Below are 56401 nucleotides of genomic sequence, written 5' to 3'. Positions count from 1 at the left end.
GGCCTCCATACGGTAGGCGCCCATCAGGCGGTAGATCTGCAGGGGCAGGGTGGCGGCCTCGTGATTGGCGAACAGCGCGATGACCCCGAGATCGCCCAGCGACAGCGCCATGCCCAGCCCGGCGGCAAAGCCCAGCTGCGGCGCGAGCCGGGGCAGCAGCACCAGCCGGAAGAACGGCCCGCGCCCCATGTCGAGCTGCGCGCCGAGCCGCCCGTGATCGGCGACCACGCCGCGCGCCGCCGGCACGAGGATGCGCAGGGCGAAGGGCAGGGCCATGATCGCGTTGACCCCGGCGGTCACCGGCAGGGCCAGCGCCGCGGGATCGGCCAGCGGGTAGAGCAGGATGAAAAGCCCCGTCCCCAGCGCGAGCGGCGAGACGGCGAGGCCCAGCAGCCCGGCGAGGTCGATCCAGCCACGCCGGCCGGTCGACAGGGCCGCGACCATCGGCAGGGCGAGGGCGGCAAGCACGACAAGGCTGAGCGACGCGACACCCAGCGAGGTCAGCACCGCGCGCCAGACCGAAGCGGGCAGGGAAATGAGACCGGGCGCCCCCTCGACCGCGACGGCGGCCATGGGCACGACGAGGAACAGCGTGGCCAGCGCAATCGCCACGGCGTCCCAGATGCGCAGGGGCCATGTGGCGGCATCCCAGCGGTCCACGGGGCGGTCGAGCCCGGCGCCAAAGCCCTCTCCGGCGGCAAGGCGCAGGGCGATCAGTGCGGCGCCGAGGGTCAGGGCGATCTGCACGCAGGCCAGGAAGGCAGCGCGGCCGAGGTCGAAATCGAACTGGAAGGCCTGGTAGATGGCCAGTTCCACCGTGGTGGCGCGCGGGCCGCCGCCCAGCGTCAGGGCCACGGCAAAGCTGGTCAGGCAGATGCCGAAGACCACGGCGAAGGCGCCGGGCGCGATGCGCGCCAGCATGGGGCGTTCCAGCAGGCGACGGATCTCGGCCGGGCCCAGGTTCAGCTGCGCGGCCAGGCGGAAGCGTTCGGCGGGGATCTCGGCCCAGCCCTGCAGGATCAGGCGGGTCGCGAGCGGCAGGTTGAAGAAGACATGGGCCAGAACGACCCCGTGCAGCCCGTAGACCTGTACCGGCGGCAGGCCAAGCGCGCCCAGCCCAAGGTTCACCCAGCCCGCACGTCCGAAGACGGCGAGCAGGCCAAGCACGGCGACAATGACCGGCAGCAGGAACGGCGCGCCCAGCAGCGTGACCAGCAGGCCGCGCCCGGGGAACCGCCGACGCGCCAGGGCGCGGGCCACGGGGATCGCGAGGACAAGGCTCAGCGTGGCCGAAACCAGCGCCTGGAGAACGGTGAAGCGCACGGCGGCCCAGTCGGCCGGGCCGGGGCTGACGCCGCCGCCGGCGCGCCAGAACACGGCGCCGAGCGCCCCCAGTACAACCGCCGCGACCAGCCCGGCCGCGACGATGCCCGCGCCCGCCCTTACCGGCTGAGCGCGGTCAGCCATTCGTTCAGCGCATCCTCGCGGAGGGCGGGCACGTCGTCGGGGGCGATCAGAAGCGCCTTGCCGGGCACCATCAGCCCGTCGAACCCGTCAGGCAGGCCGCCTTCGGGGGTGACGGCGGGGTACATCCAGTTGGTGGTGGGGATCGCCGACTGGAACGCGTCGGAGACCATGAAGTCAAGGAACTGATCGGCCAGCTCGGGCTGGTCGGAGGCGGCGAGCTTGCCGGCGACCTCGACCTGCAGGTAATGGCCCTCGTCGAATTCCGCCGTGGTCTTGTTGTCATCGTCTTCGGCGATCACGTGGTAGGCCGGAGAGGTGGTGTAGGACAGCACCATGTCGGCCTCGCCTTCCAGGAACAGGCCATAGGCCTCGGACCAGCCCTTGGTGACGGTCACGATGTTGTCGGCCAGCCCCTCCCAGATGGCGGGGGCGTCGTCGCCATAGGCGTCCTTGACCCACATCAGCAGGCCAAGGCCCGGGGTGGAGGAGCGCGGATCCTGGATCACGATGGACAGGTCGCTGTCGGCCAGCGCCTGCAGGCTGGCGGGGGCGTCGAGATCCTTGTCATGGACAAAGGCGAAGTAACCCCAGTCGTAGGGGACGAAATCGGGATCGTCCCAGGTCAGCGGCAGGTCGTAATCCGCCGTCACGCCATGGCGGGCGAAAAGCCCGGTGTCACGCGCGGCGGCGACCAGGTTGCTGTCGAGGCCAAGCACCACGTCGGCGTCCGAGCGTTCGCCCTCCAGCCGGACGCGGGCCAGCAGCGCGGCGCCGTCGCCGACGCCCACCAGGTTCAGGTCGCAGCCGCAGGTCTTTTCGAATTCCTCCTCGATCACCGGGCCGGGGCCCCATTCGGTGACGAAGCTGTCATAGGTATAGACTGTCAGCGTCGGCGTGTCGGCAACGGCCGCCGTGCCGATAAGACATCCTGCTGCAAGTGTGAGATGTGACGAGCGGAAACGGCAGGTCATGCGTGCATCCTCCATTTGCGGCGTCAGGGTAAAGGTGAGGCGCAAGTGGATTGCGTGACCTTCCCTCCGCCGGTACGAGCCGGGTCAGGTTCAACGGGTTCGCGAGACGCATCTCAGCCCTGACGGGCACCCCGAGGTGGAATCTTAGGTAATCCTTGCCGGTGGCATTGGCAAGCGTGGCATACCACGCCGGTCGGCCGCCTCGGCTTGGCCTATTCGGCGAAGTCGTAGACCGGTTTGCCCTTGTCGACCACGTGGACGGTGATCAGCACGATCTCGTCCGCGCCGCTGGCGGTCAGGCCGCCGTGCACCTGCCCGCGCGGGAACATGAGATACCCGCCGTCCTCGAAGGTGATCGTCTTGCCGTCCTTGTTGGTCAGCGGGCCGCCCTTGACGACGAAGATATGTTCGTCGCCGGGATGGGTGTGCAGGCGGATATAGGCGCCGGGCATCATGCGCAGCTCGGACAGGATCGAGGCTGACTCTGCCGTTGTCTCGGTCACGCCCAGCTCCTGGCGGGTCATCAGGTCTTGGGCGGTGGCGGACCGGGCGGCCAGGGCCAGTGTCAGCGACAGTGTCGCGCTCAGCGCGATGGACAGGGAACGGATCATCTGGGCTCTCCTCCGGGGGTATGGCGCCAGGATACAGGATGTCGGGCCGATCACCGACAGCCATGAGGCCTCGGGGCAGGGTAACCCTCCGACCGTTGAGCCGGTTGCGGCCCCGGAGGACGCAGCGTAAAGCGGCAGCAACATGGACACCATCGGTTCGGGCTTTACATGGGCACGGCGCGTCCCGCCCCCCGTTGTCCCGCCCGACGGGGCGTTCTTCGCCCGAACTGACAGAAAGCCGCCTTATGGATCTTCTTCGCGACCCGCGCGCGATCGCGCTGCTGCTGGCAGCCTCGCTTACGATCATGTCGAACGCAACGATCAGCCCCTCGTTGCCGGGGCTGGAGGCGCTTTACGGCGACACGCCCAATGCCGGGATGCTGACCCGCCTTCTGGTGACCGCGCCGGCGCTGCTGATCGCCTGCACCGCGCCCTTCGCGGGCATGGCCGCCGACCGGTTCGGGCGCAAGCGCCAGCTTCTGGCCGGCGTGATCCTCTTTGCCATCGCCGGCAGCGCGGGGCTGTGGCTGCATGACCTGCACGCGGTGCTGATCAGCCGGCTGGTCCTGGGCCTTGCCGTGGCGGCGGTGATGACGGCGCAGGCGGCAATGCTGGGCGATATCTTTGCAAGAGAGGACCGGGGCCGGTTCATGGGCCTGCAGATGTCGGCGGTCAACTTCGGCGGGTTCCTCTTCATCGGGCTGGCCGGGTGGCTGGCCGGGCTCAACCCGCTTTACCCCTTCGCGCTCTACCTCGTGGCCGCTCTGTACCTGCCCTTCCTCGTCAAGGCGTTGCCCGACACGCATGGCGGCCCGGCGCCGGAGCATGGCCCCGTCGCGGGCGACGGCGAAGGCAACTGGTTTGCCATCCTGTGCTTCGTGATCTTCCTGTGCGGGCTGTCCTTCGTGCTGTTTTACGTGATGCCGACGCAGATGCCCTATTACCTGGCCGCCAACGGCCACGAAGACCCGTCGCAGGCGGGGCTGGTGATGGCCTGCGTGGTGCTGGCGGCCGGGGTGGCGTCGTTGTTCTTCGGGCCGATCCGGGCGCGGCTGGGGCGGGGCGGCACGCCTGCGCTGGGCTTTGCCATCATGGCGTCCGGGTTCTTCGTGCTGCAGCTGGTGCATATCATGCCGGTCTATTGCGCCGGCGCGCTGCTGGTCGGTGTGGGCGTGGGGCTGGTGATGCCCAACTTCATCGCTGTCGCTCTGGATATCGCGCCGCCGAACCACCGCGGCGCGGTCAGCGGGGCGATCACCACGGCGATCTTCCTGGGCCAGTTCATCTCGCCCCTGATCAGCCAGCCGGTGATCAACAGCTTCGGCTATGACATCGCCTTCGAGGGGACGGCGTTTGTCCTGCTGATCATCGTGCCCGCGACGTACTTTGGCCTGCGGGCCCCGCGGCGGACGCTGGCAGAGGCGTGACACCGGGGCACGCGCCGACACCGGCGTGACATTGCGCGGCCGGGGGCAAGGCGCGAGTGGGTACAACCCGCAACCCTCGCGCGTCCGGGGCCGACCGACATCCCATGCGGCCCGGGGACGGCCGACAGCCACCGCGCCCCTTCCAAATCCGCCCGCCCGCGTCTAAACCGCGCCAACGCGGAGGGACGCACATGAGCATGAACACGTTCGGACACCTGTTCCGGGTCACCACCTGGGGCGAAAGCCACGGCCCGGCGTTGGGCGCGACGGTCGACGGCTGTCCTCCGGGCGTGCCGGTGGACGAGGCGATGCTGCAGCACTGGCTGGACAAGCGGAAGCCGGGGCAGAACAAGTTCACCACCCAGCGGCGCGAACCGGACCAGGTGAAGATCCTGTCGGGCGTGTTCGAGGGGCGGACCACCGGCACCTCGATCCAGCTGATGATCGAAAACACCGACCAGCGGTCGAAGGATTACGGCGACATCGCCGAGAAATTCCGCCCCGGCCATGCCGACATCACCTATTGGCAGAAATACGGGATCCGCGATTATCGCGGCGGCGGACGCTCCTCGGCGCGCGAGACTGCGGCGCGGGTGGCGGCCGGCGGAGTGGCGCGGGCGGCGCTGGCCGAACTGATGCCGGGGCTGAAGATCACCGGATACATGGTGCAGATGGGGCCGAAGGTCATCGACCGCGACCGCTTTGACTGGGACGAGATCGCGCGCAACCCGTTCTGGACACCGGATCCGCAGGCCGCCACCGACTGGGCCGATTATCTCGACGAGCTGCGCAAGGACGGCAATTCGGTCGGCGCGGTGATCGAGGTCACCGTCTCGGGCACGCCCGCGGGGCTTGGCGCGCCGATCTATGGCAAGCTCGACACCGATCTTGCCGCCGCGATGATGTCGATCAATGCCGTGAAGGGCGTGGAGATCGGCGAGGGCATGGCCGCCGCCGCCCTGACTGGGGTGGACAATGCCGACGAGATCCTGATGGGCGAGGACGGCCCGGTCTACACCACGAACCATGCCGGCGGGATCCTGGGCGGGATCTCGACCGGGCAGGACATCGTGGTGCGTTTCGCGGTGAAGCCGACCTCGTCGATCCTGACCACCCGGCGGACGATCACCAAGTCGGGCGAGCCGGCCGAGATCATCACCAAGGGGCGCCACGACCCCTGTGTCGGCATCCGCGCCGTCCCGGTGGGCGAGGCGATGGCGGCTTGCGTGGTGCTCGACCACCTGCTGCTGGATCGCGGCCAGACCGGCGGGGTGCGCGGGCCCATCGGCTGATCGCCGCGGGGCTCTTGCGGGCATGACCTGACGTCTCGCGGCTGCGGGGCGGTCCTGCGGGCCGTGTCGCGCGCCATGCAACACTGTCGACCGGGGCCGTCGCGTCCCGGGCACAGGGGCAGAGCGGCTTTGTGGCGCCGTATCAACGGACTGCGCCCGACACGGCAGCACCTGCGGTGCCCCTTGCCCTCGCGCGGGGAAAGGCGCATTGGAAGGCACATGACACCCCCCTCCACGCAGTCCAGTCCCGGGCTTGCCGTTTTCCTCAAGGTCTCCTCCGTCGCCGTCTTCACGGGCATGGCCGCGATCGTGAAGGTCGTGTCCGAGGTCGTGCCGGCGGGCGAGGTGGTGTTCTTCCGGTCGCTCCTGGCGCTGCCGGTGATCCTGATCTGGATCTGGCAGCGCGGCGATCTTCGAGAGGCGCTGGTCCCCAACAACATCGGCGGCCATGTCTGGCGCGGGCTTTTCGGCACGGGCGCCATGGCCTGCAACTTCGCCGCGCTGGGCCTGCTGCCGCTGCCCGAGGTGACGGCTCTGGGCTATGCCGCGCCGATCTTCACGGTGATCTTCGCCGCCGTCCTGCTGGGCGAGCGCATCCGCTTCGTCCGGATCTCGGCCGTGGCGCTGGGGCTGATCGGGGTGATGATCGTGGCCTCGCCCCGGCTTAGCCTGACGGCGGATGAACTTACCGCCGGCGCGCAGCTGGGCGCGATCCTTGTGCTGGTCTCCTGCGGGCTGCGGGGGCTGGTGCAGATCCATATCCGCACCCTGGTCAAGACCGAGCATACCGCCGCCATCGTCTTCTACTTTTCGCTGACCTCGGCGACGCTGGGGCTGCTGACCCTGCCCTTCGGCTGGGTCATGCCGGATCCGATGACGCTGTTGCTGCTGTGCCTGACCGGGCTGATCGGCGGGGTCGGGCAGATCCTCGTGACCTCGGCCTACCGCTTCGGTGGCGCCTCGATGCTGGCGCCCTACGATTATGCCTCGCTGATCTTTGCCATCGGGATCGGCTATTTCTTCTTCTCCGAGGTGCCGACGCTTGTCATGCTGCTGGGCGCGTCGCTGGTGATCGCCGGCAACGTGCTGGTGCTGTGGCGCGAACGGCAGCTTGGGCTTATCAACGAACGCGCCCGCGCGGCGCGGCAACGCGACTGACGAAAGGGAGAGCGTCATGACCGACAGCGAGACCACCGGCCACAAGGAAAAGATGCAGAAGGTCCAGGCCGAGCACCGCGAGAAGGTGTCGAAGGCCTCCGACCCGGGCCGGGGCCTGATCCTGGTGCATACCGGCAAGGGCAAGGGCAAGTCGTCCTCGGCCTTCGGCGTGCTGGTGCGCGCGCTGGGCTGGGGGCAGAGCGTCGCCGTGGTGCAGTTCATCAAGGGCAAGTGGATCACCGGCGAGAAGCGGTTCTTCGACAAGCTCGGCAGCGTGACCTGGCACACGATGGGCGAGGGGTTCACCTGGGACACCCAGGATCGCGCGCGCGACATCGCGGCGGCCGAGGCCGCCTTTGCCAGGGCGCGCGAGCTGATGGAAAGCGGCGAGCACGATCTTGTCCTGCTGGACGAGATCAACATCGCCATGCGCTACGATTACCTGACCGTGGACGCGGTGCTGGAGGGGCTGCGCGCCCGCCACAGCCGCACCAGCGTGATCCTGACGGGGCGCGATGCCAAACCCGAGATCTGCGACGAGGCCGATCTGGTCAGCGAGATCGAGGCGGTTAAGCACCCGTTCGAGGCCGGCATCAAGGCGCAGCGCGGCATCGACTTCTGAGGCCGGGGGCCGGGGCGCGGCCCTCGGCCCCTGCGCCTGATGTTGAGCGGCATGTGCCGGGCCACGTCACGGGCGTCCCCTTGCCGCGATGACGGGATCGGGTGGCTCTGGCTTGCGCGGATCCGGCCAGCGCCGCCGCCGCACCCGACCGGGCAAGGCGTCCTGGCCGGGCCGGCGCGATGATCTGCCGCGCCGTTTCGCCAGCCAGACCCCGGCCAATCTGTCCACACAGCTCAATTCAAAACGTTACACGCCCGGGGTCTTTTTGCCCCGGATGACCCCGTTTCGGAAACGAATGGTTCCGGATCCTGCCGGGATATCAATGCCCCCGACAGGCAAGGCGCGAAACGCGAAGTGGATCACCCCGATCACGCGCTTGTGTGATCAGCGCAAGGGCGGATGACGAACTCGTGATCATGCTTGAAGACCTGCTGCCGCAGGCCAACTCGCACGATCAGAGGAGAGGGGACGGTCCCGATCCCGGACAACCGGAGCAACCGGGGCGGGAGAAGCCCGGTTCGCCCGCAGAAGACAGGCCTGGCCTGCAAGGAGGATTTCGCATGTCACTCGGTTCCACCCTCAACGCCGCATTCGATCCGATGCCGGCCGATCCGACGTTGAAGATCGCCCAGATCGCCAATTCGCCGGATTTCGACATCCTTAGCCTGGCGCTGTTCGCGACCGGCCTGACCACGACCTTCAACCGCCCCGGCGATTTCACGGTCTTCGCGCCCACGGATGACGCCTTCCGCACGCTGGCCGAGCAGACGCTGGGTCTTGATGTCTCGGATCTGAGCGACAGGCAGGTCGCGTTTACGCTGGTGGACACGCTGGGCGCGGAATTCGTGACCGACGTGCTGACCTACCACGTGACCGCCGGTGCGACCTCGTTGGCGGATCTGCAGGCGCAGGGGGATGTGACGACGTTTTTCGGGACCGACGTGACCGTGTCGCGGGATCAGATCATCGACGCCGATCCCGATGTCGAGAACCCGGAATTCCTGAACGGCCTGACCGACATTGCCGCAACCAACGGGGTGATCCACGCCATCGACCGCGTGCTGCTGCCGCTTGATGTGGCCGAGGCCGAAACTTCTCCGACCATCGCCGACGTGGCCACGACGGATTCGCGGTTCGAGATCCTGACCGCCGCGCTCGTGGCGACCGGTCTGGATGCCGCCGTGGCCGACCGTGACGCCGATCTGACGGTCTTTGCGCCGACCGATGTCGCCTTCCGCAAGCTGGCGCGCGATCTGGGGCTTGATGACACCGGGCTGACACCGGCACAGGTGGCCGAGGCGTTGATCGACGCGGTGGGCATCGAAACCGTGACCGACGTGCTGCTGTACCATGTATCGCCCGAAAGCCTGAGCGCTGCCGAGCTGACCGAGGAAGGGATCGTCGAAACCGCGCTGGACAACGGGCGCCTGCTGTTCGACGAGGGCAAGGTTCTGGATGCCTCGCCGCAGACCGATGCCTCGGTCTATCCGGCGCTGGTCGATATCGGCACGGCGAACGGGACGATTCACATTCTGGATTCGGTCCTCCTGCCCTTCGATCTCGATCCGCAGGACACGGTCGGCCGGGGCACCGGCATGGCGGACCGGGCCTTTACCGGCGGTGGCAATGATCGCTACTGGGCGGCCGGCGGCGATGACATCATCATCGACGGGGCCGGCGACGACCAGCTGTTCGGTGCCCAGGGCAGCGACACCCTGTCGGATGGCGCGGGCAACGACATCTACGTCGGCGGCGAGGATGCGGATATCTTCGATTTCACCGCCATGCAGGGCCGCAACGGCGTGCGCGATTTCACGTCCGAGGATGTGCTGGTCTTCTCGCGCGACGATTTCGCGACCGAGCAGGACGTGCTCGACTCGGCTATCCTGCTGGACAAGGGGCTGCGCATCGATGGCGAGGACGGATCGGTCCTGCTGGGGGGCGTGATGTCCCTGACCGCGGACGATTTCATCCTTTACTAAGGGATGATGGTGCCGCAGCCCCCGGATGGGGCTGCGGCCTTTCAGTCAGCGCTCAGACCTGCGGGTCGAGCGTGATTTTCCACAGTTCGGTGTCGTCACGGTCCATCAGCCGCACGGTCATCTGCTGGGTGGCGCCGTCGATATCCACCAGCCCGAAGAACTGGAGCCCCTCGGACGGCGACAGGTTCTGCCCCTGGCCCTCTTCCGGCGCCTTGATGTACTTCAGCTCGGGGCCAAAGGTCATGTCCAGCGCGTTGGGCCCGAAGGTCCCGGCATGCAGCGGGCCCGAGACGAATTCCCAGAACGGTTCGAAATCCTGGAAGGCCGCCTTTTCGGGGTTGTAATAATGCGCGGCGGTGTAATGCACGTCGGCGGTGAACCAGACGGTGTTCCTGATCCCGGCGGTCTTGATGAAGCGCAGCAGCTCGGCGAATTCCAGCTCGCGCCCCTTGGCGGGGCCGTCATTGCCGTTGGCCACGGCCTCGGCGCCAGCCTGTTCGGCCCAGTTGTCCCAGACCACCAGGCCGATCGGCATGTCGCAGGCGATGACCTTCCAGGTCGCCGTAGAATTCACCAGCTCGCGCTTCAGCCACTCCATCTGCGCCGCACCAAGGATCTGGCTTTCTGGAGTGATCGTGTCCTCCATCGATGGTCCGTTCGGGCCGCGATAGGACCGCAGGTCCAGGAAGAAGACATCGACCATCGGGCCATAGGCGATCTTGCGATAGACGCGGCCCGGTTCGGCCGGCTGGTAGCGGATCGGGGTCAGTTCGTGGAAGGCGCGCGCGGCGCGGGCGGCGAGGACATGCACCGACTTCTCGGAATAGCGGTCGTCGCCCATCAGGTCCTTGGAGGCGGACCAGTTGTTGACCACCTCGTGGTCGTCCCATTGGAAGAAAGTCGGGCAGACGGCGTTCATCGCGCGCAGATGCTCGTCCATCATGTTGTATTTCCACTGGCCGCGATATTCGTCCAGCGTCTCGGCCACCTTGCGTTTTTCGTCGATCAGGACCGTGTTCTTCCAGATCACCGCGCCGTCGCGTGTCACCTCGTCCTGCATCGGGCCGTCGGCATAGATCGTGTCGCCGGAATGGATGAAGAAGTCGGGACGGTGCTGCGCCATGGTGGCGTAGGTCTTCATGCCCGTCTCGTCGATGCCCCAGCCTTGCCCGGCGGTGTCGCCCGACCAGGCAAAGCGCACGTCGCGGCGCGAGGCCGGCGCGGTGCGGAACTGGCCGATGATCGGCTCGGAGGTCGCCTTCAGGTCGTTCAGGTCGGCGGCGACGAAGCGATAGAAGATGTCCTGGTCCGACGGCAGGCCCTCGACCAGGCGCTTCACGGCGAAATCGGTTTCGGGCGTGGCGGTCAGCGGGGCAAGCTGGCGCGCATCGGCAAAGCTTTCGGTCGTGGCGATCTCCATCCGGACCTGCGCGGGGCGGTCGGTGCGGGTCCAGATCATGCCGGATGTCATGTCCACATCCCCCGATTGCACGCCATGGGTGAAGATCGGGCGCGCCTGCGCACGAGAGATCGACGGCATGGCGAGGCTGGCGGCAAAGGCGGTGCCACCGGCCAGCACGGCGCGGCGGGACGGGCGGAGAAGCTTGGTCATGGGCGGTCTGTCCTGTCTGCTGGCCCGGATGCGGGCAATTCGAACGCGACAGCTTGAACATGCCCAAGGTGACGCGAGCCCGTCAGGATCGTAACACTTCGGCGAAGGTTTCGTGAACTCTTCCGCCGGGCGTGCCGGGAGGGGCAAGGCCCCGACCGACAGGCGCGGCCGTGACGGGGCCGATCACGCGGGCGGGCTGCTGCGCGAGATGTCCACCCTGCCGTCCTGCAGGAAACAGGTGGCGGTGAAACACGACAGGTCGGCGGGGTTGGGCAGGCGCACGTCGGGCAGGCCGGGCATGCTGCGCCCCGATAGGTCGAACGCCCGGTCGATCTGCGACACGGCCACCACGATCAGCCCCTGCCGTCGCGCCCCCTCGCGCAGCTGTGCGACCTGGATTGCCAGATCGGGGTGGCTGCGCTTCTGGTCCAGCAGCTGCAGGTAATCGATCGCCGCCAGAGATCCCTCCGGCCCGCGCGATCTGGTCCAGCGCATGGGCCAGCGGCACCTCGCTGTCGCGCGCAAGATCCCGGGCGCGGCGCTTCAGGCGATGGATGGGGGCGGTCAGTATATAATGTGTCACGATGCGACCCTTCTGCACGGGCCCGCGGCGCATCCCCTCCTTCTGCACCGGCCCGGATGGTCGGATGACAGGTTGTCCGTTTTGCCCCGCAGGTCGGCTGCTTCCCCGTGACGGAGGGGGGAGGCCCGGGCCGGGCCTGTAGCGCAAGCCTAGGTGCCGTGGCACAAGGGGGCTAGCGGGAACCAGCATGGGTCTCGCGCGTTGGCCATCGCCAGCGGTTACGGAGGCTCTCCCCGAATGCGCATCTTCTCTTGTCCGAATTGCGACGCGCCCGTCAATTTCGCCAATACCGAATGCCTGAACTGCGGCCAGGCCCTGCATTACGACATCGCCGCGCAGGATTTCGTCGCCGGCGGCGCGGATTGCGTGAACCGCCCCGCAATCGGCTGCAACTGGATCGCGGGCGAGGACGGCTATTGCTGGTCCTGCGCGATGACCTCGGTCATCCCTGAGACGGTCGAGGGCGACAACCAGCTGCACTGGGCCAAGACCGAGGCCGCCAAGCGCCGGGTGCTGGCGACGCTGGGCCGCTGGGGCTGGTTCAATCCCGCCGATCCCGGGCGCCTGCCGGAATACCGCATGCTGTCCGAGGTCACCTCGGACGGGCCCAGCGATGTGCTGATGGCCCATGGCGACGGCGTCATCACCATCAACGTGACCGAGGCCGACGTTCTCGAACGTCTGGAACGGCGCGAGGACCTGGGCGAGAAGCTGCGCACCATGATCGGCCATATCCGGCACGAGACGGCGCATTTCCTCTTTGTCCGCCTGCTGGATGTGCCGGGCTTTGACAAGGCCTTTCGCGACCTGATGGGCGATGAGCGCACCGATTACGCCGCCGCTCTGGACCGCCACTATTCCAACGGCCCGCCCGACGGCTGGACCGAAACCCACATCACGCCCTACGCCGCCTCGCACCCGCACGAGGACTGGGCCGAGACGGTCGCCCACCTGCTGCACCTTGTGGACATCATCGATTGCGCGGTCGCCGCCGGCTGGACCATGGCGGAGGCGCCGGCGGGCTATGATCCCTATGCCGAGGCGGATGGCGAGCGGGTGATCACGCTGGGCGCGGAATACGCTTTGGGGGTCAATCACATCAACCGGTCGATCGGGCTTGGCGATATTTATCCCTTCGTGCTGACCGACGGGGTGCGCGAAAAGCTGGATTTCGTCCACCACTGGCTGCAGCCGGGCCAGTCCACGTGACCGGTGCAACCGCCACGGCAGTCCAGTCGATTCTGGTTCCGGAAAATAAATCGCACGCGATTTAATCGTGCTCTATTGAAAAGCCGGCAAGAGGCGCTAGCTATGTCCTGCACGCCGGCGCCATGGCGGCGGCACAGATGATACGCACAACCGAAATGGAGATATCCTGATGGCGAATGATCCTCTCTACTCCACCACCGCTACCGTGACCGGCGGTCGCGAGGGCAAGGCCAGCGTTTCCAACGGTAACCTCGACCTGACCCTGACGCCGCCGAAGGAAATGGGCGGGTCCGGCACCGGCACCAACCCCGAACAGCTCTTCGCGGTCGGCTATGCGGCCTGCTTCATGAGCGCGATGAAGATGATGGCGTCGAAAGATGACTCGCTGTCCAACGTGCCCGACGATGCCACGATCGACTCGACGGTCAGCATGGGCAAGCGCGACGATGGCGGCTTCAAGCTGAAGATCGACTTCGTGCTGAAGATGCCGGGCCTCGACGCCGCCGAAATCGACAAGATCGCCGAGGCCGGCCACAGTGTCTGCCCCTACACCCACGCGGTGAAGGGCAATATCGACGTCACCACCACCGCCGGCTGACCCCTGTCCGGCACCGGCAAACATGAAAAACGGCGCGAGGTTTCCCTCGCGCCGTTTTCGTCTGTGACCGAGGGCGACGGTGCCCCGCGCGGTGTCTCTCAGGCCCGGACCAGCTTTTCGTAGCTGTCCGAGATATCGCGGGTCAGTGCGCCGACCTCGAAGTTGTAGTCGCCGATCTGGCCCACCGGCGTGACCTCGGCCGCGGTGCCGGTCAGCCAGCATTGTTCAAAGCTTTCCATCTCGCCGGGATCGATGTGGCGCTCGTGCACCTTGATCTGGCGATCCTTCAGCATGCCGATCACCGTCTGCCGCGTCAGCCCGTTCAGGAAGACATCCGCGTCCGGCGTATGCACCTCGCCGTCCTTCACGAAGAAGATGTTGGCGCCGGTCGCCTCGGCCACGTAGCCGCGGTAATCCATGAACAGCGCGTCCGAACAGCCCTTGGCCTCGGCCGCGTGCTTGGACATCGTGCAGATCATGTAGAGGCCGGCGGCCTTGGCATGGACCGGGATGGTCTCGGGCGAAGGGCGCTTCCACTTGGAGATGTCGAGCTTGGCGCCCTTGTACTTGGCGTCGCCGTAGTAATTGCCCCATTCCCAGCCGGCGATGGCCAGCCGCACCGGGTTACGCGCCGCCGAAACGCCCATATCCTCGCCCGCGCCGCGCCAGGCGACCGCGCGGACATAGGCATCGGTCCAGCCGTTGGCCTCGAGCATGGCGTATTTGGCCGCCTCGATCTCTTCCACGGTGTAGGGGATCTCGAAATCCAGCATCTGGGCCGAGGCGCGCAGACGCTCGGAATGCTGGACGCCCTTGAAGATCTTGCCATTGTAGCAGCGCTCGCCCTCGAAGACCGAGGAGGCGTAGTGGAGCCCATGGGTCAGAATGTGTACATTCGCGTCCCGCCATTCCACCAGTTTGCCGTCCATCCAGATCAGGCCGTCGCGATCGTCATATCCTGCCATGAGATTTGCTCCCCTCATGCTTTACGAAAGTTTCGCCTCTTGGGGCCGCATCGGACATAATGTTGCGCCAAGGACGCGATTCGTTACCGCTTCGGTCTTGGAATGTCAACAAGGCTGACGTATACAGCTTAAACGAGAGGCGAAAGGACGCGTCATGGCCGATGGACGGAGCCCGCAAGGCATCAGCGGCGAGAATCTGCTTTACCTGACAGATGAACAGCTTCGACAGGGAATCGAGGCGATGTTCTTCGCTTACAGGGGCTTCACCGCCGATCCGGACCGGATCCTGGCGGACCATTGCTACGGCCGCGCCCATCACCGGGCGATTCACTTCATCAACCGGGCGCCGGGGACGACGGTCAACAACCTGCTGCGAATCCTCGGCGTGACCAAGCAGTCACTCAATCGTGTCCTGCGCACCCTGGTCGAGGATGGCCTGGTCGAAAGCCGCATCGGCGCCCAGGACAAGCGCGAGCGCCACCTCTACCTGACAGAGGCGGGCGCGGCGCTGGAAAGCCAGCTGTCGGATGCGCAGCGGGCGCGAATGCGGACCGCCTACCGCGAGGCCGGGCCGGAGGCGGTGGCGGGCTTTCGAAAAGTGCTCGAAGCGATGATGGACGCGGATATGAGGCGTGCTTATAAACGGCTGAAAGAACAGGCCGGTTGACCGCTGCATGAATGACCTGGACGCCCATCTGCTGATCGTCGACGACGACGAACGGATCCGTGATCTGCTGAAGAAGTTCCTGATGCGCAGCGGGTTCCTCGTGACCGCCGCGCGCGATGCCGCGCATGCGCGGCGGGTGCTGTCGGGGCTGGATTTCGACCTGATCGTCATGGACGTGATGATGCCGGGCGAAGACGGCATCACGCTGACCAAAGCCCTGCGCGAAACCTCCATGACGCCGATCCTGCTGTTGACGGCGAAGGGCGACACCGAACACCGCATTCAGGGGCTCGAAGCGGGGGCCGACGATTACCTGTCCAAGCCCTTCGAGCCGAAGGAGCTGCTGCTGCGCATCAACGCCATACTGCGCCGCATGCCCGAAGCCCCGCCCGAGGTGACGACGCCCAAGATCCTGCATCTGGGCCCGATCCGCTACGACATCGAGAAGGGCGAGATGTGGCAGGGCGATCAGCCCGTGCGCCTGACGGCGACGGAAAGCCAGCTGATGCGGATCTTCTCCTCCTGCCCCGGCGAGCCGGTCAGCCGCACCCGCCTGGTCGAGGATCTCGGCCGCGACAGGGGGCAGGCCCAGGAACGCGCCGTCGACGTTCAGATAACGCGCCTGCGCCGCAAGATCGAATCCGACCCGAAACAGCCGCGCTACCTCCAGACAGTGCGCGGCGCCGGCTACATGCTGGCCCCGGACTGAGCGACCGAGGACTGTGCCACGTGACTGAGCGACCGGGGGCGCTGCCCGTCGCCATTGTGCTCGAACCAATGGCGCATCAATGGCGACCCCCGGAGGTATTTTCCCAAGGTGAAGAGAGGGCGTGATCGCGGTCCCTCCCAGGGCATCGCGTTTGGCCAGCCTGCGGATCCGACATCTGCAAACAAGACGACGGGTGCAAGGCTCGCGCTGGCCCCTGTCTTCACCTTTGTCCAAATACCTCAATCCGGCCCTCTCGACCCGCGCCAGGGCCGGATCATCGCCGCCACACCGACGACCATGCCCAGCTCTGTTGCCCGACGCCGACCCGCTTGCTAGCGTGCTCCCATGACCACAGCTCTCATCACCCACGCCGATTTCCACGGCCACGTCACCCCCCAGGGCCACCCGGAACGGGTGCCGCGCCTGGAACATCTCTTGCATGCTCTGGAGCCGCTGGAGCTTAACCGGGTCACCGCGCCGCTGGCGGCCGACGACGACATCCTGCGCTGCCACCCGGCCTCCTACGTGTCCGAGGTCAAGGCCGCGCTGCCCGCCGACGGGTTCGTGCAGCTCGACGGCGATACCTACCTCTCGCCGGGCTCTCTCGACGCGGTCTACCGCGCGGTGGGCGCCGCGATCCGGGGCGTCGACATGGTGCTGGGCGGCGAGGCCCCCAACGCCTTCGCCGCCGTCCGCCCGCCGGGGCACCATGCCGAAACCGCCACGCCCATGGGGTTCTGTGTCTTCGGCACCGTCGCCATCGCCGCCAAGCATGCACTGGACCATCACGGGCTCAGCCGCGTCGCCATCGTCGATTTCGATGTCCACCACGGCAACGGCACCCAGGACCTGCTGTGGGACGAGGCGCGCACGCTGCTGATCTCCTCGCAGCAGATCCCGCTGTTCCCGGGCACCGGCACCGCGTCGGAAACCGGGGCGCATGGCAACGTGCTCAACCTGCCGCTCGCGCCCGGCACCGGCGGGGTCCAGATGCGGCAGGTCTACGAGGCCCAGGCCTTCCCCCGCCTGCGCTCCTTCCGGCCCGAGCTGATCCTGGTGTCGGCCGGGTTCGATGCCCATGCCGACGACCCGCTGGCCAATCTCAACTGGGAGGTCGAGGATTTCCGCTGGCTCACGGCCGAACTCTGCAAGCTCGCGGACGAGTTGTGCGGCGGCAAGATTGTGTCCTCGCTCGAAGGCGGCTACGACCTCGATGCGCTTGCCGCCTCCGGGAAGGCGCATGTCGAAGAACTGATGAAGGCCGCGGGATGACCGAGACAGACGTCAACGAACTGAGCTTCGAAGAGGCGATGAAGGAGCTGGACAGCGTGGTTCAGCAGCTCGAACGCGGCGATGTCGCACTCGAGGCCTCCATCGGGCTTTACGAACGGGGCGCCAAGCTGAAGAAGCGCTGCGAGACCCTGCTGAAAAGCGCCGAGGAGAAGGTGGCCGCGATCACCACCGATGCCGAGGGCAATCCCACGGGGCTGAAGCCGGTCGAGGGGCTCTAGGCCCATGTTCGCCGAAACGCTGGAGGCGGATGCCGTCGCCATCGCCGCGCATCTCGACGGCGTGCTGTCGGAATATGACGACCTGCCGGTGACGCGGGCCATGCGCTGGGCCACGGACGGCGGCAAGCGTCTGCGCGGGTTTCTCGTGCTGGAAGGCGCGCGGCTGCATGACGTGTCGCGCGACCGTGCGATCTGGCCCGCCACGGCGATCGAGGCGATGCATGCCTATTCGCTGGTCCATGACGATCTGCCGGCCATGGACGACGACGATCTGCGCCGGGGCCAGCCCACGGTGCACGTCAAATGGGACGAGGCCACCGCGATCCTGGCCGGCGATGCGCTGCAGGCGCTGGCCTATGAGCTGGTCGCGCGCCCCGAGGTGGGCGGCGCGGAGGTCCGGGCCGAGCTTGCGCTGACGCTGGCGCGCGCCGCGGGCGCCCATGGCATGGTGCTGGGTCAGGCGCTGGACATCGCGGCCGAAACCGCCGGCACGCCCTTGACGCTGGACGAGATCACCGCACTGCAGGCCGGCAAGACCGGGGCGCTCTTTGCCTGGGCCGCCATGGCCGGGCCGCGTTTGGCCGGGGCCTCGGCCGCGCCGATGCGGCTTTATGCCGATGCGCTGGGGCTGGCGTTCCAGATTCACGACGACATTCTCGACCTCGAAGGCGACGTGGAGAAGACCGGCAAGCGCCTTCACAAGGACGAAGCTGCCGGAAAGGCGACCTTTGTGTCCCTTCTGGGGCTGGACGCGGCGCGCAAGCGCGCCAGTTCGCTGGTGGAGGACGCCTGCGACGCGCTGGCGCCCTATGGCGTGCGGGCGGATCTCTTGCGGGACACGGCCCGGTTCGTTATTGCCCGCGAATGCTGAATTCCGCGCCGAAAGGGGGCGCCGATGACCGACAGACCGAAGACCCCACTTCTGGACAAGGTCCAGGCGCCCGCTGACCTCAAACGGTTCAGCGATGCCGAACTCACGCAGGTCGCGCATGAACTGCGGGCCGAGACGATTTCTGCCGTGTCCGAGACCGGCGGCCACCTGGGCGCTGGCCTGGGCGTGGTCGAACTGACCGTGGCGCTGCACGCGGTGTTCGACACGCCGCGCGACCGGCTGATCTGGGACGTGAGCCACCAGAGCTACCCGCACAAGATCCTCACCGGCCGCCGCGACCGCATCCGCACGCTGCGCCAGAAGGACGGCCTGTCGGGTTTCACCAAGCGGTCGGAAAGCCCCTATGACCCGTTCGGCGCCGCGCATAGTTCGACCTCGATTTCCGCCGCGCTCGGCTTTGCCGTGGCGCGCGACCTTGGCGGCAAGACGCCCGAGGGGATCGGCGACGCCATCGCCGTGATCGGCGACGGCGCGATGAGCGCGGGCATGGCCTTCGAGGCGATGAACAACGCGGGCCACCTGGGCAAGCGGATGATCGTCATCCTCAACGACAACGAGATGTCCATCGCACCGCCCACCGGTGCCCTGTCGACCTATCTCTCGCGGCTCTATGCCGAGGCGCCGTTCCAGGACCTGAAGGCCGCCGCGAAATCCGCCGTCTCGATGCTGCCCGGTCCCTTCCGCGAAGGTGCCAAGCGGGCCAAGGACATGCTGAAGGGCATGGCCGTCGGCGGCACCCTGTTCGAGGAGCTGGGCTTTTCTTACCTTGGCCCCATCGACGGGCACGACATGTCCCAGCTGCTGCCGGTGCTGCGCACCATTCGCTCGCGCGCGACGGGGCCGGTTCTGCTGCATGTGATCACCAAGAAGGGCAAGGGTTATTCCCCGGCCGAGGGTGCGCGCGACAAGGGCCATGCCACGGCCAAGTTCGACGTCATCACCGGCAAGCAGAAAAAGACGCCGTCCAACGCGCCCAGCTATACCTCGGTCTTCGCCAAGGGCCTGCTGCAGGCGGCCGAGGCCGACGATGCGGTCTGCGCCGTCACCGCGGCGATGCCCGATGGCACCGGGCTGAACCTTTTTGCCGAACGCTATCCGTCGCGCTGTTTCGACGTCGGCATCGCCGAGCAGCACGGCGTGACCTTTGCCGCCGGCCTTGCCGCGGGCGGGATGAAACCCTTCTGCGCGATGTATTCCACCTTCCTGCAGCGCGGATACGACCAGGTGGTGCACGACGTGGCGATCCAGCGCCTGCCGGTGCGCTTCGCCATCGACCGCGCCGGGCTGGTCGGTGCCGACGGCGCCACCCATGCGGGCAGCTTCGACATCGCCTTTCTTGCCAACCTGCCGGGGTTCACCGTGATGGCCGCCGCCGACGAGGCCGAGCTGCTGCACATGGTCGCCACCGCCGCCGCCCATGACGAGGGGCCCATCGCCTTCCGCTTCCCGCGCGGCGAGGGTGCCGGGGTGGAAATGCCGGAACGCGGCCAGCCTGTCGAAATCGGCAAGGGCCGCATCGTCCGCGAGGGCGGGCGTGTGGCCCTGCTGTCCTTCGGCACCCGGCTGTCCGAGGTGATGAAGGCCGCCGAGGCGCTGGCCGCCGCCGGCCTGGCGCCCACCGTGGCCGATGCACGCTTTGCCAAGCCGCTGGACCGCGACCTGATCCTGACCCTTGCCCGCGACCACGAGGCGCTGATCACCGTGGAGGAAGGCGCAATCGGCGGCTTCGGATCCCACGTGGCGCAGCTTCTGGCCGAAGAGGGCGTGTTCGACCGGGGGCTGAAGTACCGGTCCATGGTGCTGCCCGACATCTTCATCGACCAGGCAAGCCCGGCCGACATGTATGCCGTCGCCGGCATGAATGCGGCCCAGATCGAGGCCAAGGTGCTGGAGACGCTGGGTGTCGCCAAGCTGGGCGAGTTGCGCGCCTGAGATGGAGATCCGGACCCGCCCCGTCCGGATCTACCGCTGGATCACCCTTGTCCTGGCATTGGCCTACTTGGCGTGGCAGGGCTGGACCGCCACCAACTGGCCGGCGGGCGGGCCGTTCCGCTACCTGACGATCTGGGCGCTGACCCTGTCGGCCTACAGCGCCTCGCGGATGCTGGCGCTGAGCTATGGGCGGATCACCCGGCGTCACGAGGTGACGGCGATCTGCGCCTCGGTCCTGAACGTCATGGTGGTGTTTCTTTACTGGAAGCTCTTCTTCGAGGATCCGGCGCTGGTGAACGGCAACGGGGACATCCCGTTTCTAGAGCAATATTATCTGCACGCGCTCGGCCCCGCGCTTCAGATCCTCGACGCGGGGCTGATCGCGCGAGCCTACAGGCGGGTCTGGCGCGGGGTGCTGCCGCTTTTGGGGATCATCCTGGCCTATGTCGCCTGGGCCGAGCTTTACGTGCAGCCGCGCGCCGACATGCCCGCGGGGCCGGTGACGAGCGGGCTGCCCTACCCGTTCCTCAACGCGCTGGACTGGCCCGACCGGCTGGTCTTTTACGCCTCGAACGGGGTGGTGGCGATGCTGGTGCTGGGGGCGCTTGGCCTGCTGGGACTGGGGATCGGACGCCTGTTGCACGCGGAAAAGGCGCATCCGCCGGCCTGAACCTGCCGACGATGGCGCGAAATCCGTGCAAATTTCGCATAATCCCGCGCTTACGCGAAGAAGGGCATGGACCGGCCTTGCCAAATCGCGCATCCTTCCCTTGTTTTATTGGTCCCCGCAGCATTTGGGGATACCTGTTTGATAATGTCTGGAGTTTCTCATGGGTTGGACCCTCACCTACGATTGGTGGGCACAGAACAAGCCGACAAAGCTGGGCCGGACCGGCATGGGCGCCGCGCTCAAGGCTTACACCACCGCCGAGAAGACCTTTCTTTCCTCGCTGGCCGATGCCTCGGTCGAAGATGCCGAACCCTATGCCGCCTACCGCGCCGCCTGGGCCGCGCTGGAACAGGTGGAGGAATGCCGGCTGGAAGCCGTGGGCCAGGCCGGTCTGGCGCATATGGGCTTTGCGCCGCTGCTGAAGCCGCAGGTGATCACCACGCGCCAGCAGCGGCTGCGCGACGCAATGTACGATTTCCTGGCCAACGGGCCGGGCGGCATCGATGAACTGGTGTACCTGTCGGAACGCTGCAAGGACCACATGTGCAGCCATGCCTCGAAGGTGTCGCGCTTCGAGCGCGCGCAGATGGCGGCGGCGCGCTGCCGGATCCCTGCCGCCGTGCGGCGCCTGCAGGCGCTGCGCTCGGATATCGAAGCGGCGATGAAAAGCGGGCTGATCGCGCCCGAGGCCGTGGTCGACCGCTCGAGCCTGTTGCACGAGAGGCTGAAGGCGCTGCCGGGCGATTTCTCGGCCCACCTGAAGGCGCTGGCGAAGCTGCGCAGCGCCGGGCTGCGGCTGAGCCACCAGAAGAAGCCGCTGTGGGAGTGGCTGAAGCGCGCCGACGCCGTTCTGGCCGAGGTCTACTGACCCTTCAGTCCGCGCCTTCGCCTTCTGCCGCCAGCAGCGCGGCAAGCCCCGAGCGGTAATCGGGATAGCGCAGCGCGATCCCCAGCTCTTCCTTGATGCGGTCGTTCTTCACCCGCTTGCTTTCGGCATAAAAGCTGCGCGCCATCGGCGTCATCTCGGCCTCGTCAAAGGGAATTTCGGGCGGCAGCGGCAGGCCCAGCAATTCGGCGGCATGGGCGATGACCTCCTGCGGCGGGGCTGGGTCGTCGTCGCAGAGGTTGTAGACCGCGCCCGGGTTCGGGCGGTCGATCGAGGCCAGCAGCACCTGCGCGATGTCGTCCACATGGATGCGCGAGAACACCTGTCCCGGTTTCACGATCCGTCGCGCGGTGCCGTTGCGCACCTTGGCAAAGGGCCCGCGTCCCGGCCCGTAGATCCCGGCGAGCCGGAAGATATGCAGCGGCAGCCCGGGGATCGCCTGCCACTCGGCCTCCGCCGCCTGCCGCCACTTGCCGCGGCGGGTCGAGGGCTCCAGCGGCGTGTCCTCGTCCACCCAGCCGCCGTCATGGTCGCCGTAGACCCCGGTGGTGGAAAGGTAGCCCACCCAGTCGAACTGGTCCGCGCGGGCGGCGATCTGGTCGCGGAAGGCGTTCAGAACCGGATCGCCCTCGCCCCGGGGGGCCACGGACGTCAGCAGGTGCGTGACCCCGTCGAGCGGGATCTCGGCGTCGCCGGGCCAGATCAGCGGCTCGACCCCGGTCGCGGCGATCCCGGCCGCCTTTTCGGGCGAGCGGGTGGTGCCGATGACGCGCCAGTCGGAGGGCAGGAGCGGCACAAGCGCGCGGGCCGAAAAGCCGTGGCCGAAGGAAAGCAGGGTCTTGGTCATGGGACCTTTGTGCGAGGCGCGGCGCGGGATGTCCAGTGGGGGAAGGGGGCGCTGCCCCCGTCGCCCTCGGGCGACTCCCCCGGAGGTATTTGCGGCCAGGAAGACGACATGTGGGTACATCATGCCCGGGACCTGCGCTGCTGTCGGCTGTCGGGATGAGGTATTTGGGCAAAGATGAAGCAGGGGGACGGTGAGAGGGGGCGCTGTCGTGCGGGTGGTGGGGTTGCACTTCGGGGCCGGGCGCGGTTGTTTGGGGGATGACTTCCAAAGATACGGGCCTCGAGGCCGCTTATTCCCTGCAGACCCCCGACGACAATCGCGATCTCTATGCGCGGTGGGCGGAGGATTACGACAACAGCTTTGCCGCGGCCGAGGCCTATGCCCTGCCGCAGGCCACCGCGCGCGCCTATGCGGATGCGGGCGGCGCCGGGCCGGTCCTGGACGTGGGCGCGGGCACCGGGCTTTGCGGCGTGGCGCTGGCACAGGCGGGGATCGCGCCGGTGGATGGCGTCGATATCTCGCCCGAGATGCTGGAGGTGGCGCGCGGCAAGGGCTGTTACCGGGATCTGCTGGAGGCGGATCTTTATGTCGGGGTCGGCGTGGCCGATGGCACCTATCCCGGCGTCGTCTCGTCCGGGACCTTTACCCATGGCCATGTGGGTCCCGAGGTGCTGGAGGAGCTGTTGCGGCTCGCGGCGCCGGGGGCTGTGTTTGCGCTGGCGATCAACGGGGCGCATTTCGAGGCGCATGGTTTCGATGCCGCGCTGACGGCGCTGGGGGACCGGATCTCCGGGCTGTCGCTGCCCGAGGTGCGGATCTACGGCGACGGTGCCACGGGCGAGCACAAGGACGACATGGCGAAGATCGCCGTCTTCCGGAAGGTCTAGGCCGGCTGCGGCATCCCCGTTCCCGCCCCTTTGCGCGGGCGGGACCGGATCAGCAGCATCGTCATGATCGCGATGTTCAGCCCGTTCCAGGCGATGCCGTTCAGGAAGGCCAGCTGATAACTGCCGGAGATGTCGTAGATCCAGCCGCTCATCCAGCCGCCGAGCGCCATGCCGAGGATCGTCAGCATCAGCAGGAAACCCACGCGCCGCCCCGCCTCGCGCGCGGGGAGGAATTCGCGCACCACCAGCGCGTAGGAGGGCACGATGCCGCCCTGGCTGAGGCCGAAGACGGCCGAGACCACGTAGAGCGACGCCATCCCGTCCCACGGCAGGTAGAGCATCAGCGCCAGGCATTGCAGGACCGAGCCGATCAGAACGGTGCGCACGCCGCCGAAGCGGTCGGCCACGAGGCCCGAGAGGATCCGGCTGATCACGCCGCCCAGCAGCATCAGCGACAGCATCTCGGCGCCCACGGCGGGGCCATAGCCCAGGCCCACGCAATAGGCCACGATATGCACCTGGGGCATCGCCATCGCCACGCAGCAGCTGACCCCGGCAACGCCAAGCGCCAGCTGCAGCATCCGCGGCGACAGGCCGGTGCTGCGAGCGCGGGTGGCGGCGGCGGCCTCGGCGGCGGTGTGGGCCTCGTCCGGCAGGCGCCGGCGCAGCATCAGCGCCAGCGGGACCACCACCGCCAGCGTCACCGCGCCCAGCACCAGGTAGACGTCGCGCCAGCCGCCGCTTTCCAGCATTCCGGCCAGAAGCGTGGGCCAGATCGCGCCCGAGAGGTAGTTGCTGCTGGCCGCCAGGGCCACGGCGATGCCGCGCCGGCGCAGGAACCAGTGCGAGATGTCGGCGATCAGCGGCCCGAAGCCCGCCGCCGTGCCCAGCCCCAGCACCAGATGCGCCAGCGACAGGGTCATCAGCCCCGGCGCCAGCACGGCGACCCCGTAGCAGCAGGCCGAGACCAGCGCCGAGGCCAGCAGCGAGCGGGTGATCCCGACCCGGTCCACCAGCCGCCCGACCACCAGGTTGCCGACGGCAAAGCCCACCATGGTCAGCGTGTAGGGCAGGGCCGCCTCGGCGCGGGTCAGGCCCAGCTCGGCCTCGACCGCGGGCATGATCAGCACCACGGCCCAGATGCCCACATTGGCCACGATCCCGACGACCATCGTCAGGCCGAGGCGCATCCAGGCATAGCGGCTGTCGTGCAGGGCTTCGGTCATGGCGGCACGCTAGTGCGCGGGCCGCGGCTTTCCAAGCCCGCTCAGCCGGCCCAGTCGGCAAAAGCCGCCGGCCCGTCGCGGAAGACGTTGATGTCCACCGGCCCCGTCACGCCCGGGACCGAGCCCGTCCCGGTGTATTGCCAGATCTTCCAGTCCTGCCCCGGGTAGGTGATATGCGGCTCTCCGGCGACCGAGCGCAGCCAGAAATCCACCCGCCGCAGCCTGCCGATATAGGTGTCCTCGTAGAAATCGAGCGCCGTGTAGATCACCGGGCGCTTGCCGTAATGCTGCTCGATCATGCGGACGAAGATCTGCGCCTCGGAGCGGACGACGGCGGCCGGGGGGCGCGTGGTGCAGGTGGGCGAGAACGGGTTCCATTCCATGTCCAGCACCGGCGGCAGGGCCTGGGGATCGCGCGGCACGTTCTGGATGAACCAGCGGGCCTGTTCCTCGGCCGAGCGGCAGAAGTAGTAGAAGTGATAGGCGCCACGGGGGATCCCGGCGCGGCGGGCGTTGCGCCAGTTCTCCTCGAATTTCGGGTCGACCATGTCGCCGCCCTCGGTCGCCTTGATGTAGGCGAAGGAGATGCCGGCGCGGCGCACCTCGGGCCAGTCGATCGTGCCCTGATAGCGGGCGACGTCGATGCCGTGGATGCGGTAACGGTCGGGGCCGCCGTTTTCCCACGCGTGCGGCTTGTAATCGTCGAAGCGGCCGGCGGGATAGGCCGTGCCGCCGTCATCGGACGGCGCGGGGCCGCGGCTGCCGCAGGCTGCGATGACCAGCGCCAGGGCCAGCGCGCCCAGCCAGGTGCCGCGTTTCACTGCATTCGGTTGACCCATGGTCCTGCTCACCTCGTTGCCCGGAACGGTTGATCCGCTCTTGGGCTGACTATAGCGCGCGGCGGTCGGCCTCGCCACAGCGACAAGGCCCGGACCGGGGCGGATTTGCGCCGCGCCGGATCGGTCCGCGGCGCCAGGGCCGGACGGGACTGCACGGGTTATGATTTGAATTGCCCGCGTTTAGATGCACGTCAAGGTTGAGCATCGGGCCCGTGTTAACGGGTTGGCAGGGATATTTTGCGACCCCTGAAAGCGGAACGGGGAGCGGGCAGGTCCGAAGGGCTGCAGGCAGGCCGCGTGTCGGGGCTGGCACGGCACTGGCGTGGACGACCGTGCTTTGACCTCGCTCGTTGTTGCTTGCGCACGCCATGGTGGCGCGCGCGATTCATGCGGCCCGGGGCACGTTGTCGCCGGACCGCCCGATCAGGGAGCGACCGGAAGAGGAGGCCCCTCGCCGGGTGACCACTGACCGGATGATTGACCGGAGTTTGAACATGGCACCCACGAAAACGGAACCCAAACAGACCGCGCCCGGGACCACCGGCATGCGCCGCATGACGCGGGCGCTGATCCTGGACGACAGCGAGATCGACATCCTCCGCCTGCGCAAGTTCTGCCGCAAGGCGGGGCTGGATTTCGACATCGACGCGGCGCAGACCATCGACCAGATGCGCGACCTGCTGGATGGGGCGGAATACGACATCGTCTTCATCGACTATCACCTGGGCTTCGACACCGGGCTGGATGCGCTGGCGGTGGTGCAGGCGCATCCCGACCAGGTCAGCGCGCTGCCGATCATGGTGACCAGCGTCACCGATCATTCAACCGCGATCGAGGCGATGCGCAGCGGCTGCGCCGATTACATCGTCAAGGAAGAGCTTACCGTTTCGGCCCTGCAGAAATCCGTGGCCTCGGCGCTGGAGCGGCGGATCGTGCTGGCGATGACCAGCGAGGCGCAGGTGATGGCCTCGACGCTCAAGGCCTCGGTCGAACGCTTCGTACGGTCCTGCGGGCCGGAAACCCGCGAGCTGATCGGCGGGCTGCTGGCCGGGATCGCCCGGCTCAAGACGGACGAGATCGACGGCGATCTGCGCATGCGGCTGACCATGGTCGAACGCGGCTGCCTCGACATCGTGACGCTGTGCGACGACATCGCCACGCTCACGCTCGGTTTCCAGGACGAGCGGCTGGTCCTCTCCCGCCTGCAATAGGGGGGCGCATGGGGGGCATGCTGCACCGGGTGACGCTGAGGTTTCGGATCCTGGCCGTCATTGTCGCCCTGGCCTGCGGCTCTGTGATGGTCCTGGCCGGACTGCACCAGCTGGGGTTCCGGACCTGGCTGCAGGCCGAGAGCCTGGCCCGCCTGGAACTGACCGGCACGCTTTACGCCGAGGGGGTCGGCGCGGTCTTCGACATGATGCAGGAGGACGCGGCTGAAAACGCCCGTTTTCCGTCGGTGGGCGCGATCGTGCGCGCCTATGCCGAAGCCGGCGGGATGGATCCGGCGATGGGCGGCGATGCCACCGCCCAAAGCGAAGAACGGTTGGCGGCCGTGTTCGCCGTCTTCCTGCGCACGCGGCCGCATTACACGCAGATCCGGCTTATCGGCCGGGCCGATGACTGGCGCGAACTGGTCCGGGTCGACCGTGGGCCGGACGGGCCGCAGATCATGCCGGCCGAGATGCTGCAATCGAAAGGGCACCGCGACTACCTGGACGGGATCGCGCGAATGGGGGTGCGCAGCAGCTATTTCTCGAACGTCGATTACAACCTGGATTTCGGCGAGAGCGACGGCACCGTCACCATCCGCGTGGTGCAGCCTGTGCTGGACGATGCGGGCGATCTGTTCGGCGCGATCGTGATCAACGCCGATTACGAGGCCATGCTGCAGGGGGCCGCGCCCGACCTGCCCAAGGGCCTGGCCGTCACGATCATCGATCACGATGGCGCCTACATGACCTTTTCCGATGACCGGCCCCCTCCCGTTCTGCGCTTCCGGGACGATCCCGGCTGGACCCTGCCGCGCGACTGGGAGCTGGCGAACCAGCGGCCCGGCGAACAGCGGTCGGGGATTGTCGGCGATCAGGCCTATGCCTCGGTCCCGATCCTGCGCGAAAAGGCCGGCAGCCCGCATTGGCTGAACGTGGTCACCCGGATGCCGGCGGCGGCGCTCTTCGCCCCGGCGCGGCAGCAACTGCTGCGCGACGGCGCGACATCGCTGGCCCTGCTGCTGGTGGTGGGCCTGCTGGCGGTCCTGTTCGCGCGGAGGCTGACCCGGCCTCTGACCGCTCTCGACAAGGCGGTGCGCGCACGCGGCTCGCGCGGGGAGCGGATCGATTACGAGATCCGGTCCGAGGACGAGGTCGGCACCCTGGCACGCAGCTTCATGGAGATGACGGACGACCTGATCCGCGAATCCGCCCGGCTGGAGGCGCTTCTGAACAGCGCCTCCGAGGGGATCATCATCATCGGCGCCGATGGCATCATCAGCGAGGTGAACCCCGCCCTGGCGCGGATGTTCCGCCACGACCGGGACGATCTGGTCGGCGCGCCGCTGACGATGCTGATGCCGCCCGAGGAACGCGCCGACCACCAGAGCCACGTCGCGCAGGCCGCCGCCCTGGGCCGCGCGCCGGCGATGAAGCCGCTGCGGGTGGTCTGGGGCCAGCGCAAGGATGGCAGCCGCTTCCCGCTTGAGGTGTCTCTGGGCCGGGCCAGGTACGACGGGCAGGTGCATTTCATCGGCGTCGTGCACGATAACTCGTTCAAGCACGAGGTCGAGCGGCAGCGCGAGGTCCTGATCGACGCGCTGCAGCGCTCCAACACCGAGCTTGACCAGTTCGCCTATGTCGCCTCGCACGATCTGCGCGCGCCGCTGCGGGTGATCGACAATGCCTCGCGCTGGCTCGAGGAAGACCTGGAGCCGCACCTGACCGAGGACACGCGCGAGAGCCTCGACATGCTGCGCAACCGGGTGCAGCGGATGGAACGGCTGCTGGACGACCTGCTGGAACATTCGCGGATCGGGCGCGTCGACACGCCGGCGGTGATGGTGCGCGGCGATCGCATGATGGAGGACCTGCGCGCGCTGGTGGCCATCCCCGAGGGGTTCACGCTCGAAGTCTCGCCAGCTTTTGCCGACATCGAGCTGCCCTCGGCGCCAATCGAGACGGTGCTGCTGAACCTGGTGAGTAACGCGTTCAAGCACCATGACCGCGATACCGGCCTGGTCCGGGTCGAGGTGGAGCAACGGCCGGGTGCCTTCGTCTTCCGGGTGGAGGACGACGGCCCCGGCATTCCGGAGGAATTCCAGTCCAAGGTGTTCGAGCTGTTCCAGACCCTGCGTCCGCGGGACCAGGTGGAAAGCAGCGGCATGGGGCTGGCGATGGTGCGCAAGTACGTGGACCTGGCGGGAGGAGAGATCTCGATCCGCTCGGACGGAGAGCGGGGCACGACCTTCGTCCTGATATGGCCGCGCACCAATCTGACTGTGAAGGAGGCAGCAGCATGATGATCCGAACGGATCTGCAGGGCGACAAGCGGGCGCCGGGTGACCGGCCGGACGACAAGGGCCTGCTGAACATCATCCTGGTCGAAGACGACGATGGCGACGCCAAGGCGGTGCGGCGGGCCTTCGACAAGGTGAAGATCGCGAACCCGATCCACCGGCTGGTCGACGGGGTCGAGGCGCTGGCGTTCCTGCGGGGCGAGACGGGGACGCCGCCGGCGACCTATGTCATCCTGCTGGACATCAACATGCCCCGGATGAACGGGCTGGAGATGCTGGAAGAGCTGCGCAAGGACCCCAAGCTGCGCCGCGCGGTGGTCTTCATCCTGACCACCTCGAACGACGACCGCGACCGCTGTGCCGCCTATGCGCGCTACGTGGCGGGCTACATCCTGAAGAGCCGGGCGGGGACGGATTTCCTCGAACTGATCGAGACGCTGGATCACTACTGGCGAATCGTCGAACTGCCGGACATGTCGCGCCCGGCGATGGGAGGCTGAGATGTCGGGCGGCTCGGGGGGCGAGGCCGGTGTGTCGGTGCTGATCGTCGACGACGACGCGGGCGACCGCAAGCAGCTTCGCCGCCTGCTGGCCCAGGCACTGCCGCGGGCGCAGGTGTTCGAGGCCGAGGATGCCGGCGCGGCCGAGGCGTTCGACGCCTGCGAGCCGGACCTGATCCTGCTGGACCACATGCTGCCCGGCACTACCGGGCTGGAGCTGATGAGCCGGCTCTCGGCGCCCTGGCCGAAGGCGGCAGTGGTGATGATGACCGGCCAGGGGTCGGAGGAGATCGCGAAGGAGGCGATCCTGAACGGCGCCATCGACTACCTGCCCAAGACGGGCCTGACCGAGGAGCTGCTGCGCCGCGTGGCGCTGTCGAGCATCGGCATCGCCCGCTCGCGCTGGTACGCCGCCGAACGCCAGGCCGAGCTGTCCTCTTTCTGCGATGTTCTGATCCACGACTTCAAGGCGCCGATCCGGTCGGCCGAATTCCTCGCCGAACAGATCGTGGAAGACCTGGAGGACGAGGACCTCGACAGCCTGAGCCAGTCCGCCCAGCTGCTGCAGAAGACCGCGCGCCAGATGTCGGCCCTGGTGCAGAGCCTGGCCACCCATATCCGCGCCGACCGCAGCACGGCACCGGTTGAAAGGGTCTCATTGGAGCGCGTGGTGGATACCGCGCTGACGGCCCTGCAGCGCGAGATCGCCGAGAACGGTGCCGAGGTCACGGTCGACACCGCGGCGCTGCTGGTCTGCTGCAACCCGGCGGAGCTGGCGCAGGTGCTGCAGAACCTGCTGGCCAACGCGATCAAGTATGCCGGTGGCCGCCGCCCCGAGATCCGGATCACCGCCGCCCGGCTCGACCGCCCCGACGAACCGGAGCGGGCCGAGATGCTGCGGCTGTGCGTGGCCGACAACGGAATCGGCATCCCGGCTGAAAACGCCCGCGCCGTGTTCGACCCGTTCAAACGCCTGCCAAGCGCGCTGGCCGTCCCGGGCACGGGTCTGGGGCTGGCCACCTGCCGCAAGGTCGTGAAACGCTACGGTGGCCGTATATGGTGCGAGCCTGGGCGCGAGGTGGGAACGGTGTTCTGCATCGAGCTGCCGGTTGACCTGCCCCGCGCAGCGGAAGACGTGGCCCCGACGTCAGGTCAGACCGCGCGCGCCTGACGCGCGACCAAGCCGCGCGCGCCTGAAGCACGACACAGGTCCCATCTACTTCTGCGGCCCGGCCCTGGCACGCGCGGTGGAGGCATCATCCTGATCCGAATTGGAATCCTCCTGTCGGTGGCCGATTGGGTTGCGACTGCGCACGCGGGCCGATCGCAGCGTTTCACCTGCCGAGGGGAACGGACCGCGCAGCGAAAGCCCGGGCCCGAATCAGAAGAGCACTGTCAATTGGAATTTCATGTATCTCTGCCGATAAGCGGGTCGGCGCCGTCCGTGTCGCACCGGATTTGCCGCATTCTGGCGGCGCAAAGGGGGTAATTTAACACTTTAAAGTTGAATATGACGCGAATTAGAGACAGACTGTCTGGATGCAGGAAATGGCCTTTTGGGCCGGAGGAGCAACATGTTTTTCACGACGTTGCGCGCATGACCGGGGCACTGGACAGCATTGTGCGGCTGGAGGCAGTGGATGTTGCCACGGGCAGGTCCGAGACGCTGTTGCAGACCAACCTGCCGCTTCAGTCGCCCTCGTGGTCGCCCTGCGGCCGCTACCTGATCGCCAATGCGGCGGGGCGGCTCTACCGGATCATGCTCGACCGCGAGAAGCGGGTGCTAGAACAGATCTTCGTCGACCTCCTGCAATCCTCGCACAACGATCAGGCGATATCGCCCGACGGGACCCGGCTGGCGCTGACGCACAAGACGGAGCTTGGCCGGGCCGCGGTCTATGTCATGCGGATGGACCGGTGCTCGGCCGAACTGGCGGTGGCCGAGGTGCCGGCCTGGTTCCACGGCTGGTCGCCCGACAGCAGCACGATCATCTACGCCTGCGAGCGCAAGGGCCGCTGGGCCATCGGGACCTGCGCGGCCGAGGGCGGGCGCGAACGCATCGTGATCCAGGCCGAGGAGGGCACCGGCCACATTTACGACGCGCCGGAATTCTCGGCCGACGGCAAATGGATCTGGTTCAACTCGGACCGCTGCGGCCAGATGGCGCTGTGGCGGATGCGCGTCGATGGCACCGGGCTGCAGCAGATGACCGAACCCGAGGGCGAGGACTGGTTCCCGCATCCATCGCCCGACGGGCGCCATGTCTGCTATCTCAGCTATCCTCGCGGGACGCGCGGGCACCCGGCGCGCCAGCCCGTGGCGCTGCGGGTGATGCCGGCCGAAGGCGGGCCGTCGCGCCGGCTGCGCAGCGCCATCGGCGGGCACGGCTCGATGAATGCACCGTGCTGGTCGCCGGACGGCCGGCGCTTCGTGTTTTCCAGTTTCGGCCTCCCGGTCGATGCCGCCGATGCGATGCCGAATGGGGCCTACAGGGGCGCGTGGCCATCACCGACCCGGATGCAGGGCGCATAAGACGGCCCCGTAACCGATGCTGCGGGCGGTATCCGGTGCCATTCTGCGCCCCTCATGCAAAAGTGCATTGTGGAAGGCGAATTGCACGCCCAGCGAATGATCCGGATGAATTGCCAGCCAAGTGCCGTTTTGCGGGCGATAGCGTCTATTGTGTCTAGGTGATTGTTTCTGAATGAAGGATTGCCTTTTCATCCGGATTCGGGATGAATGTCGGCACCTTTTTGTTCAACTACAGGGTGATAATGTGATCAAACTCTCGCGACTGGCCGCTCTTGCGGCGCCCGTCCTTTTCGCCACCGCGGCCTTCGCCGAGGATCCCAAGCTGCCGGCCCAGGGCGACACCTTTACCGCGTTCGGGCACAGCGGCGACTGGTATGTCTTCACCGACGTGAGCCGCGGCAGCTGCCTGGTGGAAAAGACCGACGCCTCCGGCAATGTCGTGCAGATCGGCCTGACCGAGGACAACAAGCACGCCTATATCGCCGTCTATGCCCTGATCCCCGAGGATCTGCGCGGCAAGCGCGAGAAGCTGACCGTCGAGGTCGCAGGCCAGACCCACACCGGACGCCTCTGGCCCTGGCAGCGGCACAAGTCGGACGCCTATTCGGGCGGCTACCTGCTGGCTGACAGTTTCGATCTCTTTGCCCAGTCCGAAGAGGTGACCGAGATCATCGCCTTCCCGAAGGAAGAGATCGAGGTGACGATCAGCCTGGACGGCAGCGCCGAGGCGATCGAAATGGCCAAGGAATGCATCGCGGCGCAAAGCTCCTGACCGGGGGCGGTGCCGCGTGACGGCGGCGCGCCGATGACATGAGACGGAACAGGGGCTGCGGGACCATGGAGGTCCCGTGGCCCCTGTGCCATTGAGCTGGCGGCCGGCAGACCCGCGTGTCGGCCAGAACATCTTGCCGCGCGTTCCCCGGGTCCTGCCAAGCCGGTTTGTCATCCACCAGAAGTGGTTGCGGCTGTCGAGCGCCGCAAGTTCTGGCTGTCAGGCCACGCGGTCCAGGTAGGCCATGCCCATCTTGTAGAAATCGTCCATGTACTGGCCGAAATGGATGGGCGGATAGGCCGCCTCGGTCCCCGGCTCGATCAGCTGCGGGACCGGGGCGATGATCGCCTCGTAATCGGGGTTGGCGAAATACGGCATCGAGTAGCGCGCGGTCGTGGCGCGGTTGACGACCCGGTGCAGCGTGGACACGAACCGCCCGTTGGTCCAGCGCATCATCATGTCGCCGATGTTGATGACATAGCTTCCCCGGATCGGCGGCGCGGCGACCCATTCATGCTCCAGGTGCCCGACCTCTAGCCCGCCTGTCTCGTCCTGCATCAGGATGGTGAAGGCGCCGGTGTCACGGTGTTCGCCCGCGCCGATCTGCACGTCCTCGGGCCTGTCGGCGGGCGGGTAGTAAAGCAGGCTCTGCTGGATCAGCGGGCGGCGGTAGAAGGGTTCAAAGAACTCCTCCGGCAGGTCCAGACCCAGCGCGAAGGCGCGGCGCAGCACGTTCGACAGCACCTCCATCTCGGCCATATAGGCCTGTACAGTGTCGTTGAAGCCCGGCAGGTGATCGACCCAGCGGTTGGGCTGATGCATCGGCTTGCCCATCAGCACGTCGGGGTCGTTGGCGGCCAGGTCCAGCATCAGGCGATAGGTCTGGATCGACCCGCCCACCGCGCCGCCTTCGCCTTCCATCTTCGACGGCACATAGCCCCGCCAATGGTCGCGCGTCGCAGCACTTTCCATCCGCTTTTCAAACGGTTGGTCAAAGAACGCCTTGTTGGCGCCAAAGGCGTCGTCGATCAGCCCCTGCGAAACCCCGTGGCCGGTGATGTAGAAGAACCCGACCCTGCGGCAGGCCTCGGCGATCTTGGCGGCGACCTTCTGCCGGGCCGCCAGCCCGCCGGACCGAAAGGGATGCAGGTCGATCACCGGGATCTCGGTCACGTCGATGCCCCGGGCCTGATCATAGGCGGTGGGAAGCTTGGTCATGGGGTGTCTCCCTCGTCTGGCAGAAGCGTTTCAAGAAGGATCTTCAGCGCCGCGGCCTGGTCGGCCAGCGCCATGGACGGCAGGGCGCGCGGGGTCATCGGCGCCAGGTCACCGCCCGGGGGTGCGGTATCCATGAAGCGCACGACCTGTTCGGGCAGGTAGGGCAGGTGGAAGAAGCCGGTGGGTCCGCCCAGCCCCTCGGCCGCCATCGCGCCAAGCGCGCAATAAAGCGTGGCGTTGCACAGATGGGTGCCGGCGAAATGTGACACCCGCGCCGGGTGCCCGGCGTCGCGCATCGCGCGCACCAGCGCGCCGGCATCCCAGGTGGCCAGCCGCCCGTCCGGCCCGTCGGGTTCGATCGGGCGGCCATCGGTGGGCCGCTCGCCGAAATTGTCCGCCACGCCGAAATCCAGCCGGTTGATCGACGCCGTCTCGCAGCGCAGCACCGGCTCTCCGGGAGCGAGGCCAAGGGCCACGAGCCCCACCGGCCGGTGCTTGGCCACCAGCCGCCGGATGTTGCCCGGCACCTCGGCCAGCTTCACCTCGGTCGCGACGGCGACGACCTTGTGCGGGCCGATCTCCAGCCCGTCGACCTTCGCCAGCAGCTTCTGCGAGGGGCTGTCGGGCAGCCCGGCAAAGGGCTTGGACCCGGTGACAAGTATCGTGCCCATCAGCTCTGTCCCCCGCGCTGGCATTCGATTCGCATGATCATGTTCCGATCCCTCCCGCGTTCAGGCGTCCTTCGTCCATCCGACCATGACAGGCCCCCCGTGCACAATTCACGTGATGCGCAACATCTGTGCAGCTGCGGGCGGAATGGGCGAAATGATCGACAATGTCAGGATTATCGAAAATCCGGACCATGGCTGGACGCGCGGCGCTTTGTGCAGGGCTGATCCGGTGCTTGGCTCGGGGCAAGGGTGCCCTCACCGCCCGTTCCGATCGATGCTTCGAAAGGCCTGCTCATGACCTCTCCCAAGTTCCGACTGCTGTCCGCCCCCCGCCTGTCCCGCCGCCACCTTCTGAAATCCGCGACCGCCGGGGCCGGGGTGATGATGCTGCCCATGGGCCTGCCCGGCCGCGCCGCCGCGCAGGACATGGACAAGGTCACGCATCAGCTGGGCTGGGTGAAGTCGATCCAGTTCGGCGGCCATTTCGCCGGGATCGAACAGGGCTATTTCGCCGAAGAAGGCATCGAGGCCGAATTCCTCGCCGGCGGTCCCAACGGTATCGGTTCCGACGTGGCCGTGGCCTCGGGCCAGGCGACGACCTCGGACACCGACGTGCAGGGCGTGATCCGGGCCAATATCCGCGACGTGCCGGTGATGGCCTTCGGCGCCATCATGCAAAAGGCCCCGGGCGCGGTCATGTCGCTGGCCGAAAACCCGATCAAGGGGCTGGAGGATTTCCCCGGCAAGACCATCGCCCTGCCCGACGGGGTGCGGCCCCAGATGTCGGGCCTGTTGGAGGCCGCGGGGATCGACCCGGCCTCGGTCACCTATGTCCCCGTCGGCACCGATCCCGGCATCCTCGCCGCGGGCCAGGTCGATGGCTACTACGGCTGGGCCACGAACCAGGGCGTGATGCTGCAGACCCGCGGCGTCGATATCGAGGTCGCCTACATGAACGACCTAGGCGTGCCCGGCTATGCCGGCGTGCTGATCGCCACGAAGGAACAGGTCGAAACTGACCCCGACCTGCTGATCCGCTGGCTGCGGGCCGAGATCCGGGGCTGGCAATGGCACCTCGACCACCCCAAGGAGATGGCTCAGCTGATGGTCGAGAAATATGGCCAGCGCGGCCTCGACCTTCAGGCGCAGACGGCGGAATCGCTGATGATGTCCGACTTCGTGCCCGTGGGCGACGCCGCCGAGAACGGGCTGCTGTGGATCGACCCGGGTGTGTTCGAAGAGGGTATCGCCTCCATCGTCGCGGCGGGCGAGGTCGAGGAGGGCGCGATCACCGTGGATGACGTGATGACCCAGGACCTGATCCGCGAAGCTCACGCATCACTCAGCTGATGGCCGGCGGCGTGACCACCCTGGAGTGCGATGCCCTGCTGCGCGGCCCCGGCGCGGGTGGCCCGAAACGGGTCAGCTTTGGCGAAAAGGTGACGGCGGTCGAACCGGGCCCCGGCGGCAGTGGCCTCGTGATGATGCCCGCGCTGTGCAACGCCCATGACCATGGGCGGGGCCTGCGCAGCGCGGCCTTCGGCGCCGGTGACGACACGCTCGAGCTGTGGATCGCCCGGCTGGAATTCGAACCCAAGGTCGATCCCTATCTGCGCGCCGCCGTGGCGCTGGCCCGCATGGCGCAATCCGGCATCGGCGTAATCAACCATTGCCACAATGCCCAGGATCCCGCGCGCCTTGTGCAGGAGGCCGAGGCCGTCGCGAAGGCCGCCAGGGATATCGGCGTGCGCGTCGCCTTCGCCGTGCCGATCGCCGGGCGCAACCCGCTGACCTATGGCGACCCCGCCGCCTTTCTCGACGCTCTGCCGCCCGCGCAGGCCGAGGCTCTGAAGGCGAAGGTCGCCAACCGCCCCAGCTGGGACAGGCAGCTGGAGGATGCCGAGCGCATCTTCGACCTCGCCTCGCCCTGGTTCCTGCCGCAATACTGCCCGACCGGCCCGCAATGGGTGGATGACGACGTGCTCGCCACCATCGCCGAGCGCTCCGAGCGGCTGGATCGCCGCGTTCACATGCATCTCTTCGAAACCGAGACGCAGCGGCAATGGGCCGACGCCACCTATCCCGGTGGCCTGATCCCGCATCTCGACCGGATCGGCCTGCTGTCGCCCCGGCTGACCTTGGCCCATGGCGTGTATCTGGATGCCGACGATTGCGCCCTGCTGGCCGAACGCGGCGCGATGGTGTCGGTCAACACCTCGTCCAACCTGCGGCTGCGCTCGGGCATCGCCCCGGTGAAGACCTTCATGGACACCGGTCTGGGCTGGGGCATGGGCCTGGACGGCATGGCCTTCGACGATGACGAGGACGCCCTGCGCGAACTCCGCCTGCTCTGGCAGCTGCAACGCGGCTTCGGCCTCGACCGGATCGTCTCGCCCGACCGTCTCTGGCAGGCGGTGCTGTCCGACGGCCGCCGCGCGATCCTCGGGCCCAACGACGGCGGCACCGTCACCCCCGGCGCCCCCGCCGACCTGCTGGTGCTGAAGACCGGGCGCATCCTGCACGACGTCCTGCCGGGCCGGGCCGATGTCTTCGACATGTTGCTGACCCGGGCCACCAAGGCGGATGTCGAGGCATTGTATGTCGGTGGCCGCGCGGTGGTCGAGCATGGCCATGTCACCGGCATCGACCTGCCCGCCGCCGAGGCCGCCCTGCTGGACGAAGCCCGCGCAAAGATGACCGACATCGACACCGATGCCGCCGCAAGGGCCGAGGCCGCGCGCATCGCCTATTACGGCGCCGGCTGCCATTGCCACGCGCCCGACCGCGAAAGGCAGGAGGCATGAGCGACATCACCCTATCGGATGTCGGCATGATGTTCGACATCGGCCACCGCAAGATCACCGCCCTGCGCGGCATCGACGCCGTCCTGCCCTCGGGCAGCTTCACCGCGCTGATCGGTCCGTCGGGCTGCGGGAAATCCACGCTGCTGCGCCTGATCGCCGATGTGCTTGCGCCGACCTCCGGCGAGATCCGGATCGGCGATCACGCCCCCGATGCCGCCCGCAAGCGGCACGAGATCGGCTTCGTCTTCCAGGATCCGACCCTGCTACCCTGGCGCTCCGTGGTCGAGAACATCCGCCTGCCGGTCGAGGTCGCCGGCCAGCCCGCCGCCCGCCAGCCCGAAGAGCTGGTGGAGCTTGTGGGGCTCAAGGGCTTCGAACAGGCCCGCCCCGCGCAACTTTCGGGGGGGATGCAGCAGCGCGTCGCCATCGCGCGGGCGCTGGCCCTGTCGCCGAAGGTGCTGCTGATGGACGAACCCTTTGGCGCGCTTGACGAAATCACCCGGCAGAAGATGAACATCGAACTGCTGAACATCTGGCGTGAGACCGGCACCACCGCCGTTCTGGTCACCCATTCGATCAGCGAGGCGGTCTTCATGGCCGACCGCGTGCTGGTGCTGTCGGCCAACCCGGGCCAGGTGGCGGACCGCATCGACATCGACCTGCCGCGCCCCCGCGCGCTGGACCTGATGCAGGACCCCGCCTTCCACGCCCATGAAAACGCGGTCCGCGCCGCGCTGTTCAGCGGGGAAAGGACAGCCGCATGACCGCCGGCCTGCGCAGCGCATTGCCGCCCGCGCTGGTGCTGCTGGGCCTCGCCCTGCTGATGGAGGCCGCCAAGGCCGCCGGCCTCCTGCCCATCACCGTCCCCGCGCCGACCCAGGTGCTGGCCGTCATCCCTGCCCAATTCGCCGATCTCGTCTACCATGGGGCCGCGACGCTGCGCTCGGCCCTGCTGGGCTATCTCTGCGCCGGGCTGGTGGCGGGGGCGCTGGCCTCTGTCGCCCTGCGCTTCCACGGCGCCGAACGCCCGATCATCAGCTTCGGCCTGCTGGTCGATTGCTTTCCGCTGATCGCGCTGGCGCCGATCTTCGTGATCTGGCTGGGGCAGGGGATGCTGCTGCATGTGACGCTCTCGGCCATCGCCTCGTTCTTTCCGCTGCTGCTGGGCACTGTGAAGGGGTTTCGCGCCACAGATGCCAGCACGCGGCAGCTGTTCCACGTCATGGCCGCCACGCCCATGCAGCGCCTGCGCCTTCTGTCGGTCCCCGCCGCGCTGCCCTATATCTTCCAGGCGATGAAGATCGCCGCGCCGCTGGCCCTGCTGGGCGCGCTGATCGCGGAATGGATCGGCGCCGAACGCGGCCTGGGCGCGATGATGATCTATGCGCTGTTTTCCTTCAACGTGCCGGTGGTCTGGCTGACGATCCTGACGGTCTGCGGCCTTTCGGCCCTGGCCTACGGCCTGATCGCGCTGGTGGAATCCCGTGTGATCACATGGGAGGTCCGGGGCGATGCCGGGGGGACCGATGGCTGAGGCGACCTCCGACGCGCCCGCCCCGCCGCGCCGCCCCTTCGCCATGGCGCGGTCCGGCAGACTGACGGGTCTGGTCAAGCTCTTGCTGGCCGTCGCGGTGATCGTCGCGCTTTGGCAGGCGATCATCTTCTGGTGGCAGGTCCCCGCCTTCATCGCGCCCACGCCGGGTGCGGTGGCCGGGGCGTTTGTGTCCCATTTTCAAGAGATTGTCTCATCTATCGCCTATACCCTGCGCTCGGTCCTGCTGGGCATGGGGTTGGCGCTGATCCTTGCGCTGATCCTCGCCGGGCTGTTCACCCTGTCGCCGCTTCTGTCGCGCGCCCTGCTGCCGCTGGTCATCATCCTGCGCACCGCGCCGATCCTGGCCATCGCGCCGATCCTGATCCTGATCTTCGGCCGGGGGCTCACGACCTCCATCGCCGTCGTGGTCATGGTCTCCTTCTTTCCGATCATGGTGAACGCGGCGAAGGGGCTCGGCTCAACCCCGCCGAACGCGCTTGAGCTGATGCGCGTCGCCGGTGCCACCTGGGGCCAGACCTTCCACAAGGTCCGGCTGCCCTACGCGCTGCCTTACGTCTTCACCGGCATCCGCCTCGCCTCCGCCGGGGCGGTGCTGTCGGCGATGCTGGCCGAATGGCTCTCCGGCGCGCCGGGGATCGGCACCTTCATCCTCGAAGCGTCGTCCTACCGGGACCAGCCCAGGATGTGGGCCGGCGTCGTCACCTCGGTCATCTCGGCCGTGGCCTTCTTTGCCCTGACCACGCAGGCGGAACGGAGGCTGGCAGGATGAGCGGCGCGCTCGCGGGGCAGACGATCTTTGTCACCGGCGCGGCCAAGGGCACGGGGCGTGTGATCACATTGGAACTGGCCGGCGCCGGGGCGGACATCGTGCTGGCCGGACGCGACACCGCAGCCTGCGACCGCGTGGCCGAGGAGGTCCGCGCCATGGGCCGCCGCGCCGCCGTGGTGCCTTGCGATGTCACCGACGAGGCCGCTGTGATCACAGCCGTGGCCAAGGCGCAGCGGGCGATCCCCTCGGACCACTGGGGGCTGGTCAATATCGCCGGCGGCACCGGGCCGTCCGGGAAGATGTTGTGGGATCATGACCTTGCCGAATTCGAAGAGGTCTATGCCGTCAATGTCACCGGCCCCTTCCTGACGATGAAACACCTGCTGCCGGTGATGAACGGCCAGGGCCGGGGCTGTGTCATCAACATCGGCGGCACCTTCGGTTTCAAGGGCGTGCGCCAGGCCTCGGCCTATGGCTCCACCAAGTGGGCGCTGCGGGGGCTGACGAAATCCGCCGCGCTCGAGGCTGGGGCATATGGCGTGCGGGTCAACATGGTGTCGCCCGGCGGGGTCGAAGGCCCGCGCCTGACCCGGCAGCTGGGCGAACAGGCCGCGCGCGAGGGCATCGCGCCCGAAGAGGCGGTCGACCGCTTCCGCGCCACCTCGGCGCTGGGGCAATTCAGCACGGATCAGGACGTGGCGCTGGCGGTGGTGTACCTGATGGGCCCCGGCGGGCGGAACGTCACCGGGCAGGACCTGCTGGTGGACGGGGGCACGATCGTCTGATGTGTCCCATTCTCAGCGGTCCGTGTCCCATATCAGAGAATCCGCTTCAGCGCTTCCCCGACCGCGTCGCAGGTCATTTGAATATGCGCATCAAGCACTTCGCGCGCCTTCCACCCCTCGCGCGCCAGCGCGGCTTCGAGCATCTCGTCATGTTGTCCGGCCAGCACCTCCTGCACGGCGGGCGCAGGCATGGCAAAGCGGCGATAGCGGTCGAACTGGTCCGACAGCAGGCCGATGAACCGCATCGTCCAGGGCGATCCGCAGGCCGATATCAGCGTCGCGTGGAACGTCCGGTGGTGGTCCTCCCATTGCGCCGACGAACTGGCCTGCGCCAGTGGCCGCACCAGTTTCGACGGCGGGCCAAGCCGCTTCAGCCGGCGATGGGCCAGCAAAAGCTCTTCCTCCCAATCCTCGCTTCCGGCCAGGATCGACGCCTCGGCTGCCGCCGGTTCCAGCCGCCGCCGCATCGCCACCACGTCGGCCCATTCGGTCCGCGACAGCTGCGGCACGCGAAAGCCCCGGTTGCTTTCCTGCAGCACCAGGTGCTCCGAGGTCAGCCGGAACAGCGCCTCGCGCAGGGGGCTGGCGCCAATGTCATAACGCCGGCGCAGCTCGGCAAAGCGCAGGTGGGTGCCCGGGGGAAAGACCCCCAGCAGGATATCGCGCCGGATCACGGCATAGGCATGATCGCTGGCCAGCAGCGCGCCGCCGGCGGCCATGCCGGCCTTCTGCACGGGGTTTTGACCCGCCCTCGGGATCCTGCCAGTCTCCGTCACGTCGCTCCGACCCATCCGCCTGCCGCGTCGGATCAGCTTTTCCCGCTTGGGATACGGAATGCAAGGATCGGGACTGCAAAGCCCGGGCAAGGCGAACGAAGGAATACCATATGACCACTTTGATCACCGGGGCGACCATCGTGAACGCGGATGGCCGGCAGCGCGCCGACATCCGGATCGAGGAGGGGCGGATCGCCGCGCTGGGCGCGCCCGGCACCCTGGGCGCGGCGGATGAGGTGATCGACGCCGACGGGCTGTATGCGCTGCCCGGGATCATCGACGTGCATGTGCATTTCCGCGATCCGGGCATGACCCACAAGGAGGATTGGCTGACCGGCAGCCAGGCCGCCGCGCTGGGCGGGGTGACCACGATTTTCGACATGCCGAACACGGTGCCGCCCGTCGATACGCTGCCGCATTTCCGGCAGAAGGCGGCGGAGGCAGAGGCGAAAAGCATCGTCGACTACGGGATTTACGGGCTGCTGGGCGAACACAACCTGGATCAGTTGGAACCCCTGGCCGAGGCCGGTGTCATCGGCTTCAAGCTGTTTCTCGGCAACACCACCGGCGATCTGCCCTGCCCGTCGGACGGGGCGGTTCTGGAGGGGTTCGAGATCCTGGCGAAACTGGGCCTGCGCTGTTCGATCCATGCCGAGAATTCTCCGATCCTGTTCTGGCGCCAGAACAAGATGAAGGCGGCGGGGCGCACGGATGCCTATGCCCATCTTGCCGCGCGGACCGATGTCGTCGCTGTCGAGGCGCTGAACCGATCCGCCGTGCTGGCGGACTGGACCGGCGCGCGAATTCATATCGTGCATGAAAGCTGCGCCGCCTCGATCCCCTATATCCAGTGGTTCAAATCGCGCGGCGTCGACATCACGGTCGAGACGCTGCCGCAGTACCTGTACCTGTCCGCCGAGGAGATGCTGGAGCCCGGCGGCCATATCCTGCGGATGAACCCGCCGATCCGGCAGAAATCCCACCAGGAGCCGATCTGGGCTGCGCTTCTGGACGGCACGATCGACATGGTCGCGACCGATCACGCGCCGCACGGCGTGGACGAGAAGGACGGCGAGACGATCTGGGACATGGCCTGTGGCTTTCCCGGCGTGCAAACCTCGGTCCCGCTGATGCTGCACGCGGTGTCCGAGGGGCGGATGACGCTGGAGGATCTCGTGCGGGTGATGAGCGTGGCGCCGGCGAAGGCCTTCGGGCTTTATGGCCGCAAGGGCGTGATCCGGGTGGGGGCCGAGGCGGACATTACGCTGGTGGATCCCGGCAAGAGCCATGTGATCACAAATGCGGGCCTCGCCTCGCGCGGGAAGCTGACGCCCTATGACGGCTGGACGGTCACCGGGTCCGTGGTGCGCACGCTGGTGCGCGGGCGGACGGTGGCGGTGGACGGCGCGGTGGTGGCGGACCCCGGCACGGGCCGGCAGCTGCGCCCGGAGATGCCGGCGCCCGCGCCGCGCAACACCGCCACGACGACCGAGGCGGTCCTGCAGCCCGGTCAGCGCCCGTGGTGATCCGGGTCGGCGTGATCGGCTGTGGCGCGATCGGGTCCTGGCATGCTCGGATCGTTGCGGAATCCGGGCGCGGGGCGCTTGTCGCGGTGTGTGATCACAACGCCGACCGCGCGGCGGCCTGCGCCCATGGCGCGCAGGTCTTCACCTCGGAACAGGCGTTCTTTGCCTGCCCGATGGATGCGGTTGTCATCGCCACGCCGGAATCGGAGCACCTGCACCAGCTTGCGGCAGCGGTGGGCGCCGGGCGGCATGTGCTGGTGGAAAAGCCCGTCGCGCCCTCGCTGCGGGAAATGGAGGCGATGCAGGCGCTGGTGCAGGACGCCGGGATCTGCGCCATGGCGGCTCATGTCGAACGGTTCGAGCCGGGCTCTGCCGGGCTGATCGAGGCGGTGCGCCAGGGCACGCCGGGGCGGGTGTCGACGATCGTGGCCCGACGGCAGTTTTCTCCCGGCGGGGTTGAGCGGTTCGCCGGCATTTCCTCGACGCTGCGGATCCTCGCGGTGCATGATTTCGACCTGGCGCGCTGGGTCCATCCCGCGCCGGTCGACAGCGTCTTTGCCATGGCCGCGCGGGGCGCGATTCACGAGCGACACGGCTTGGACGACCATGTGTTCACAATAATACGTTTTTCGGACGGTATTGTCGCAATGGTTGAAAGTGGCTGGACTTTGCCACCGGGCTATGCCGGGTTTGACACGCCTGAAGGATGGCAGGGAGCCGGAAACAACCGGCTGGAGGTCTTCGGGGAGGAGGGGTTCGTGTCGAACGATATGGGACTGAGGATGCAGCCGCTGGTGGCATTCGCGGGGGCGGAGGGCTTTCGCGCCGCCGGGATCCGGCATCAGCCGGTGGTGCATGGCCGCGTGCGCGGGGCGCTGCGGGCCGAGGTGGATCATTTCCTGGATTGCTGCATCTCGGGCGAGACGCCGGCGGTGACGCTGGAGGATGCGCGCCGTGCCGTGGCGCTGCTTGACGCGGCCGAGGCCTCGCTGGTCAGCGGGGTGCCGGAGAGGCCGGTCGCATGATCCCCGTCTACCAGGGACCTGTCTTTGACGCGCATCATCACCTGTGGGATTGCACGTCCGGCGCCCGGCCGTGGCTGGACGAGCCGGAGATGCGGGACCTGCGCGGATCGGGCCATGCGCTGGCGCATCGGGCGGTCTTTGGCGGTGCCTTCGCCGGGACGATCTGGATCGAGGGGCTGTCATGCGATCCCGAGGCCGAGCTGGCCGAGGCGGAGGCGCTGCGGCTTGCCAGCAACGGGCGCGTGAACACCGGGCTTGTCGCCCATGCGCCGCTGGACGCGCCCGATATCGCCCGGCGGCTGGACCGTCTGCAGGCGATCAGCCCGGCGCTGCGGGGCATCCGCGATATCGTCGCCCACGCGCCCGGGACACCGTCTCCGGCCCGCGCGCCGGATCTGCTGGACCGGCCCGGGTTCCTGAATGGCCTGAAGGAGCTGGAGCGCCGGGGCCTTGTCTTTGACCTGATGCTGCGACCGGGACAAATGGAAGATGTGTCCCATTTGCTGAAGTCTGTCCCTGATTTGATTACGGTTGTCGAACATTGCGGCAGCCCGAACGACCAGTCCGAGGAGGGGCTGCGCGCCTGGTACCGGGGCATTGCCCTGCTGGCGGCGCATCCGGGCTGCCACATGAAGGTCTCGGCCCTGCATTGTCTGGTCGAGGATTGCAGCGACCGGTGCCTGGCCATGGTGCTGGACCCGCTATATGTCGCCTTCGGGGCAGAGCGGATGGCCTTTGGCACCGACTGGCCGGTGCACGACCGCCATTGCCCGGGACCCGAGTCGCTGGCGGCGGTGAAACGGATCACCGCGCGCTGGCCGGAGCCGGATCAGCGTCACCTGTTTCACGACACGGCGCGCCGGGTCTACCGGGTCTAGGGTGCCGCGGCTGCGGTCGGGTTTGACAGGCTCCGCCTTTCCCGGAAAGGTCGCGCGCACACCCGAGGAAACACCCATGACCCAGGACCAGAGCCGCGACCCGCTGCTGCAGCCCTACCGGCTGAAACACCTCACCCTGAAGAACCGGCTGATGATCACCAGCCACGAACCGGCCTATGCCGAGGACGGCATGCCGAAGGACCGCTATCGCGCCTATCACGTGGAACGCGCCCGGGCGGGCGTGGCGATGACGATGACGGCCGGCTCGGCCTCGGTCTCGCGCGACAGCCCGCCGGCGTTCAACAACATCCTCGCCTGGAAGGACGAGGTCGTGGGCTGGATGAAACAGCTGGTGGACGAATGCCACGATCACGGCGCTGCGGTGATGATCCAGCTGACGCACCTGGGCCGGCGCACGCGGTGGGACCAGGGCGACTGGTTGCCGGTGCTGTCCCCGACGGCGGAACGCGAACCGGCGCACCGGGCCTTTCCGAAGGTGATCGAGGACTGGGACATCGCGCGGATCGTGGGCGACTATGCCGACGCGGCAGAGCGGATGCAGGCCGCCGGTCTGGACGGGATCGAGATGGAGGCCTACGGCCACCTGATGGACCAGTTCTGGTCGCCCGCGACGAACCAGCTGGAGGGCGACTACGGTGGTAGCCTCGACAATCGGCTACGGTTCACCTTCGACGTGCTGCGCGCGATCCGTGACCGGGTGGGGCCGGAATTCATCGTGGGTGTCCGCTATTCCGGTGACGAGGTCATGGCCGGGGGGCTGACCAGGGCCGACGGTCTGGAAATCTCGCGCCGGCTGCGGGACAGCGGGATGGTCGATTTCCTGAACGTCACGCGCGGGCATATCGAAACGGATGCCGCCCTGACCGACGTGATCCCGGTGCAGGGGATGCGCAGCGCGCCGCACCTGGATTTCGCGGGGGAACTGCGCGCGGCGACCGAGTTCCCGACCTTCCACGCCGCGCGGATCCAGGACGTGGCCACGGCGCGCCACGCGATCGCCGCGGGCAAGCTGGACATGGTCGGCATGACCCGCGCGCATCTCGCGGACCCGCATATCGTCGCCAAGATCCTGCGCGGCGAGGAGGAGCGGATCAGGCCCTGCGTCGGGGCGAATTATTGTCTCGACCGGATCTACCAGGGCGGCATGGCGCTGTGCCTGCACAACCCGGCGACGGGGCGCGAACTGGAACAGCCGCACGAGGTGCCGAAGGCGGAGACGCGGCGCAAGGTGGTGATCGTCGGCGCCGGGCCGGCGGGGCTGGAGGCGGCGCGGGTCTGCGGTGCGCGCGGGCATGATGTCGTGGTGCACGAGGCGGCGGGCGATCCCGGCGGGCAGGTGCGGCTGACCGCGCGGACGCCGCGACGGGCCGAGATGATGTCGCTGATCGACTGGCGCGTGGCGGAATGCGAACGGCTGGGGGTGGCCTTTCGCTACAATTCCTTCGCCGAAGCCGACACGGTGACCGGGGACGCGCCGGACGTGGTGATCGTGGCCACCGGCGGGCTGCCGCACACCGGCGGGATCGCGGGTGAAGAGCTGGTGGTGTCGGCCTGGGATATCCTGTCGGGCGATGCGCAACCGGGGACCAACGTGCTGATCCATGACGATGCCGGGGATTCCGCGGCGCTGCAGGCGGCCGAGACCATCGGCGCCACCGGGGCAAAGGTGGAATTCGTGACGCGCGACCGGGGGATTTCATCCGAAGTGATGTCGATGACGCTGACGCCCGCGATGCGAAAGCTGCAGCAGATGGACGTGAGGTTCACCGTGACCTGGAAGCTGGAGGCGGTGCGGCGCGACGGGAATGAGCTGGTGGCGACGCTGGGCAGCGATTTCACCGGGGTCACGCAGGAGCGGCGCGTGGACCAGGTGGTGGTGAACGCGGGCACGCGGCCGCTGGACGATCTCTACGTCGCGTTGCGGCCGCTGTCGTCCAACCTGGGCGAGGTCGATTACGCCGCCCTGATCGAGGGGCGGCCGCAGGCGGTGGCGCGCAACCCGGAGGGGCGGTTCCGGCTGTTCCGGATCGGCGACGCGGTGGCGGCGCGGAACACCCACGCGGCGGTCTACGACGCGCTGCGGCTGTGCAAGGTGCTTTAGGCGGCCGGATCAGGGAAGGGGGCCGGGGGACCCGGGCGGATCGCCGGGGCCTCAGTGCTCTTCGTCGATGCGGGCGGCGAGGAGGACGGCGCAGAACCGGGTCGCCGGAAAGGCGCCCAGCACGATGGTGATCATCGCCGTCATCGGTACGGCCAGGATGGCGCCCGGCACACCCCAGATCGCCGACCAGACCGACAGGGCCACCAGCACGACAAAGGGGCTGAGGTTCATCTGGCGCCCGATCATCCGCGGCTCCAGCCAGTTGCCGACCACGACCTGCGCGGTGATCAGGCAGCCGGCCAGCAGCGCGGTGTGAAGCAGCGACCCGGTCTGGGCCAGCGCCAGCGCCACGGGAAAGGCCACCGCCAGCAGCGAGCCGACATAGGGAATGTAGTTCAGCAGCGCGATCACGATCGCCCAGAACAGGGCGAAATCCGCGCCGAAGAACAGCAGGATACCCAGGCAGATGGCACCGAGGATCAGGTTGATCAGCGTCTTGACCGAAAGGTATTCGCCGATCCGCCGGTTGATGTCCCCGATGATCCGCGTGATCTGGTCCGAGCGGTGGGGATCCCCGAAGGCGGCGGTGATCTTGGCCGCGAAACTGCTGCGTTCGGCCATCAGGAAGCCGGCGTAGACCACGACCAGGAAGATCGACATGCCGACGATGGTGAAGCTGCCCAGCACCGACAGGATCGTCGCCCGCAAATCGAGGCTGCCGAAGGTGACCGAAACCGCGTCCGAGATCACCTCGCGCGCATCCACGTCGATATTCGCGGCGTCGATGCGGGTTTCGAGGCGCGAGATCAGCGTCTCGACGTTTTCCTGGTAGATCGGGGCGACGGCGGCGATGTCGCGCACGGTGGCGGCGACGACGACGGCGAAGACATAGACCACGGCGGCGAAGACAAAAAGCACGCAGGCCCGCAGAAGAACGGTGGGAAAATGGCGCAGCACCGGCAGGCGGCTGAGCGCTTCGGTGGCCGAGCCCATCAGGTAGACCGAGATCACCGCCGTCACGATGGGCACCAGGATCGACCGGCCAATGACCAGAAGATAGCCGACCACCAGCACGAGGATCAGCGACAGGACAAGGTTGAGCAGCGGTGCGTCCTTCATCGTCGCCTCTCTTGCGGTTCGTCCAGGAGTGGCACGCGCGTGCTGCCACCGCAATCACCGAAACCGTCGCAGGGACGTCTTTGCGGGGCTTCAATCCGTGGTGTCATGTCGCTTGCCCATTGCCGCGCCCCCTTGCAAGGCGGCATAGTCCGCGGGAATCGGACGGGCCGCCAGTTTCGGGCATCCCGCCCGTCGCCCGTTCTCTAAATTCAGCCCGGAGGTCCGTCTGATGAACCGCATTCCCAACTCTCTCCATGCATCGGACATCGCCCACAGCATGCATCCCTACACCAACATGAGGGCGCATGAGCAGCAGGGGCCGATGATCATCACCAAGGGTGACGGCATTCATGTCTACGACAGCGAGGGCAAGGAATACATCGAGGGCATGGCCGGGCTGTGGTCGGTGGCTGTCGGCTTCTCCGAGTCCCGCATCGCCGAGGCGGCATACAAGCAGATGCTGGAGCTGCCCTATTACCATTCCTTCGCGCACAAGGCGCATGCGCCGTCGATCAAGCTGGCCGAAAAGCTGGTGGAGATGACGCCCGAGGGGCTGAACCGGGTGTTCTTCACCAATTCCGGGTCCGAGGCGAACGACACCGTCATCAAGATGGTCTGGTTCATGAACAATGCGCTCGGCCGTCCGGAGAAGAAGAAATTCCTCGCCCGCAACAAGGGCTATCACGGGATCACCATCGCCAGCGGGTCGCTGACCGGCCTGCCGGGCAACCACAAGGATTTCGACCTGCCGGCGATCCCGGTGATCCACCTGACCTGCCCGCATCACTGGAAATGGGCCGAGCCGGGCGAGAGCGAGGCCGAGTTCACCGCGCGCCTGCTGAAAGAGGCCGAGGACACGATCCTGTCCGAAGGCCCCGAGACCATCGCCGCCTTCATCGGTGAACCGGTCATGGGCGCCGGCGGCGTGATGACCCCGCCGGAAGGCTACTGGCCCGGCATCGCCGAGCTGTGCAAGAAATACGACATCCTGCTGGTCTCGGACGAGGTCATCAACGGCTTCGGCCGCCTGGGCACGCCCTTCGGCTGTCAGAAGTACGGGTTCGAGCCGGACATCCTCGTGACCTCGAAGCAGCTGACCTCGTCCTACATGCCGCTTGCCGCGATCCTGGTGAACGACAAGGTCTACAACCCGATCGCCGACAACACCGAAAAGCTGGGCACCTTCGGCCACGGCTTCACCGGGTCGGGCCATCCGGTGGCCTGCGCCGCGGGCCTGGAGAACCTGGCGATCATCGAGGAAAAGGACCTGATGGGCAACGCGGCCCGCATGGAAGCGCCGTTCCAGGCCATGGTGCAGTCCTTCGCCGATCACCCGCTGGTGGGCGAAGCGCGCGGCACCGGCCTGATCGCCGGGCTGGAGCTCGTGGCGGACAAGGCGTCGAAGACCGCCTTCTCGCCCATCGGCAAGGTCGCGGCCGCCGTGGCCCGCGCGGCGCAGGATCACGGGCTGATCTGCCGGTCTGTCTACGAGACCGTGGCGCTTTGCCCGCCGCTGATCATCAACGAGAGCGACATCGAGCGCATCGGCCAGCGGCTGGGCACGGCGCTGGACGAAGGCCATGCCTGGGCCAAGGCCGAAGGATTCCTGTGATCCCCGGCCCCTGAGGCAGAGCATTGAAGGCGGGCCGGAATTCTCCAGAATTCCGGCCCGTTTCCGTTTCCGGCAACGCGATCCCGTGGGCAAGCGCCGCGCCAGAACGCCGGCCGCGCATGTCCCGGTTTCCCGCGCTTCGCGTTCTTTTCTCGCAACTCCCCCGCGCAATCCGTGGCGGGAATCGCTAGATTATTGTCACGCAACGTAACCTTGGGGGGAATCCAGATGGCGGATCAGACACCTGTGCGCACGCCCGGGCTTTATGGCTCGATCCTTGAAACCGTGGGGGGCACGCCCGTCGTGCGGGTCAACAACCTCGCGCCCGAGGGCGTGGAGATCTACGTCAAGGCGGAGTTCTTCAACCCGGCCGCCTCGGTCAAGGACCGGCTGGCCCTGTCGATCATCGAGACCGCCGAGAAGAGCGGCGCGCTGAAACCCGGCCAGACCGTGGTCGAGGCGACCAGCGGCAACACCGGCATCGGGCTGGCCATGGTCTGCGCGCAGAAGGGCTATCCGCTGGTCATCACCATGGCCGACAGCTTCTCGATCGAACGCCGCCGGCTGATGCGGATGCTGGGCGCCAAGGTGATCCTGACACCGCGCGCGCAGAAGGGCTTTGGCATGTACCAGAAGGCCAAGGAGCTGGCCGAGAAGAACGGCTGGTTCCTGGCCCGGCAGTTCGAGACCGAGGCGAACGCCGACATCCACGAGGCCACGACGGGGCCCGAGATTGTCGCGGATTTCGCGGGCAAGAGGCTGGATTACTTCGTCACCGGCTACGGGACCGGCGGTACGGTGACCGGCGTGGCCCGCGTGCTGCGGCGCGAGATGCCGGACACGAAGATCATCCTGACGGAGCCCGCCAACGCGGCCATCGTGGCCTCGGGCATCGCGCAGGAGCGGGACGCGGATCACAGCCCGGCGGTCAGCCACGAGGCGTTCGAGCCGCACCCGATCCAGGGCTGGACACCGGATTTCATTCCCTTCGTGCTGCAGGAGGCCATCGACAAGGCCTATTACGACGACCTGATCCCGATTGCCGGTTCCGACGGCCTGCACTGGGCGCGGGAACTGGCACGGAAGGAAGGCATCCTGACCGGTGTGTCTGGCGGATCGACCTTTGCCATCGCGATGAAGGTGGCGGAGACCGCCGAGCCCGGCACGGTGATCCTGGCGATGCTGCCCGATACCGGCGAACGCTACATGACGACCCCGCTGTTCGAGGAGATCCCCGAGGACATGGACGAGGAGGAGACGGAGATTTCCCTGTCGACGCCCGGCTACCAGATGGGCTGAGCCCTGCGCGGCGGGTCATTCGTCACCCTTCGCAGGGTGCCTCATTGCGGGTGGTCCGGCGCACCTATTCGTCGATGAACCGCTTCATCATCTTCACCTCCTGGCCGCGCATCAGGCGCCAGGCGGTGTCCATATGGGCGTTCATCACCGCGCGGGCGGCGCCCTTGTCGCCCGCCCGCAGCGCCATCACCAGCCGCACCTGGTAGTCGCGGCCCTTTTCCCAGAGCTCGCGGTTGATGGGTTCGTAAAGCTTGCGGTAGACGGTCAGGTCCGCCAGCAGCTTGACCATGAAGTCGATCACGAAGCTGAGCAGCGAATTGCCGGACTGCTCCGCCAGGATCGCGTGGAATTGCAGCGAGGCGACGTGCTGTTCGCGTTCCTCGTCCAGCGTCGTCGCCGGCTCGGAATATTGCGCGATGTTCTCTTCAAGCGCCACCAGCACGTCCTCGGGCAGGGTCCCGGCCAGCGATGCGGCCAGTTCCGGTTCCAGCGCGCGGCGCAGCTGATAGATGTCGCCGACGGTCAGGTCCTTGAAGTAAAAGTAGTTTCCCAAAAGCGCCTTGGCCCGTCCGCGGCTGACCTCATGCACGAAGGATCCGCCGCCGGGGCCGGTGCGCGTCTTGATCAGGCCCTGGGCCTCGAGGATGCGCATCGCCTCGCGGATCGTGCCCTTGGCCATGGAATAGCGGGCCATCAGCTCGGCCTCGCCCGGCAACCTGTCGCCGGGTTGCAGGCCCTGTTCCACGACCCAGTCCTTGATCTCTTCGGCGACCCGGGCCGGCCTGCTTTGCCGTGGCTCAGTCTTCGATCGGGTGGTGGCAGGCGGCAAACTGATCGTCTCCCATCAGGGTCAGGGCCGGATCGTCGCGCCGGCAGATGTCGGTCGCCCGCGGACAGCGCCCGGCAAAGGCACAGCCGGGCGGCGGGTTCAGCGGATCGGGCAGCTCGGTGCCCTTCTGCTCGGGTGCCGTGAGCGGCCGGCCGACGACAGGGGCACTGTCGGCAAGCAGTTTCGTATAGGGATGTTTGGGCGCGTTGAAAATCGTCTCGGCCCGGCCGATTTCGACAACGGCGCCAAAGTACAACACCACGACGCGGTCGCTGACCGCCTCGACCACCGCCAGGTCGTGGCTGATGAACAGGTAGGTCAGGCCGAATTCGCGGCGCAGGTCGGCCAGCAGGTTGAGCACCTGCGCCTGGACCGACACATCCAGCGCCGAGACCGGTTCGTCCAGCACGATGATCTCGGGCGCCGCCGCCAGGGCCCGGGCGATGCCGATCCGCTGGGCCTGCCCGCCCGAGAATTCATGCGGGTAGCGGTCGAGGAATTCCTCGCGCAGGTTTACGCTGTCGAAGATCTGGGCAATGCGGGTGTCACGCTCGGCCCTGGCCATGCCGTAGAGCTGCCTCAGGGGCGCTTCCATGATCTGGCGGATCGTCTTGCGCGGGTTCAGGGACGAGATCGGGTCCTGGAACACGTACTGGATCAGCTTGCCGAAGGCCGCCGGATCGCCAAGGTCGGGCTTGGCGCCGGCGATCTGGATATGGCCGGTTGTGGGCGTCAGCAGCCCCACCAGCATCCGCGCCAGCGTGGATTTCCCGCAGCCGGATTCCCCCACGATGCCAAGGGTTTCGCCCTTGGGCACGTCAAAGCTCATGGGACGGACCGCGCGCACGCCGGGGGGGGCTGCGCGAAACAGCGGCTTGGCCAGCGGGAAGGTCTTGGACAGGTCGGTGACTTTCAGCGCCAGATCGCTCATGCCACGGCCTCCTCTGGATGGATGCAGCGCACGGCGCGGGCGCCGGCGCCCTCCAGCGCGATCTCGCCGCGCTGGCAGTCGGGCGTCGCCTTGGCACAGCGGGGCGCAAAGGCGCAGCCTTCGGGCAGATTGTCGACCACCGGGGGCAGGCCGGGGATCGCCTCCAGCCGACGGCGACCACCGCCAAGTTCGGGCACGCAGGCGATCAGGCGGGCGGTATAGGGATGCGCCGGCGCGTCGAGCACGGCGGCCGTCGGGCCTTCCTCGACGATGCGGCCCGCGTACATCACCGCGATCCGGTCGCAGAGCTGGGCCACGACCCCGAAATCATGGGTGATGAAGACGATCGCCAGCCCGCGTTCGCGGCGGAGATCGTCGAGCAGGGCGAGGATCTGCGCCTGCACGGTGACGTCCAGGGCGGTGGTGGGCTCGTCCGCGATGATCACCTCGGGGTCGTTGACCATCGCCATGGCGATGCCGACCCGCTGGCGCATGCCGCCCGACATTTCGTGCGGGTAATTGTCCAGCCGGCTTGTCGGATTGGGGATGCGCACCGCCTCGAACAGCTCCAGCGCGCGGGCGCGGGCTTTGGATTTCGACACCTTGTGGTGGGACTGGATCGCCTCGATCATCTGGTCTCCGACCTTGTAAAGCGGGTGCAGCGTGGCGAGCGGGTCCTGGAAGATATAGGCCACCTTGTCGCCGCGCTTTCGGCGCAGGCTCTCGTAGGAGGCGCCAAGCAGATCCTCGCCGCCGAACTTCACCGCGCCGCCTGTGATCACACCGGGCGGCGAGGCGACAAGGCCCATGACCGACAGCGCCGTGACGGATTTGCCCGACCCGCTTTCGCCGATCACGCCAAGGCATTCGCCGGGTTCCACATGAAGCGAGACACCGCCCACCGCGCGGTAGACGCGCGGGCCGACGTGGAACTGGGTTTCAAGCTCCTGCAGGTCCAGCACGCCCTTCTGCGGTGTCGCGGGCGCGGGGGACGTGCGGTCGACCTGCGTGATGGCGCGCGGCCGGCTGAGCGCGCCGGATTTCAGGCGCGGGTCCAGCGCGTCGCGCACCCCGTCGCCCAGAAGGTTCACGCTCATCACGATGAGAAAGATCATGATGCCCGGCACGACCGAGGTATGCGGCGCGGTGATCAGCGCCGCGCGCGCCTCGCCCAGCATGGAGCCGAGATCGGCCTGCGGCGGCTGGCTGCCCAGCCCGAGGAAGGAGAGACCGGCGGTTTCCAGGATCATCCAGCCGACGGTCGTGGACATGGCGATCACGATGACCGGCAGCACGTTGGGCAGGACCTCGGTCAGGATGATGCTGGCGTGGCCCTTGCCTGCAAGCCGCGCGGCATCCACGAATTCGCGGCCCGCCAGCGACACGGTGATGCCCCGGATATTGCGCGCGAAGAAGGGGATGTTGACGGCGGCCACGGCGATCAGCGCGTTCAGCAACCCGGGGCCGAGGGCGGCGACGATGGCCAGCGCCAGCAGGATGTAGGGAAAGGCCATCAGCATGTCGACGCCGCGCATGATCAGGTTGTCGGTGCGCCCGCCGTAATAGCCGGCGATGATCCCGATGGCCGAGCCGATGGTGGCGGCGACAAAGGCCGCGGCGATGCCTACGGCCAGCGACAGCCGCGTGCCCCAGAGGAGCCGCGAGAGCAGGTCCCGGCCCAGGTGGTCGGTGCCCAGCAGGTGGCCCTCGGTGAAGGGGCGCTGGAACCGGTCGGCGGTGTTGGTGACATTGGGCTCGGGCAAGGGCAGCAGCGGCGTGAGGATGGCCAGCACGAGGATGCTCGCGATCACGACGGCCCCCATCGCGGCCAGCCGGTTGCGGAACAGCAGCTTCAGGAAGGCGGTCATGTCTTGATCCTCGGATCCAGCAGGCCCTGGGCCACGTCCACGGCGATGTTGAAAAGCACGTAGCAGCCCGCGACAAAGACCACGCCGCCCTGCACCAGCAGGATGTCGCGCTTGAGGATGGCGTCGACGAGCATGCGGCCGATGCCGGGCCACTGGAACACCATCTCGATATAGACGGCGCCCGACAGGACGAACCCCGCCTGGATGCCAAGCACGGGGATGATCGACACCATGGCCGCGCGGAGCGCATGGCCATAGATCACGCGGCCCTCGGGCACGCCCTTGGCGCGGGCGGTGCGGATGTAATCCTGGCGCAGCACCTCCAGCATGGCCGAGCGCGACAGGCGGGCAACAACCCCGGTGGCGACGGCAGCCAGCGCCAGGGCGGGCATGATCAGGTGATAGATCAGGTCGGGCAGATCCCCGCCGCCATAGATGGCATACATGCCCGAAACCGGCAGCCAGCGGAGTTTCACCGCGAAAAGCAGGATCATCATCATGCCGAGAAAGAAGCTGGGCACCGAGATTCCGATCAGCACGGTGAAGGTGATCGCCTTGTCGGCAAACCCGTATTGCCGGGCGGCCGAAACGACCCCGGCAAGGATGCCGAGCAGCGAACACAGCACGAAGGAGACGCCGGCAAGGATTAGCGTGGCCGAGAACCGTTCGAGGATCTCGTCCAGCACCGGGCGGTTGAGGCTGAAGGAGCGGCCGAAATCCCCGGTCAGCATGTTGCCGAGCCAGATGAAATACCGCTGCACCATGGGTTTATCGAGCCCAAGGTCTCGGTTCAGCTTCTCGACATTCTCCGGCGTGGCGTAAGAGCCCAGGATGGCGGTGGCCGGGTCCCCGGGGATCATGGCCATGATCAGGAAGACGATGACCGTGATGCCGAACAGCACCGGGATCGCCGAGATCAGCCGTTTGACGATATATGCGCCCATCTGTCTTCAAACCTCCGCTGGGCCCGCGCGGGACCGTGCCGTTTGAAAGACTTTTCCTGAAAAGTCTTCGCAAAACTTTCAGGGAAAGTTTTGACCCGCGGGCCGGGGCTGGCGCCCGGCCCGCGGCAGGATCAGTTCTTCACGACCGAGGACAGCTGCAGCAGGAACGAGGGTTCCAGTTCGAAGCCCTCGACGCGGTCGCTGGTCACGGCATTCTGTTTCCAGTTCGCCACGAAGACCCAGGGCGCATCCTCCTGCACGATCTCCTGCATCTGCTTGTAGAGTTCGGCCCGCGTCTCCTGGTCGGTGGCGGTGCGGGCTTCTTCCAGCAGGGCGTCGACCTCTGGGTTGGAATAGTAACCCGAGTTGAAGCCCCCCTTGTCGGGCCAGGCATCGGTGCGCAGGGCAAGGTAGGGCAGGGTATCGGGATCGTTGGTCATCCAGGCCATCTCGGCCATGTCGGCCTTGCCTTCGAGCCCGGGGTTCACCTCTCCGAGGAAGGTGTTCCATTCATAGGTTTCGATGCTGACGTCGAAGCCCACGGCGTTCAGGTCGGCCTGGATCGCCGTGCCCATCGGGATCGGGTCCAGCATGCCGGATCCGCCTTCGGTGACAAAGAAGGTCAGCTCGGCGCCCTCGGCCCCGGCCTGGGCGAGCAGGTCCTTCGCCTTCTCCGGGTCATAGGGATAGGGATCGAGATCCTCGTTATAGGCCCAGGCGAAGGCCGGCGGCGTGGGGCCGGCGGCGACCTCGGCTGTGCCTTCGAGCACGTCGTTGACGATCGCTTCCTTGTT

Annotated in this window: 52 protein-coding genes and 1 riboswitch (2 of these 53 running past the window's edge); of the genes, 34 read left to right on the top strand and 18 right to left on the bottom strand. The window is 67.4% G+C overall.

What is annotated here, in order from left to right; translation table 11 throughout:
- The 3 genes from ATO3_RS13750 to ATO3_RS13740 form a co-directional block, all read right to left on the bottom strand.
- A protein-coding gene (locus ATO3_RS13750) for a thiamine/thiamine pyrophosphate ABC transporter permease ThiP (protein WP_088650422.1) crosses the window boundary here: on the bottom strand, positions 1–1467 show its 5' portion. It extends 90 nt beyond the left edge of the window; only the first 1467 of its 1557 coding nucleotides appear in the window; its start codon is at positions 1465–1467; its stop codon lies off the left edge, out of view.
- On the bottom strand, positions 1443–2438 hold the full coding sequence (thiB, locus tag ATO3_RS13745) for a thiamine ABC transporter substrate binding subunit (protein WP_088650421.1): 996 nt from the start codon (positions 2436–2438) through the stop codon (positions 1443–1445). Before thiB ends, ATO3_RS13750 begins: the two co-directional genes overlap by 25 nt.
- Positions 2439–2482: 44 nt before the next feature.
- Positions 2483–2582, bottom strand: a riboswitch (TPP riboswitch).
- A 68-nt stretch (positions 2583–2650) separates the two neighbouring features.
- Complete coding sequence (locus tag ATO3_RS13740) at positions 2651–3049, bottom strand: cupin domain-containing protein (protein WP_158217969.1); 399 nt, start codon at positions 3047–3049, stop codon at positions 2651–2653.
- 245 nt (positions 3050–3294) lie between these two features.
- Between ATO3_RS13740 and ATO3_RS13735 the strand changes: the two genes are divergently transcribed.
- The 5 genes from ATO3_RS13735 (at position 3295) to ATO3_RS13715 (ending at position 9530) form a co-directional block, all read left to right on the top strand.
- Positions 3295–4476 (top strand): MFS transporter, encoded by a 1182-nt coding sequence (locus ATO3_RS13735; protein ID WP_088650419.1) that lies wholly within the window; start codon positions 3295–3297, stop codon positions 4474–4476.
- Positions 4477–4667: 191 nt separating this feature from the next.
- Positions 4668–5768, top strand: coding sequence for a chorismate synthase (gene aroC, locus ATO3_RS13730; protein WP_088650418.1), 1101 nt, complete (start codon positions 4668–4670; stop codon positions 5766–5768).
- Positions 5769–5987: 219 nt separating this feature from the next.
- Positions 5988–6926, top strand: coding sequence for a DMT family transporter (locus ATO3_RS13725; protein WP_088650417.1), 939 nt, complete (start codon positions 5988–5990; stop codon positions 6924–6926).
- A gap of 16 nt (positions 6927–6942) precedes the next feature.
- A complete protein-coding gene (gene cobO, locus ATO3_RS13720; protein WP_088650416.1) occupies positions 6943–7548 on the top strand; it encodes a cob(I)yrinic acid a,c-diamide adenosyltransferase in 606 nt (201 codons plus the stop codon).
- Positions 7549–8108: 560 nt separating this feature from the next.
- A complete protein-coding gene (locus tag ATO3_RS13715) occupies positions 8109–9530 on the top strand; it encodes a fasciclin domain-containing protein (RefSeq protein ID WP_158217968.1) in 1422 nt (473 codons plus the stop codon).
- Between the two features lie 52 nt (positions 9531–9582).
- Here ATO3_RS13715 and ATO3_RS13710 read toward each other — a convergent pair whose 3' ends face one another.
- Together ATO3_RS13710 and ATO3_RS13705 are read right to left on the bottom strand one after the other, a co-directional pair.
- Complete coding sequence (locus ATO3_RS13710; protein WP_088650414.1) at positions 9583–11142, bottom strand: alkaline phosphatase D family protein; 1560 nt, start codon at positions 11140–11142, stop codon at positions 9583–9585.
- Positions 11143–11325: 183 nt separating this feature from the next.
- Positions 11326–11637, bottom strand: a complete 312-nt coding sequence (locus ATO3_RS13705) for a P-loop NTPase family protein (protein WP_088650413.1) — start codon at positions 11635–11637, stop codon at positions 11326–11328.
- Between the two features lie 325 nt (positions 11638–11962).
- Between ATO3_RS13705 and ATO3_RS13695 the strand changes: the two genes are divergently transcribed.
- Positions 11963–12934, top strand: coding sequence for a zinc-binding metallopeptidase family protein (locus ATO3_RS13695; protein WP_088650411.1), 972 nt, complete (start codon positions 11963–11965; stop codon positions 12932–12934).
- A gap of 169 nt (positions 12935–13103) precedes the next feature.
- A complete protein-coding gene (locus ATO3_RS13690) occupies positions 13104–13532 on the top strand; it encodes an organic hydroperoxide resistance protein (RefSeq protein ID WP_088650410.1) in 429 nt (142 codons plus the stop codon).
- A gap of 98 nt (positions 13533–13630) precedes the next feature.
- Here the strand turns inward: ATO3_RS13690 and ATO3_RS13685 are convergent, their stop codons facing one another.
- Positions 13631–14497, bottom strand: a complete 867-nt coding sequence (locus ATO3_RS13685; protein WP_088650409.1) for a branched-chain amino acid aminotransferase — start codon at positions 14495–14497, stop codon at positions 13631–13633.
- A gap of 154 nt (positions 14498–14651) precedes the next feature.
- Between ATO3_RS13685 and ATO3_RS13680 the strand changes: the two genes are divergently transcribed.
- From ATO3_RS13680 to ATO3_RS13645, 8 genes are all read left to right on the top strand, one after another.
- Positions 14652–15164, top strand: coding sequence for a MarR family winged helix-turn-helix transcriptional regulator (locus tag ATO3_RS13680; protein ID WP_088650408.1), 513 nt, complete (start codon positions 14652–14654; stop codon positions 15162–15164).
- Between the two features lie 7 nt (positions 15165–15171).
- Positions 15172–15873: a response regulator gene (locus tag ATO3_RS13675; protein ID WP_088650407.1), complete on the top strand. Its 702-nt coding sequence runs from the start codon at positions 15172–15174 to the stop codon at positions 15871–15873.
- 345 nt (positions 15874–16218) lie between these two features.
- Entirely contained in the window at positions 16219–17145 is a 927-nt protein-coding gene (locus ATO3_RS13670) for a histone deacetylase family protein (RefSeq protein WP_088650406.1), read from the top strand.
- The gene (locus tag ATO3_RS13665) at positions 17142–17384 is read left to right on the top strand and encodes an exodeoxyribonuclease VII small subunit (protein ID WP_088650405.1); all 243 of its coding nucleotides are present in this window, start codon (positions 17142–17144) and stop codon (positions 17382–17384) included. Before ATO3_RS13670 ends, ATO3_RS13665 begins: the two co-directional genes overlap by 4 nt.
- A gap of 4 nt (positions 17385–17388) precedes the next feature.
- On the top strand, positions 17389–18255 hold the full coding sequence (locus ATO3_RS13660; protein WP_088650404.1) for a polyprenyl synthetase family protein: 867 nt from the start codon (positions 17389–17391) through the stop codon (positions 18253–18255).
- Positions 18256–18279: 24 nt separating this feature from the next.
- Positions 18280–20208 carry a 1-deoxy-D-xylulose-5-phosphate synthase gene (gene dxs / locus ATO3_RS13655; RefSeq protein WP_088650403.1) on the top strand — a complete coding sequence of 643 codons (1929 nt, stop codon included), beginning with the start codon at positions 18280–18282 and terminating at the stop codon, positions 20206–20208.
- Position 20209: 1 nt separating this feature from the next.
- The gene (locus tag ATO3_RS13650) at positions 20210–20878 is read left to right on the top strand and encodes an androgen-induced gene 1 family protein (protein WP_158217967.1); all 669 of its coding nucleotides are present in this window, start codon (positions 20210–20212) and stop codon (positions 20876–20878) included.
- Positions 20879–21038: 160 nt separating this feature from the next.
- Entirely contained in the window at positions 21039–21746 is a 708-nt protein-coding gene (locus ATO3_RS13645) for a hypothetical protein (RefSeq protein WP_088650401.1), read from the top strand.
- Positions 21747–21750: 4 nt separating this feature from the next.
- Here the strand turns inward: ATO3_RS13645 and ATO3_RS13640 are convergent, their stop codons facing one another.
- A complete protein-coding gene (locus ATO3_RS13640; RefSeq protein WP_088650400.1) occupies positions 21751–22611 on the bottom strand; it encodes an SDR family oxidoreductase in 861 nt (286 codons plus the stop codon).
- Positions 22612–22868: 257 nt separating this feature from the next.
- Between ATO3_RS13640 and ATO3_RS13635 the strand changes: the two genes are divergently transcribed.
- The gene (locus ATO3_RS13635) at positions 22869–23498 is read left to right on the top strand and encodes a class I SAM-dependent DNA methyltransferase (protein ID WP_088650399.1); all 630 of its coding nucleotides are present in this window, start codon (positions 22869–22871) and stop codon (positions 23496–23498) included.
- On the opposite strand, the gene ATO3_RS13630 is transcribed toward ATO3_RS13635, so the two are convergent.
- Both ATO3_RS13630 and ATO3_RS13625 read right to left on the bottom strand, forming a co-directional pair.
- Positions 23495–24724, bottom strand: a complete 1230-nt coding sequence (locus ATO3_RS13630; protein ID WP_088650398.1) for an MFS transporter — start codon at positions 24722–24724, stop codon at positions 23495–23497. The two genes, ATO3_RS13635 and ATO3_RS13630, sit on opposite strands and share 4 nt — an antisense overlap.
- A gap of 41 nt (positions 24725–24765) precedes the next feature.
- Positions 24766–25563, bottom strand: coding sequence for a glycoside hydrolase family 25 protein (locus ATO3_RS13625; protein ID WP_088650397.1), 798 nt, complete (start codon positions 25561–25563; stop codon positions 24766–24768).
- A 494-nt stretch (positions 25564–26057) separates the two neighbouring features.
- Between ATO3_RS13625 and ATO3_RS13620 the strand changes: the two genes are divergently transcribed.
- The 6 genes from ATO3_RS13620 (at position 26058) to ATO3_RS13595 (ending at position 32876) form a co-directional block, all read left to right on the top strand.
- The gene (locus ATO3_RS13620) at positions 26058–26774 is read left to right on the top strand and encodes a response regulator (protein WP_158217966.1); all 717 of its coding nucleotides are present in this window, start codon (positions 26058–26060) and stop codon (positions 26772–26774) included.
- A gap of 8 nt (positions 26775–26782) precedes the next feature.
- Entirely contained in the window at positions 26783–29074 is a 2292-nt protein-coding gene (locus ATO3_RS13615) for a sensor histidine kinase (RefSeq protein WP_088650395.1), read from the top strand.
- Entirely contained in the window at positions 29071–29571 is a 501-nt protein-coding gene (locus ATO3_RS13610) for a response regulator (protein WP_332888700.1), read from the top strand. Before ATO3_RS13615 ends, ATO3_RS13610 begins: the two co-directional genes overlap by 4 nt.
- A 1-nt stretch (position 29572) precedes the next feature.
- Positions 29573–30742 carry a sensor histidine kinase gene (locus tag ATO3_RS13605; RefSeq protein ID WP_088650394.1) on the top strand — a complete coding sequence of 390 codons (1170 nt, stop codon included), beginning with the start codon at positions 29573–29575 and terminating at the stop codon, positions 30740–30742.
- A gap of 426 nt (positions 30743–31168) precedes the next feature.
- Complete coding sequence (locus ATO3_RS13600; RefSeq protein ID WP_158217965.1) at positions 31169–32104, top strand: TolB family protein; 936 nt, start codon at positions 31169–31171, stop codon at positions 32102–32104.
- A gap of 244 nt (positions 32105–32348) precedes the next feature.
- Positions 32349–32876, top strand: a complete 528-nt coding sequence (locus ATO3_RS13595) for a hypothetical protein (protein WP_088650392.1) — start codon at positions 32349–32351, stop codon at positions 32874–32876.
- 219 nt (positions 32877–33095) lie between these two features.
- On the opposite strand, the gene ATO3_RS13590 is transcribed toward ATO3_RS13595, so the two are convergent.
- Positions 33096–34094 (bottom strand): isopenicillin N synthase family dioxygenase, encoded by a 999-nt coding sequence (locus ATO3_RS13590; protein ID WP_088650391.1) that lies wholly within the window; start codon positions 34092–34094, stop codon positions 33096–33098.
- Complete coding sequence (locus tag ATO3_RS13585) at positions 34091–34765, bottom strand: pyroglutamyl-peptidase I family protein (RefSeq protein WP_158217964.1); 675 nt, start codon at positions 34763–34765, stop codon at positions 34091–34093. Before ATO3_RS13585 ends, ATO3_RS13590 begins: the two co-directional genes overlap by 4 nt.
- A 294-nt stretch (positions 34766–35059) precedes the next feature.
- Here ATO3_RS13585 and ATO3_RS13580 point away from each other — a divergent pair, with 294 nt between their 5' ends.
- Genes ATO3_RS13580 through ATO3_RS13555 form a run of 6 tightly spaced genes read left to right on the top strand, consistent with a single transcriptional unit; the run spans position 35060 to position 40678 of the window.
- Complete coding sequence (locus ATO3_RS13580; RefSeq protein WP_088650389.1) at positions 35060–36115, top strand: ABC transporter substrate-binding protein; 1056 nt, start codon at positions 35060–35062, stop codon at positions 36113–36115.
- 11 nt (positions 36116–36126) lie between these two features.
- The gene (locus ATO3_RS13575) at positions 36127–37569 is read left to right on the top strand and encodes an amidohydrolase family protein (protein ID WP_158217963.1); all 1443 of its coding nucleotides are present in this window, start codon (positions 36127–36129) and stop codon (positions 37567–37569) included.
- Positions 37566–38333, top strand: a complete 768-nt coding sequence (locus ATO3_RS13570; RefSeq protein WP_088650387.1) for an ABC transporter ATP-binding protein — start codon at positions 37566–37568, stop codon at positions 38331–38333. Before ATO3_RS13575 ends, ATO3_RS13570 begins: the two co-directional genes overlap by 4 nt.
- Entirely contained in the window at positions 38330–39103 is a 774-nt protein-coding gene (locus ATO3_RS13565; RefSeq protein WP_088650386.1) for an ABC transporter permease, read from the top strand. Before ATO3_RS13570 ends, ATO3_RS13565 begins: the two co-directional genes overlap by 4 nt.
- Positions 39096–39893 carry an ABC transporter permease gene (locus ATO3_RS13560; RefSeq protein ID WP_158217962.1) on the top strand — a complete coding sequence of 266 codons (798 nt, stop codon included), beginning with the start codon at positions 39096–39098 and terminating at the stop codon, positions 39891–39893. The genes ATO3_RS13565 and ATO3_RS13560 overlap by 8 nt, the downstream gene beginning before the upstream one ends.
- Positions 39890–40678 (top strand): SDR family NAD(P)-dependent oxidoreductase, encoded by a 789-nt coding sequence (locus ATO3_RS13555; protein WP_088650384.1) that lies wholly within the window; start codon positions 39890–39892, stop codon positions 40676–40678. The genes ATO3_RS13560 and ATO3_RS13555 overlap by 4 nt, the downstream gene beginning before the upstream one ends.
- Positions 40679–40710: 32 nt before the next feature.
- Here ATO3_RS13555 and ATO3_RS13550 read toward each other — a convergent pair whose 3' ends face one another.
- On the bottom strand, positions 40711–41397 hold the full coding sequence (locus ATO3_RS13550; protein ID WP_158217961.1) for a GntR family transcriptional regulator: 687 nt from the start codon (positions 41395–41397) through the stop codon (positions 40711–40713).
- Positions 41398–41564: 167 nt separating this feature from the next.
- Between ATO3_RS13550 and allB the strand changes: the two genes are divergently transcribed.
- The 4 genes from allB to ATO3_RS13530 all read left to right on the top strand — a co-directional run bounded on the left by allB (position 41565) and on the right by ATO3_RS13530 (position 47005).
- On the top strand, positions 41565–42980 hold the full coding sequence (gene allB, locus ATO3_RS13545; protein WP_088650382.1) for an allantoinase AllB: 1416 nt from the start codon (positions 41565–41567) through the stop codon (positions 42978–42980).
- Positions 42974–44005 carry a Gfo/Idh/MocA family protein gene (locus ATO3_RS13540; protein WP_088650381.1) on the top strand — a complete coding sequence of 344 codons (1032 nt, stop codon included), beginning with the start codon at positions 42974–42976 and terminating at the stop codon, positions 44003–44005. Before allB ends, ATO3_RS13540 begins: the two co-directional genes overlap by 7 nt.
- On the top strand, positions 44002–44883 hold the full coding sequence (locus ATO3_RS13535) for an amidohydrolase family protein (RefSeq protein WP_088650380.1): 882 nt from the start codon (positions 44002–44004) through the stop codon (positions 44881–44883). The genes ATO3_RS13540 and ATO3_RS13535 overlap by 4 nt, the downstream gene beginning before the upstream one ends.
- A 76-nt stretch (positions 44884–44959) precedes the next feature.
- On the top strand, positions 44960–47005 hold the full coding sequence (locus ATO3_RS13530) for an NADH:flavin oxidoreductase (RefSeq protein WP_088650379.1): 2046 nt from the start codon (positions 44960–44962) through the stop codon (positions 47003–47005).
- 51 nt (positions 47006–47056) lie between these two features.
- Here ATO3_RS13530 and ATO3_RS13525 read toward each other — a convergent pair whose 3' ends face one another.
- Positions 47057–48124, bottom strand: a complete 1068-nt coding sequence (locus ATO3_RS13525) for an AI-2E family transporter (RefSeq protein ID WP_088650378.1) — start codon at positions 48122–48124, stop codon at positions 47057–47059.
- Between the two features lie 229 nt (positions 48125–48353).
- Between ATO3_RS13525 and ATO3_RS13520 the strand changes: the two genes are divergently transcribed.
- Together ATO3_RS13520 and cysK are read left to right on the top strand one after the other, a co-directional pair.
- Complete coding sequence (locus ATO3_RS13520) at positions 48354–49736, top strand: aspartate aminotransferase family protein (RefSeq protein WP_088650377.1); 1383 nt, start codon at positions 48354–48356, stop codon at positions 49734–49736.
- A gap of 228 nt (positions 49737–49964) precedes the next feature.
- Complete coding sequence (cysK, locus tag ATO3_RS13515) at positions 49965–51035, top strand: cysteine synthase A (RefSeq protein ID WP_088650376.1); 1071 nt, start codon at positions 49965–49967, stop codon at positions 51033–51035.
- Between the two features lie 64 nt (positions 51036–51099).
- On the opposite strand, the gene ATO3_RS13510 is transcribed toward cysK, so the two are convergent.
- From ATO3_RS13510 to ATO3_RS13490, 5 genes are all read right to left on the bottom strand, one after another.
- On the bottom strand, positions 51100–51864 hold the full coding sequence (locus ATO3_RS13510; protein ID WP_088650375.1) for a FadR/GntR family transcriptional regulator: 765 nt from the start codon (positions 51862–51864) through the stop codon (positions 51100–51102).
- A complete protein-coding gene (locus ATO3_RS13505) occupies positions 51833–52795 on the bottom strand; it encodes an ABC transporter ATP-binding protein (protein ID WP_088650374.1) in 963 nt (320 codons plus the stop codon). Before ATO3_RS13505 ends, ATO3_RS13510 begins: the two co-directional genes overlap by 32 nt.
- Positions 52792–54663, bottom strand: coding sequence for a dipeptide/oligopeptide/nickel ABC transporter permease/ATP-binding protein (locus tag ATO3_RS13500; protein WP_088650373.1), 1872 nt, complete (start codon positions 54661–54663; stop codon positions 52792–52794). Before ATO3_RS13500 ends, ATO3_RS13505 begins: the two co-directional genes overlap by 4 nt.
- A complete protein-coding gene (locus ATO3_RS13495; RefSeq protein WP_088650372.1) occupies positions 54660–55607 on the bottom strand; it encodes an ABC transporter permease in 948 nt (315 codons plus the stop codon). The genes ATO3_RS13500 and ATO3_RS13495 overlap by 4 nt, the downstream gene beginning before the upstream one ends.
- A 131-nt stretch (positions 55608–55738) precedes the next feature.
- Positions 55739–56401 carry the final stretch of an ABC transporter substrate-binding protein gene (locus ATO3_RS13490; protein ID WP_088650371.1) on the bottom strand. The gene runs 915 nt beyond the window's last position, so only the last 663 of its 1578 coding nucleotides appear in the window; its start codon lies off the right edge, out of view; it ends in the stop codon at positions 55739–55741.

The organism is Marinibacterium profundimaris, from assembly GCF_002210095.1.
Classification (GTDB): domain Bacteria; phylum Pseudomonadota; class Alphaproteobacteria; order Rhodobacterales; family Rhodobacteraceae; genus Marinibacterium; species Marinibacterium profundimaris.
Note: the sequence above shows the minus strand (reverse complement) of the source record. Positions and strands in the feature narration are given on the sequence as shown.

Bases quoted from the DNA above. Each gene is read 5' to 3' on its own strand.
- ATO3_RS13665 (WP_088650405.1), top strand. From the start codon at position 17,142: ATGACCGAGACAGACGTCAACGAACTGAGCTTCGAAGAGGCGATGAAG.
- ATO3_RS13590 (WP_088650391.1), bottom strand. From the start codon at position 34,094: ATGACCAAGCTTCCCACCGCCTATGATCAGGCCCGGGGCATCGACGTG.
- ATO3_RS13715 (WP_158217968.1), top strand. From the start codon at position 8,109: ATGTCACTCGGTTCCACCCTCAACGCCGCATTCGATCCGATGCCGGCC.
- allB (WP_088650382.1), top strand. From the start codon at position 41,565: ATGACCACTTTGATCACCGGGGCGACCATCGTGAACGCGGATGGCCGG.
- ATO3_RS13705 (WP_088650413.1), bottom strand. From the start codon at position 11,637: ATGCGCTGGACCAGATCGCGCGGGCCGGAGGGATCTCTGGCGGCGATC.
- ATO3_RS13635 (WP_088650399.1), top strand. From the start codon at position 22,869: ATGACTTCCAAAGATACGGGCCTCGAGGCCGCTTATTCCCTGCAGACC.
- cysK (WP_088650376.1), top strand. From the start codon at position 49,965: ATGGCGGATCAGACACCTGTGCGCACGCCCGGGCTTTATGGCTCGATC.
- ATO3_RS13620 (WP_158217966.1), top strand. From the start codon at position 26,058: ATGGCACCCACGAAAACGGAACCCAAACAGACCGCGCCCGGGACCACC.
- ATO3_RS13695 (WP_088650411.1), top strand. From the start codon at position 11,963: ATGCGCATCTTCTCTTGTCCGAATTGCGACGCGCCCGTCAATTTCGCC.
- ATO3_RS13685 (WP_088650409.1), bottom strand. From the start codon at position 14,497: ATGGCAGGATATGACGATCGCGACGGCCTGATCTGGATGGACGGCAAA.
- ATO3_RS13660 (WP_088650404.1), top strand. From the start codon at position 17,389: ATGTTCGCCGAAACGCTGGAGGCGGATGCCGTCGCCATCGCCGCGCAT.
- ATO3_RS13495 (WP_088650372.1), bottom strand. From the start codon at position 55,607: ATGGGCGCATATATCGTCAAACGGCTGATCTCGGCGATCCCGGTGCTG.
- ATO3_RS13530 (WP_088650379.1), top strand. From the start codon at position 44,960: ATGACCCAGGACCAGAGCCGCGACCCGCTGCTGCAGCCCTACCGGCTG.
- ATO3_RS13570 (WP_088650387.1), top strand. From the start codon at position 37,566: ATGAGCGACATCACCCTATCGGATGTCGGCATGATGTTCGACATCGGC.
- ATO3_RS13625 (WP_088650397.1), bottom strand. From the start codon at position 25,563: ATGGGTCAACCGAATGCAGTGAAACGCGGCACCTGGCTGGGCGCGCTG.
- ATO3_RS13615 (WP_088650395.1), top strand. From the start codon at position 26,783: ATGGGGGGCATGCTGCACCGGGTGACGCTGAGGTTTCGGATCCTGGCC.
- dxs (WP_088650403.1), top strand. From the start codon at position 18,280: ATGACCGACAGACCGAAGACCCCACTTCTGGACAAGGTCCAGGCGCCC.
- ATO3_RS13640 (WP_088650400.1), bottom strand. From the start codon at position 22,611: ATGACCAAGACCCTGCTTTCCTTCGGCCACGGCTTTTCGGCCCGCGCG.
- ATO3_RS13535 (WP_088650380.1), top strand. From the start codon at position 44,002: ATGATCCCCGTCTACCAGGGACCTGTCTTTGACGCGCATCATCACCTG.
- ATO3_RS13580 (WP_088650389.1), top strand. From the start codon at position 35,060: ATGACCTCTCCCAAGTTCCGACTGCTGTCCGCCCCCCGCCTGTCCCGC.
- ATO3_RS13605 (WP_088650394.1), top strand. From the start codon at position 29,573: ATGTCGGGCGGCTCGGGGGGCGAGGCCGGTGTGTCGGTGCTGATCGTC.
- thiB (WP_088650421.1), bottom strand. From the start codon at position 2,438: ATGACCTGCCGTTTCCGCTCGTCACATCTCACACTTGCAGCAGGATGT.
- ATO3_RS13555 (WP_088650384.1), top strand. From the start codon at position 39,890: ATGAGCGGCGCGCTCGCGGGGCAGACGATCTTTGTCACCGGCGCGGCC.
- ATO3_RS13560 (WP_158217962.1), top strand. From the start codon at position 39,096: ATGGCTGAGGCGACCTCCGACGCGCCCGCCCCGCCGCGCCGCCCCTTC.
- ATO3_RS13600 (WP_158217965.1), top strand. From the start codon at position 31,169: ATGACCGGGGCACTGGACAGCATTGTGCGGCTGGAGGCAGTGGATGTT.
- ATO3_RS13650 (WP_158217967.1), top strand. From the start codon at position 20,210: ATGGAGATCCGGACCCGCCCCGTCCGGATCTACCGCTGGATCACCCTT.
- ATO3_RS13525 (WP_088650378.1), bottom strand. From the start codon at position 48,124: ATGAAGGACGCACCGCTGCTCAACCTTGTCCTGTCGCTGATCCTCGTG.
- ATO3_RS13610 (WP_332888700.1), top strand. From the start codon at position 29,071: ATGATGATCCGAACGGATCTGCAGGGCGACAAGCGGGCGCCGGGTGAC.
- ATO3_RS13630 (WP_088650398.1), bottom strand. From the start codon at position 24,724: ATGACCGAAGCCCTGCACGACAGCCGCTATGCCTGGATGCGCCTCGGC.
- ATO3_RS13670 (WP_088650406.1), top strand. From the start codon at position 16,219: ATGACCACAGCTCTCATCACCCACGCCGATTTCCACGGCCACGTCACC.
- ATO3_RS13735 (WP_088650419.1), top strand. From the start codon at position 3,295: ATGGATCTTCTTCGCGACCCGCGCGCGATCGCGCTGCTGCTGGCAGCC.
- ATO3_RS13680 (WP_088650408.1), top strand. From the start codon at position 14,652: ATGGCCGATGGACGGAGCCCGCAAGGCATCAGCGGCGAGAATCTGCTT.
- ATO3_RS13740 (WP_158217969.1), bottom strand. From the start codon at position 3,049: ATGATCCGTTCCCTGTCCATCGCGCTGAGCGCGACACTGTCGCTGACA.
- ATO3_RS13675 (WP_088650407.1), top strand. From the start codon at position 15,172: ATGAATGACCTGGACGCCCATCTGCTGATCGTCGACGACGACGAACGG.
- aroC (WP_088650418.1), top strand. From the start codon at position 4,668: ATGAGCATGAACACGTTCGGACACCTGTTCCGGGTCACCACCTGGGGC.
- ATO3_RS13585 (WP_158217964.1), bottom strand. From the start codon at position 34,765: ATGGGCACGATACTTGTCACCGGGTCCAAGCCCTTTGCCGGGCTGCCC.
- ATO3_RS13500 (WP_088650373.1), bottom strand. From the start codon at position 54,663: ATGACCGCCTTCCTGAAGCTGCTGTTCCGCAACCGGCTGGCCGCGATG.
- cobO (WP_088650416.1), top strand. From the start codon at position 6,943: ATGACCGACAGCGAGACCACCGGCCACAAGGAAAAGATGCAGAAGGTC.
- ATO3_RS13505 (WP_088650374.1), bottom strand. From the start codon at position 52,795: ATGAGCGATCTGGCGCTGAAAGTCACCGACCTGTCCAAGACCTTCCCG.
- ATO3_RS13690 (WP_088650410.1), top strand. From the start codon at position 13,104: ATGGCGAATGATCCTCTCTACTCCACCACCGCTACCGTGACCGGCGGT.
- ATO3_RS13710 (WP_088650414.1), bottom strand. From the start codon at position 11,142: ATGACCAAGCTTCTCCGCCCGTCCCGCCGCGCCGTGCTGGCCGGTGGC.
- ATO3_RS13645 (WP_088650401.1), top strand. From the start codon at position 21,039: ATGGGTTGGACCCTCACCTACGATTGGTGGGCACAGAACAAGCCGACA.
- ATO3_RS13520 (WP_088650377.1), top strand. From the start codon at position 48,354: ATGAACCGCATTCCCAACTCTCTCCATGCATCGGACATCGCCCACAGC.
- ATO3_RS13550 (WP_158217961.1), bottom strand. From the start codon at position 41,397: ATGGCCGCCGGCGGCGCGCTGCTGGCCAGCGATCATGCCTATGCCGTG.
- ATO3_RS13725 (WP_088650417.1), top strand. From the start codon at position 5,988: ATGACACCCCCCTCCACGCAGTCCAGTCCCGGGCTTGCCGTTTTCCTC.
- ATO3_RS13565 (WP_088650386.1), top strand. From the start codon at position 38,330: ATGACCGCCGGCCTGCGCAGCGCATTGCCGCCCGCGCTGGTGCTGCTG.